Genomic DNA, 55,728 nt, shown 5'->3' with positions numbered 1-55,728 from the left:
GGAATCGCCGATATATTTGTCGACGTAACCGCCATGGCCCTCGATGATGTCGGTCATGGCGGAGAGATATTCGTTCATCAGCGTGACCAGCTCGCCCGGCGTCATCGTCTCCGCGATCGAGGAGAAGCCGCTGAGGTCGGAGAAGAACATGGTGACGTTGCGCATCTCGCCGCCGAGCGCCGGCATCTTGCCGGAGGCGACCATGGTCTCGATCACCTCGGGCGCGAGATAGAGGGCAAAACTCTTGCGCAGGAAACGCTCGTCGCGATCGGCCAGTACGAAGCGATAACCGATCATCATTGCGAGCGCTGCGAGGCTTGCGAGCGCAGGCTCGGTCAAGGGCAGCGCCAGTGCATGTACGAACGCGCCGACGGCGACGGCTGTGTAAACGGCGGTGAGAGCAAACCACGCGATCACCGCGCCGCCAGGAGCGAGCGTGCAGGCTAAGCAGGCGATGATCGCTGCAAGCGCAATCGTAAGAATCGTTCGTGCCGGAAAGCCGAGCTCGGTCACGGCATCATGCTCGATCAGATTCCGAACGACGGTGGCATGTACGAACACGCCTGCGACGTCGCTCCGGGCCTTCTGTGTAAGGGCGGGGGCGGGCGGGGCGCATCGCGGCGCGGGCGAGCCGTCATAGCCGCGGGACACTCGCATTGAGGTGAGCTTGCGGTCCTCGAAATTGAGGATGGTGCCGAGCAGCACGACCTTGCCGTCGAAGGCGCGGTGGAAGAAGTCGCGATCGCCTTTCTCGACGCAGGCGCGCAGGTCGGCGAAGGAATAGGCCGGGACGTCGCGGCCGCGGCCGCGGAAGTTGAGCGTGAGCGTGTTGGGCACCGCGCTGGGAATCGCATAGCCGGACAATTCCATCGTTCCGGATGGTCCGATCTCGGGCTTGGCGCCAAGCGCACGCGCGGCGAGCTCGACCGCCATTGCCGGAACGGGCTTGCCGTCGATGGAGAAGCTCAGCGGCATGCGCCGGATCACGTCGTCGGGGTCGGTATGGACGTTGAGAGCGCGGACATTGTTTTTCACCGCCAGTTGCTGTGCGCGGTAGGGTCTGTCCGAATGATCGTTGCTGAGGATTTCGCCGAGCACCAGCTTGCCGCCGTCGGAGAGTTGCCGGAGCGCGATGAGGTAGTCCCGGTCAAAGCCCTTCATGCGCGTGCCGAGCGGCGCATCGCCAAAGGGAATCTCGGACTGCTCGATCGAGCTCGGAAAGATGACATCGAAGCCGATCACCTTGGCGCCGCCTTCGGTGATGCTGCCGAGTACCCGGCCAATCTCGCGTGTCCAGGTCTGCGTCGGCGATCCCCTAAAGGGCGGGGTGTCGTAGGTCTCCCCGTCGATCGCCACCACGACGACCGGCGACGTCGCGGGATCGCGGCGGTCGCCAATGATCTTGCCGCGCAGCGCCGTCAGGATGTCGAGGGAGAGACCTTGCAACACCTGGAGCGGTGGCGACGTGAAGATTGCGCCCGCAAGGAGCGCAATCAGGATCGCCGCAATGATGTCCCGCCTGCCGATCCGCCGCATCGCGCCGTCGCAGAGCCGCCTATTCGAGCCGCAGCAGGCGGCCGACGATCGGCGTCGGCGATGACGTGGCGCTGGCGTCGACTTGGAAGGCGTAGCGCTTGGCGCCGAGGATGGCGAGATAGCTGCCGCCGGGGGTCAGCGACTTCCCGGCTTTGGCGAAGTCATAGAACTTGCCGCCGATCATGATTTCGTTCTTGAGCGGCACGGTGATGGTGGGCTCCTTGCCGTCGGTACGCTCGATCACCAGCGTGCTGCCGATCTTGGCCTGCACCAGCGGGGCCGTGCCGTAGAGCGTCGGCAGCTTGGACGGGCCGCCCTTGGCATCCGAGCGCATCGTGCGGAAGGTGGTCGCGGCGCTCTGGTTGGCCTCGCGCTCGGATAGTTTTGCCGCATTGGTGTCGCAGGGGACTTTTTCCCGCTTGACCTCGCCGAGCTGCACGGTGCTCTGCTCGGCGCCGACCAGCACGACGCCTTCGCTGATGGTCTCGCGCTGGCAGGATTTCAGGTAGCTGAGCGTGATGCTCGCCTTCGGGCCGAGCTTGATGATCTTGCCCGGCGCCACATAGTCCATGAACGCGATGCCGTCGATCTTGCCCTGGACGTCCTCGACGATCGCGGCCGGGGTCTCCGCCAGGGCGGGGGCCGCAACACAGAACGCGCCGAGAGCGGCGCCTATCAGGCTTTTCATGGGAATTCTCATCCGATTCGATCGATGTATTGCCGGTCCCCACTCCTGGTCCGATGCTTAGCAGCCGCCCGCCCAGACAAGTGTGACCAGAATCACTCTTTATTCTTGGTGGCACTCTAGCAGGAACAGGTTCAACCCCGCGACCGGAGAAAACAGAGCTGCGGCAGGCTGTTGGCCGATGGACAATGTCAGACGGCCGGGACCGCCCCGAGCGGGCGCTCCTCGACCGGACGGCCCTCTGCCGCGCTCTCTACAAGGGGAGCGAGCGTGGCTTCGGTCTTCTGATATGGCGTGGCGTGCTGGCCGGCGGCGATCGCCATGACCTCGTCCCAACGCGACAGAAAGGCCTCGACGCAGGCGGGATCGAACTGCCGTCCCGTGTTCTCGACCAGGTAATTGCGCGCCACCTCGAGCGGCAGCGGCTCCTTATACGGCCGCCGCGTCGTCAGCGCGTCGAAGACGTCGGCGACGGCGACCACCCGCGCGGCAACCGGGATCTCGTCTGCCTTGAGGCCGTTCGGATAGCCCGCGCCGTCCCAGCGCTCGTGATGGCCCGCGGCAATTTGCGCACCGAGCTGGATCAGCTCGCAGCTGGAGTCCGCCAGGATCCGCTCGCCGATCTTGGCATGGGTGCGGATCACCGCCATCTCCTCGTCGGTCAGCTTGCCGGGCTTCAGCAGGATGTTGTCGGGAATGGCGACCTTGCCGACGTCGTGCAGAGGGGCGGCAAGATAGATGTCGCGGCAAAGCCGGGCCGGCAGGCCGAGCTGCTCGGCGATGATGCGGCTGTAGCGGGCGACCCGCAGCGTATGCTCGCCGGTGTCGTTGTCGCGGTATTCGACCGCGAGCGCGAGCCGCAGGATGATCTCCTCCTCGCGTTCGCCGAGCTTTCGTGTCGCGGCGGCGACTTCGCTGGCCAGATGCGCGGCGCGATCATTGAGCTTGCGCACGGCTGCACCAAGCTGAATCAAATTCCGCAGGCGCACTGTCATCTCGACGCTCTGCGGTGCCTTCGGCAGGAAATCGGTTGCACCAGCCTGCAGCGCTTCCATCTTCACGTCGTCGGTCTGGCGCGACGTGATCATCGCGATCGGGATGTCGGCGCAGCCGGGCAGGGTGCGGAGCGTGCGGATGAAGCTGATGCCGTCCATATGCGGCATCTCGTAATCGACCAGCACGAGGTCGAAGACGCGCTCACGCGCGCACATCAGCGCTTCCACGGGATCGAGGAACGTGGTCGCCTCGACCAGGCCTTCGGCCTCAATGTGCCGTTTCAGGAAGTTGAGGACGGAGCGGCTGTCGTCAACCAGAAGCGCTTGGGTCAGCATCGGCGGCCGGAGTTGTTCGGATGGCGAGGCATGACCTCAACAACTAGCCTTTGCGATTTAACGCGAAGCAAACGTTTCATCGGCGGCAAGCTGCTTCATGACTGCGCGCGGCGCATGAGATTTAAGTGAGCCATGCACGTCTGCGTGCATACGCGAAGTTCTTTGAATTGTGACCCGTAGTTGTACGGAGGAATCCATTAGGGGTTTGCACACTCTCCATACCGAATAGTCGTCGCGCGGGATTCGCGCCATGCGTGCAGTTGAGTCCCGGAAATTTTGGGGGACGAATGTCGTCTGATGTCACTGAGCCGAAGTGGTCCCTACGGCTGCCTGCCGACTGCAGCATCGCTGCGATCCGCGGCGTCTATGACCTCATTCGCGAGGCGTTCGGCCGTCAGGAGCGGCTCGAGATCGATTGCTCCAGCGTCGACAGGGCCGACGTCACCTCGATCCAGCTTCTGCTGTCGACCGCCAAGACGGGCGAGGCCCAGGGGCGCCCGGTGGTGCTCACTTCATTCTCCCAGTCTCTGCGCAACACCCTTCGCCGCGCCGGCTTTGCCAGCGAGGCGATGATCGACCAGCATTTCCCGCAAAAGAAAGATGGCACCTGATGGCCACGATTCTGACCGTCGACGATTCCCCCAGCATTCGGCAGATGATCAAGGTCGTGCTCGAGCCGGCCGGTCACAACGTGATCGAGGCCGGTGACGGCGCGCAGGGGCTCGCCAAGGCCCAGGCCGGCAAGCTCGACCTCGTGATCACCGACCTCAACATGCCCGTCATGAACGGGCTGGAGCTGATCCGGGCGCTGCGCAAGCTGCCGAGCGCGGTCGGCATGCCCATCGTGTTCCTGACCACGGAATCCAACGATGCGGTGAAGCAGGAAGCCAAGAGCGCCGGCGCCACCGGCTGGATCACCAAGCCCTTCAAGCCGGAGCAGTTGCTCGCCGTCGTCGGCAAGCTGGTGCGCGCATGAACGCGATGGACCCGACCGAGGTCTTCCGGCAGGAAGCCAGCGAGCTGTTCGAGGTCCTCGAAGGGGCTCTGCTCGATCTCGGCCAGCGTCCCGATGACCGCGAGCTGGTCGATTCCGCCTTCCGCGCCCTGCACACGATCAAGGGGTCGGGCGCCATGTTCGGTTTCGACAAGGTCGCCTCGTTCACCCACGAATTCGAGACCGCCTTCGACCGGGTTCGCAAGGGCGAGATCAGGCCGACCCAGGAGCTGATCTCGGTCGCGCTCGCCGCCAAGGATTACATCCGTGCGCTGATCGAGGATCCGCAGTCGACCGACGATATCATCGGCGAAGCCATCCTCGACGACCTCAGGCGCTTCGTGTCGGCGGACCAGCCTGCAGCTCCGGTCGCCGCAATCGCGGAAGCGCCGCCGCTGGCGCCGGTCGAGAGCAAGCAGGCGGGCTGGCACCTTTATCTGGAATTCGAATCCCACATCCTGCGCAACGGCTCGAACCCACTCGATCTGCTGGAAGATCTCTGCAAGCTCGGCCCCTGCTTCGTCGTGCCTGTCACTGACGGCATTCCATTCCTCGACGAGATGGAGCCGGAAGACTGCTATCTGAAGTGGGACGTCAAGCTGCACGCAGCTTGCGACAAGGACGCGATCGACGACGTCTTCATGTTCGTCCAGGACGAGATGAAGCTGACGCTCTCGCCGCTCGCGCAGGTCGAAGCGCCTGTCCCGGCGCCGTTGTTCCTGCTCCTCGACGAGGAGCAGGCGCCCGTGGCCGAAATGGCCGCGCCGGTCGTCGAGGTTGCTGCCGCGCAGGTTACCGAGCAGCCTGCTGGAAAGGCTGAGCCGAAGCCCGAAGCCAAATCCGAGACGAAAACCGAGACGAAGACCGAGGCCAAGCGCGAAGAGCGCGGCATCGCCACTGTTCGCGTCCAGGCCGAGCGTCTCGACGAACTGATGGACCGCGTCGGCGAGCTCGTCATCGCCCAGGCGCGGTTGAGCCAGCTCGCCGCCTCTGGCTCCGATCTCTCGATCAAGATGATCGCCGAGGAGATCGAACGCCTTGCGTCCTCCTTGCGCGACACCACGATGGGCGCCCGCATGGTGCCGATCGGCTCACTGTTCGGCCGCTTCCGCCGCCTGGTGCACGATCTGTCGCGCGATCTGTCGAAGCCCGTCGAATTCGTCACGAGCGGCGAGGATACCGAGCTCGACAAGACCATGATCGAGTGCCTGGCCGATCCGCTGGTGCACCTGATCCGCAACGCCATCGACCACGGCATCGAGGACACCGCAACGCGCGCTGCCAACGGCAAGACCGAGCAGGGCCGGATCGAGCTCGCCGCCGTTCATTCCGGCGCGCAGGTGCTCGTCACCGTGAAGGACAACGGCGGGGGCCTCAACACTGCGCGCATTCGTGCCAAGGCGGAAGAGCAGGGGCTGATCGCCGCCGGCGCCGTGCTCACCGATCACGAAATCCACCAGTTCCTGTTCCACCCGGGCTTCTCGACCGCGCAGACCATCTCGGCGCTGTCGGGCCGGGGCGTCGGCATGGACGTGGTCAAGCGCACCATCGAGAACATGCGCGGCTCGATCGACCTGTCGACCAGGCCGGGCCAGGGCACCACGGTGACGCTGCGCCTTCCGCTGACGCTTGCGATCATCGAGGGCCTTTTGATCCGCGTCGGCGAGGGCCGCTACATCATCCCGCTGTCGGCGGTGGAGGAGTGTGTCGAGCTGACGGCCGAGGACGAGCGCTCGCGCGGCCGTAACTTCCTCAACGTGCGCGGCAACCTCGTGCCGTTCCTGCGCCTGCGCGAGCTTCTGACGGCGTCCGGATCTCCCGATAAGCACCAGAAGACGATCATCATCTCGACCGGCGAGACCCGCGTCGGCCTCGTGGCCGACCAGATCATCGGAAACCACCAGACCGTGATCAAGTCGCTCTCCAAGCTACATTCCGACGTCACGATCTTCTCGGGCGCGACGATCCTCGGTGATGGCACGGCGGCGCTGATCCTCGACGTCGCCCAACTCGTCACGCTGGCGCAGTCCAAGGTCGAGAAGCAGCACCTCAGCGAGGCGGCGTGATGAACGAAGGTTTGGCAGGAGAGCCTCGGGCGGATGCGATGCAGGTCGTAATGATCGGGCTCGGCGAGGAGAAGTTCGCGCTCGATGCGGGCCTCGTGCGCGAAATCATCGATCCCGTCCCGGTGACCAGGGTCGCCGGCGCGCGGGCCTTCGTTCCAAGCGTGATCAACGTCCGCGGCAACGTCATTCCGCTCGCGGATTTGCGTATCCGCTTCGGCATGCCGCAGCTCGACAACTCGGCCGACACGCGCGTCGTCGTGATCGAGCTCAATCTCGACGGCGAGCCGGTCCTGGTCGGCGTCACCGCGGACAAGGTCTATGAGGTCACCGAGATATCGCACACCGACGTTCAGCAGACGCCGCGCGTCGGCATGCACTGGAAGCCGGAGTTCATTCGCTTCATCGCCAAATGGCGTGAAGAGTTCGTCATCGTTCCCAACATGGAACGCATCCTGAATTGAAATGAGTCTCGGGCGAGACTGGGGTAGGGGCTGGAAATGAGATTTACGGTCAAGGCAAAGCTTGCCAGCGCGTTCGGCGTGGTCCTGTTGCTCTCGATGGCGGCGGGCGGTCTCGCTTATGTGAAGCTGAGCGAGATGATCGACACGGCGGACAGCCTGGTGTCGCGGGCCGGCAGGATGGAGCGCGCGGCAGAGATCGAGAAGGGCATCCTTCTTCAGGTCCGGGCCGAGAAGAACCTCATCGTGGCTCCCGAGAGCGAAGCGGAGCGCTTCATGGCCGAGATCGCCAAGCAGCGCGAAACCCTTTTGAAGCTCAAGGAAGAGATTCACGCGGTGGCCTCGCCCGAGGGCAGGAAGCTCCTCGAAAATTTCGGTGCAGCCTATACGCGGATGAATTCGGCTCAGGATGAGGCCCTCAAGATCGCCCGGACCGACAAGGCGAAGGCTGGCGAACGCTCCATGAGCGACGTGCGCAAGGCTGTCGGCGAGGCCATGGAGGCCGCGAATGTCTACATTGCCAATGTCAAGAAGAACATGGCTGATCAGGCCGCCCAGGCGCACGAGGACGGCAATCGTGCCCAGTTCCTGCTGATCTCGGCCGTGTTGACGTCGCTCGTCATCGGTCTGATCGCCGCGATTTGGATTTCGATCAGCATCGCCCGCGGTCTCGGTCGTGCAGTCGGGCTCGCCGGTGCGGTGGCAGGCGGCGATCTCAGTCAGACGATCAACATCTCCAGCAACGACGAGATCGGTGATCTCGTCAAATCGCTGAACATGATGGTCGAGAAGCTTCGGCAGGTCGTCGAGGAAGCGCTCACCGCGGCCAGCAACGTCTCCGCCGGTAGCCAGGAGCTGTCCGCCAGCGCCGAGCAGCTCTCGCAGGGCGCGACCGAGCAGGCTTCCTCGGCCGAGGAAGCGTCGTCCTCGATGGAGGAGATGGCCTCGAATGTGAAGCAGAACGCCGACAACGCCAACCAGACCGAGAAGATCGCAGGCCAATCGGCCAAGGATGCCGAGGCCAGCGGCGTGGCCGTCGGCCGCGCCGTCGAGGCGATGCAGACCATCGCCGAGAAGATCACCATCGTGCAGGAAATCGCCCGCCAGACCGACCTGCTCGCGCTCAACGCCGCGGTCGAGGCCGCGCGCGCCGGCGAGCACGGTAAGGGATTTGCGGTGGTCGCTTCCGAAGTGCGCAAGCTCGCCGAGCGCAGCCAGGCTGCGGCTGCCGACATCGGCACACTGTCGACGGAAAGCGTGAAGGTCGCGCAGGAGGCCGGCCACATGCTGTCCAAGCTCGTGCCCGACATCAAGAAGACCGCCGCGCTGGTCCAGGAGATCACCGCGGCCTGCCGCGAGCAGGACGTCGGCTCCGCGCAGATCAACCAGGCGATCCAGCAGCTCGACAAGGTCGGCCAGCAGAACGCCAGCGCCTCCGAGCAGGTTTCCTCGACCTCGGAAGAGCTCGCCTCGCAGGCCGAGCAACTCCAGTCGACCATCTCGTTCTTCCGGATTGAGCACGCCGGGCGCGAGAGCGCCGCTCCCGCGCCGATCGATCGCGCCGTCACCCAGCTGCGCGCCAAGGCGGCGCACATGGCGGCAGCCGATCGCGGCGCGAAGAAGCCCGCACCCGTCCGCAAGCCGGCCCGTGCCGTGAAGGTCGCGGGCGGCGGCGGTTTCGCTTTCGACATGCATGACGGCGAAGACGACCGCGACGCCGAATTCCAACGCTGATCAACCGGTCCGGCCTCGCGCCGGACCGTGCTCGCTTTAAAACCTTCGGACCCTGGACTGCATCATGGCCGCAACCTCGCAATATCTGACGCTCGGGCTCGCCGGCGAGACGTTCGGTATCAGCATCCGCAACGTCCGCGAGATCCTGGACATGCGGCCGATCTCGCGGCTGCCGCATGCACCGAGCTTCCTGCTCGGCATGATCGACGTGCGCGGCAGCGGCTATCCGATCGTCGACCTCCGAACCAAGCTCGGCCTGCCCAGCATCGCTGCGACCGAGGCCACCCGCATCATCATCCTCGACGTCCCTATGAAGGATCGCCTTGTCGGTGTCGGCTTCGTCGCTGACTGCGTGTTCGAGGTCACCGACATCGACGAGCAGGCGATCGAGCCCATCCCCGAGGTCGGCGGCAAATGGCAATCCGACTATGCCGCCGGCATCGGCCGCAAGGGCGAAAAGTTCGTCGTCATTTTCGACCTTTCCAAGCTGATGGCGAACGACAGGATCCCGGAAGGAAGCGATGCCGGCGCCGATGCGCCCCGCGCCGCATGAGTTTGCAAGCGTGAAGTGTGATCAAGCGTAAGCACCTCAATTCGAACCTAATGAGATTGATATGAGATTCACCGTCAAAGCCAAGCTTGCCAGCGCCTTCGGCGTCGTCATCCTGCTCTCCATGATTGCCGGTGCGGTCGGCTACATGAAGCTGGCCGATATGGTCGGCACCACCGAGGTTCTCGTCGCCCGTGCGGGCCGCATGGAGAAGGCCGCCGAACTCAAGGAAGGCGTCCTGTTCCTGGTGCGCGCCGAGAAGAATTCGATCCTGGCGGCGTCCGATGCCGAGTATGACCAGTTCGTAGCCGATCTCGCCAAGAACCGCGAAGCGGTCGCCAAGTCCAAGGACGAGATCTACGCCGCGGCCAGCGAAGGCGGCAAGAAGCTGATGGAGGGCTTCAATGTCGCGTTCGCCAAGCTGAACGCCTATCAAGACGAGACGGTCAGGCTCGCGAAGACCGACAAGCCGAAGGCGCTCGACCGGTCCATGCATGACGGTCGCAAGGTCGTTGCTGATACGCTGGAAGCGGCGGACGGCTACATCAAGAACGTCAAGAAGAACATGGCCGAGCAGGCCGAACAGGCCAAGCAGGACGGCTCGCGCGCAGAGCTGCTGCTCATGAGCCTGGTCATCGCCTCGCTGCTGATCGCCGCGGTTGCCGCGACCTGGATCGCGATGAACATCAGCCGGGCACTGGCCCAGGCCGTCGGCCTCGCCGACGCGGTCGCGATCGGCGATCTCAGCCGCAAGATCGAGTCCTCCAGCAACGACGAGATCGGCGACCTCATCAAGTCGCTGAATGCGATGACGGTGAACCTGAATGCAACTGCGGCCGTTGCCAACGAGATCGCGCAGGGCAACCTCCTGGTCGAAGCCAGGCCGCTGTCGGACAAGGACACGCTCGGCCTCGCGCTTGAGCGCATGGTGGAAAAGCTCCGCCAGATCGTGTCGGAAGCGCTCACCGCGGCGCAGAATGTCTCGGCCGGCAGCCAGGAACTCTCCGCCAGCGCCGAGCAGCTTTCGCAGGGCGCGACCGAACAGGCTTCGTCCGCCGAGGAGGCCTCGTCCTCGATGGAGGAGATGGCCTCGAACGTGAAGCAGAACGCGGACAACGCCAACCAGACCGAGAAGATCGCGGCGCAGTCGGCCAAGGACGCCGAGGCTAGCGGCGCAGCCGTCGGCCGCGCCGTGAACGCGATGCAGACCATCGCCGAGAAGATCACCATTGTGCAGGAGATCGCGCGCCAGACCGACCTGCTCGCGCTCAACGCGGCGGTCGAGGCCGCGCGCGCCGGCGAGCACGGCAAGGGCTTTGCCGTCGTCGCATCGGAAGTGCGCAAGCTGGCCGAGCGCAGCCAGGCGGCCGCGGCCGAGATCGGCACACTTTCGGCCGACACCGTCAAGGTGGCGCAGGAGGCCGGTGCCATGCTTGCCAAGCTCGTTCCCGACATCAAGAAGACCGCGGAGCTGGTCGAGGAGATCACGGCGGCTTGCCGCGAGCAGGACGTCGGGTCGGCGCAGATCAACCAGGCGATCCAGCAACTCGACAAGGTCGGCCAGCAGAACGCCAGCGCCTCCGAGCAGGTGTCCTCGACCTCGGAGGAACTCGCCTCCCAGGCCGAGCAGCTGCAGTCGACCATCGCCTATTTCCGTATCGAGCAGGGTGGAAAGGGCCACGCCGCGCCGATCGACCGCGCGGTGACCCAGTTGCGCGCCAAGGCGGCGACCATGGCGGCCGCCGAGCGTCCGGCCAAGAAGCCGATGGCGAGGCCCGCGCGCGCTCTAAAGGCTGCCGGCGGCGGCGGCTTCGCCTTCGATATGAACGACGGCGAGGACGACCGCGACGCCGAGTTCCAGCGCTGAGTTTCTTTTGTGGGATCGGCCCCCAATGGGGGGCCGATTTGTCTTCAGTCATTTCGTAGACGTGTAGGATTCAAGATGGCCCGTTCGGCCCGACATTCACTGCAGGCGGGCATCCCGGACCGGGGCATGCAGCCATGATGCCCGCCGTGCAGGATACGGCCGTGCATCTGTCGGACCGCCACTTCCGGACCATCGCCGAATTGATCGAGGGCCAGGTCGGCATCAAGCTGCCGCAGGGCAAGCGGCTGATGCTGGAAGGGCGCCTGCACAAGCGCGTGCGCGCGCTGAACTTCTCCGATCTCAACGAATATGTCGACAATCTGTTCGAGGCGGACCATTTCGACACCGAGCTCACCCATCTGATCGATGTGGTGACAACCAACAAGACCGACTTCTTCCGCGAGCCCCAGCACTTCACCTTCATGCGGGACATCGCCGTTCCCGCTTTGCTCAAATCGCATGGCCGCAGGAACGCGAATCTGAAGATCTGGAGCTCGGCGAGCTCGACCGGCATGGAAGCGTACACGACCGCGATGGTGCTGGACGACATGACGCGGAACGGCTCGCGCTTCCAGTATCGCATCCTCGGGACCGACATTTCGACGGCCGTGCTGCGCCTCGCCAGGACCGCGATCTACACCCGCGACGTGCTGGCGCCGGTGCCTGAGAACTTCGTGAAGCGATACTTCCTGTCGTCGCGGGACAAGTCGCGCGGCGAGGTGCGGGTTGTGCCGGAGCTGCGGCGCATGACGCATTTCATGCGGATGAACCTCATGGATGGGTCGTATCCCGTCGATCGTGACGTCGACATCATCTTCTGCCGCAACGTCCTCATCTATTTCGAGCGCGAGACGCAGCGCAAGGTGGTCGAGCAATTGTGCAATCATTTGCGGCCCGGCGGCTATTTGCTGGTCGGACATTCGGAATCGATGATTCACAGTGCGGTGCCGGGCTTGAAGCAAGTTCAGCCAACCATTTTCCAGGTTTAGCCGGAGCGCGACCACAATGCCGAGGGAGAAAGTTCGCGTACTGATCGTGGACGATTCGGCGTCGGTGCGCCAAATCCTGCAGACGATCCTCAACGACGATCCCGACATCGAGGTGATGGGCGCGGCTTCTGATCCGTTTGTGGCGGCGCGACGTCTCCAGAACGAAATCCCCGATGTCATCATCCTCGACCTGGAAATGCCGCGCATGGACGGCATGACGTTCCTGCGCAAAATCATGGCGCAACGTCCGATCCCGGTGATCATCTGCTCCTCGCTCACCGAAGAGGGCTCCGATGTGATGTTCGAGGCGTTCGAGGCTGGCGCGGTCGACATCGTGCCGAAGCCGAAGATCGACACGCGTCAGGCCTTGCTCGAATGCTCGACCCGGCTGCGCGAGGCGGTCAAATCGGCCGCGCGTGCGCGGGTCCGTCCGCGCTCGGAGCGGCGCGTGGTCGAGAAGAAGCTGACGGCCGACGCCATCATCCCGCCGCCGGTGCAGGGCAAGGTCCGGCCGACGACGGAACGCATCGTATGTATCGGCGCCTCGACGGGCGGCACCGAAGCACTCAACGATGTCCTCGAGGTGCTGCCGCCGCATTCTCCGCCCATCGTCATCGTCCAACACATGCCGGCCGGCTTCACCGCGGCCTTTGCCAAACGCCTCGACAGCGTCTGCCAGATCCGGGTCAAGGAGGCCGAGGATGGCGAGCCGGTGCTACCGGGCTGTGCCTATATCGCGCCCGGTGCCCGCCACATGCTGCTCCAGCGCATCGGCCTGCGCTACCAGATCGCGATCAAGGACGGCCCGCCGGTGTCGCGGCATCGCCCCTCCGTCGACGTGCTATTCCGCTCGGCGGCGCAGCATGCCGGCGCCAATGCGCTCGGCGTCATCATGACCGGCATGGGCGATGACGGCGCGCGCGGAATGCTTGAGATGCGCAAGCTCGGCGCCTCGACGCGGGCGCAGGACGAAGAGAGTTGCGTGGTGTTCGGTATGCCCAAGGAAGCCATCGCCCATGGCGGCGTCGAGAAGGTCGTGTCCCTGCACAATATCCCGCGTGAGATCATGCTCTGGTACCAGGCCGGGCATGCCGTGACGGCAGGTTGAGTGCGATGCCCGCCATTCCATCCAGCACGCTCACGGAGGCGATCGCCGCGATCGACGGTGTCTCCTCGCGCATCGAGGACGTCTTCGCGCGGGTCGGTCACGAGCTCGGCCGCGGCCACATCATCTTCAAGGAGCTGAATCAGGGTCTCGCGACGCTCTCCGGGGAGCTTTCGGGTGCCGAGATCGAGGGCGCCGCGACCGCGTTGCAGGAGATCGCCGCCCGGCTCAACGGGCTTGCGCAGGCGCTGCCGGCCGAGAGCGCGCTGCTTGCGACGATCGGCGCGAGCACGGCCGAGGCGTCGTCGCTGCTGAAGCCATTGTTCAAGCACATCCAGATGATCACCATTATCGCGCGCAGTGCACGGATCGAGGCGGCCTCGCTCGATGGTGATCGCGAGGGCTTTCTCGCCTTCACCCAGGAAGCCTACGATCTCGGCAAGGCCGTGCAGAGTTCGCTCGAGGGCTGCGGGAGAGACCAGCAACGACTGTCGGAAGCCGTCGCCACCGCCTCCACCCGGCAGAAGGAGTTCGAGAGCCGCTACCGGAATGAGCTGGTGTCGGAAAGCGCCGCACTCGGCGCGGCCCATAGCGGACTGCGCGATCAGCGCAGCAAGGGCAGCCATCTCGCCGACCTCGCGAGCGCCAGCACCAAAAAGATCGCCGAGGCGGTCGGCAGCGCGATCATTTCCCTGCAGGCGGGCGACAGCACGCGCCAGCGCCTCGAGCACGTCTGCCACGGTCTCGGCGTTGCGTCGGGATCTTCCCCGAGCCTCGTTCCCGAACCTGTTCCGAGCGACGACGGCGCGCGTGCGATCTGCCAGTTGCAGGCGGCCCTGCTCAGGGACGCCCAGCGCGAGTTCGGGGGTGATATCGGTCAGATCGTTCGGGCGCTGACGGCCATCCTGCACGATGCGAGCAGCGTCGTCGGCCATGGCCGCACGCTGTTCGCTGGTGGGGATGGCGGCTCGTCGTCGTTCCTGACGCGCATCGAGCAGACGCTGGCGCATGCCTCGACGTTGATCTCTACTTGCGAGGCTGCCGGCCGTTCGGTCGACGACGCGCTCGCGATCGTCGAGGACACGCTGACGAAGTTTCGCCAGGCAATATCGGGTCTTGCCGAGGCCACCGTCGACATCACCCTGATCGGGATGAATGCCGGCCTCAAGGCAAGTCATCTCGGTAGCCGCGGCAGCGCCTTCGTCGTCATCGCCAACCAGCTCAAGGCGACCGCGGACCAGGTCTCGGCAGGGGCAGGGCGGTTGAGACCCGTGCTCGACGACATCGAGCGTTCGGCCAGGGAGCTGAAGGAGCTGCGCGTGCAGGGCGATCCCACGCAGCTCGCCAAGCTCGAGCCGCAGATCCTCCAGGCGCTGCGCGAGGTCGAGGCCGGCAACGAACGGCTCGGCAAGCTGATGAGCCGGCTCGTCGACGAAGGCGCCGAATTCGAAGGCCTGATGAATTCGGCGCAAGGCCTGATGACGACGCTCGGCGAAGGCTCCGCAGCCTTGCCTGCCGTTGCGGCGCGCCTAGAGACCGCGAGCGGAGGCGCGCAGCGGCCGCAGCCTCTAGCGCAGGACGAGGTCATGCTCGACGAACTCTTTGCGCGCTACACGATGGAGCGCGAGCGGGACGTCCATCGCGAATTCTTGCAGGCACTCGGGCTTGCATCGGTCGCCGTCACAAGGCGCGTCGAGGCGGGCGAGGCCGCCGATGACGGCATAGAATTGTTTTGACCTCTGCGCCGTCGCCGCCCGCTTCGACAGCAATTCGACAGATCGGGTTTTCGGGGCGTTAACCTTGCCGACAGCGCCGGCGGTTTGGTCATTGTCGCGCCCCGGAGTTGGTCGCAAATAGCGCATCTACTTCGCTTCGAGAAATTTCGTATGTTGAGAGACGGCAAATACGCGGCCTGGTTCAGGACCCCGCGTGGTCAGGGCACTGGCGTGGTGGACCTCGCCGAGGGCCGGATTTCAGGCAGCGACAGCTTCTTCAGCTATGGCGGCTCGTATCGTGTCGATGAGAAGCGCTTCTCGGCGGTCTTGACCGTGAACCGGCACACCGATGGTCCGTCGAGCGTGTTCGGGCCGGACCAGGTCCAGGTCGATCTCTCGGGCGTGTGCAACGGCCTGCTGGCGACTTGTTCGGGAACGGCCAGGGAAGCACCCGGCGTGAAGTTCGAGGCAACGCTCATTTACAGCCAGGAGGATGCGCCGGCTTCCGACGCCCGGTGCGCGGTGGTGAAGCTCAATGCCGACAAGCTGCCGAAGGGCCTCGACAACCGTACCCGGCCACGGCCCGTGCTCACGCCGACCAAGACTCCTCTGTCCTGAGGCGCCGGCCTCTTAGCTTTGCATTGACGCTGTTGTCGCGAAAACATCGCGAGCCTGCACTGCAGCAACCCTGCTTTTAGAGGTGACGTCTAGGTTGAGGCCCATAACAAAAGGCGGACAGGGACATGCCTCAGATCTGGATGACGTATGACGAACTCGCGACACTCAACGGCTGCAGCACTGCCGAGGCACGGCAGCAGGCGTTGCATCTGTCGCTCGACCGCCGCAAGAGCCGTGACGGGAACACGCGCGTCAAACTGAACGCTGCATTGATGGGCCGGTTCTTCGAGACGGTTCGCGAATCTGATTTCGCTCTCGACGATGCAATCGCGGCGCTGCGCGAGACCCATCGGCAGATGTCCGGTGTTATCGCGACTGGGCAGGAAAGTCTCCGGCGGGGAGTGGCGTAGGTCGCCCTAGGACCGCGGCTGCGGCAGAAAAACCAGGATGGTTTGGGCCAGAAGGCCGCCGACGGTGCCGCCGGCGGCCTTCTGCTGCACGACGAACCGTGGATCACGATCCGGCGTTATCGCCTGGAGAACCTCGAGTCGGACAGCCGAGAGCTCCGCCTTCGCGGAGCGGGGCAGGTGATCGTCCCGTGATGTTCAGCGCCGATTGTAGGACCAGCCCTTGTCGACATCGGTCGGGTAATGGGCTGCGAAGTACGGGTTCTTGAGGCAGTTCCGCGCAGGATCGTAGATCCAGTCCGCGCATTCCCGGTAGTTGAGGAATCTGCAATCGAAGCCAAAGGCGCACCATGGCGCACCGTTCGGAAATCCGAACCTTATGGGGACTTGCGCCGACGCCATTGAAGGCAGAGCCAGGAGCAGGGCTACGGCGAGTGCGCGGAACAGCATGGTGCATTCCTCCAACAAACGATCGGGCGGATATCGCAGCGGTCGCGCGATCATTCTGCGCCGAAAGGGGACGACGCTCAATCTTCGTCGCGGGACAGTTTAACATCCCGGCGAGGAGAGATCGAGTGTGCCGAAGGCGCCTGGCTGCGTCGTTTGGCGCCCTTCCGGTCATCGCTCGATGACAGGAGGTGCACACGTCCGTGAACTGTCGCGCGCGGCCGGCGCTGCGAGCGTCAATTCTTCTTGGCGCTCTTGGATTTCAGCGACAAGCCGAGACGCAAGGCCATGCGCTTGATCGCGTCGGGCGAGCGGCCGAGAAGCTTCGCCGCCTCTTCCAGCGATGTCGAAGACTTGGCCAACTCCATCAGCCGGCGGTCTTCCTTGAACGACCAGGGCCTGCGCGCCATAACCGAAATCATCCTCTCGTCGACACAACGACAAAGCCGCCAAGCGGACCCACGTTCGCTCGACGGCTTTGCTTGGGTGGGGCCGGGCTTGGGGGAGCCCGGTGCGAAGATGGATATGCGATCCTTCGGCATTCGCAACAAACACCGCAGATTAAGCTAACCGCTCAACCTTACCGCGATGAAATCGGCGCCCGATGCTCCGTAGTACCACGGGGTTTTCGTCGGCCCTGGCCGATCCGCGCGCTCCGATGGCCGCAATGGAGTTCAAGATCCTCGCAAGGACGCGGGTTGGCGCGCGATCTCGCCACCATCCAAGGCCCGGCGGAGGATCCGCGACGATGCCTATCGGGCGGCGCATCTTTGCGCGAAGCCTGGCCCGTTGAGGTCAACGCGCCAAGCGCGGCATCCGCGAGCGATGGCGCCGCGCCAAGCCAAGCCTGCAGACATCGTCTCGCCACGATCACTTCGGCGCGATCAAGAATGGCCGTCGCGGCGGCCCGCGCTTCGCGGAGGGCGGAGTCGATTTGAATTGAATCACCGCGCGCTGCCGATGGCAATCGTGCCGAACCGTAATCGATTCAATCGCGACGCGCGCGTGGTGCACTCCATCTCGACGAGCAGCATTGCGCATCGCTCAGGCGAGACGTCACGAGATCGTCGAATTCGTTCGGCTATGGTCGCGCCAACGACCGCGAACAATCAAACAAATCAGAAGACTGAGATGCTTCAGAAAGCACGAGCGGCACTTCCTCTCACGAAGATTAGAGAGAAGGCATTCGAAGGCGCATTTTTCAGCGTTGCGCTGATTGCGATGGCCGGGTGGGTTTATTTCATCACGCTGTTGCTGGTGAGGTTGTTCCTCTGGTTCTTCAGCTGAGCGCGCGAAGGATCACTTCGCAAGCATCATGCTGCCCAAAAAATCTCGGGCGTGGCAAGAAAATCAGCGGCGCTCATCATGATCTCGACACAACTCGAAGACGAGACTGGCGCATCAGGTCGACGAGGGCGTCGCGTGTATTCCGATGATTTGCAACCGACGCGACGGCGCCGGTTTTCGTGGCGGCTGGGGAGTGGATCATGACGGGAATGCGGGTAGACGTCTTCACCAGTTCGACGGACATTGCGCCGCGGCGGTATTTCGTCGATGCGGGCGGCCGGCGCGTCCTGATTGGCCTGACACCGGAGGAGACGTTCGAATTCGAGCGGCTCGACAGCGGCCAGGCGCCGGGCCGGGTGCAGCTGGCGTCCGACGGCCACGACATGTGGCCGGATGCCGGTGAGCGGCGCCGGCTGGAGCTCTATGAGAAGCACGAGGGCGCCTGGAAGGCGTGGATGGCGCAAAGCCGCACCGAACGGCCGGAAGGATTCAACCTTTATTAACCATCCCGGACCCATTTTCTGGTCTGGCGCCTCGAACCGGAAAATGCACGCATGTTTCAGCTCTTCTTGCGGGCCCGCACCCATAACTTCCTGAAAGACCGTTTCGGGGCAGAGCAGACGTTCCGGGCGCGCTCTCCCGAGCGCGACGCCGAAACCGATCGCACGCGCGTCGAAGCCATCATGACCGCGATCGAGGATGCGCTCCACGCGGCGGAGCGGGAACAGTCGGGCTTGAATCGCCGCGTGGAAGACGTACTGGCGCGTGCGGCCGTGACCATCGGTAACGGCGACGACGAATATCTCGAGCGCGAGGCGCTCGACAATCACCATCAGGATCTATTTGACAAGGAAATCCTGAACGGCCAGCGCCGGCTCAAGGAGCTCGGCGCTTCGATCGCTCATTTCAAGTTCCTGAAGGCGGCGATGCTGAGCCGCTTTCCGGAATACAAGCCTCCCGCAAGCCCCACCAACTAGGGTGTCGCGCGCGGACGTTAGCCGTTAGATCGCGAGCATGCTGTTGCCCTGGATGGACAGCAGCGTCAGATTTCCGGTGGCATAAGCGCCGGTGTCGATGTTGGCGCGGTTCTCCAGCAGCTCGGCCTGCTTCACCGGCGTGTGACCGTGCACGACGTATTTGCCGAACCGCCGCTTGCTCTGGAGGAATTCGTCCCTGATCCACAACAGATCGGATTCGCGCTGTTCGGAGAGCGGGATGCCCGGGCGCACCCCGGCATGCACGAAGAAGAAGTCGCCGCATGTGAATGTCGGCCGCAGCTGGCGCAGGAATGCGATGTGCTCCGGCGGCATCGCGGATGTGAGCTCGCGCACGAGATCGGACTGTTCGTCCTTGCTGAGGCCGGGTGCCGCCGAGACGCCGTAGGACATCAAGGTCTGCAGTCCGCCGAACTGAAACCAGTCGGCGGTGCGCGAGGGATCCTCCAGCACCGAGGTGAAATAGGCCTCGTGATTGCCCTTGAGGAAGACTGTGTTGCGGCGGCGGCTGCGGCTGATCAGGAGGTCGAGGGTGTGGCGCGAATCCGGACCGCGGTCGATGTAGTCGCCCAGGAAGACCTCGATGGCGCGATAGGGCCGGCTATTCGCCATGTCTGCGTCGATAACGGCAAACATCTGTTCGAGCAGATGCGCGCAGCCGTGGATGTCGCTCATCGCATAGATGCGCACGCCGTTCGGTAGCTTCGGCCGGGGCGAATTTTTGGGCGCAGTGATGGGCATTGGGTGCAACTCTTTCAGAGAGCTTCGCCCGGGATGTCAATATGCTATCGACGAAAACGCACCGCCACGAGCCGCTTTTTTCCCCATCTTCCGCTCTGAAGGCCGATTTGTGCGCCTGACCGATATCCCGCGTGCTCGGGGCGTAGGCAATCCGCATCGCGTCCGGGTCGATTAGCCGAAGCTATCGAACGACGGCGCGACCTTGGCGCGATAGGTGGATGCCCGCACGCGGACCAGGGCAGCGCCGCAGAAATAGCCAAGCTGGAGCACCGCCGCAAAAACGAGAATCGTCACAACGGTGTGAACTGCGCCATGCCCCTGCCAAGTCAATCCCGCACCAAGGATCGTTGCGCCGACAACGATGACGGGCGGCAGGATGAAGATTCGGAATCGGCCTCCCAGCAACGATCCGATCAACAGGCTGAAGACGGCAACGGTACTCACGACGCAACTCCCCGAATTGGTCACGAGTGTTAACGGTCGCGAGCTAATAACGGCTTAAGCGTTATGGTTGAACAGTGGTTCAAATGCGCGCGACGTGCTGCGCGCAAATGACGCGATTTGACGGAAATCGTGGCGTGATGCCCGCATAATTGTCACGTGTGTGACAGTGCATTGAGCATCCTCTTGCTGCGACGCTGCGTTGCATAAAAATCGATTTGATTTTTTCGGTGCACTGCCGCAATGTCGCTTTGTTTAGTTAAGATATACTTGGACGCACGTCGAGAATTTGGATCGATTTGCTCGCATTGATTGCGAGAAGCGTGACGAGGCAGCGAGGTTCGGATGGCTGTAGCAACTTACGGTTCGGAAAACTATTATTCGGGTATATCGAACCGACGCGGTGCTCTCCAAAGACCCCTCCAGATGGCCCTGATCGCCGGCGACTTCGTCGCGGTGCTGCTCAGCTATTTCGCGGCGAGTGGTTTGTACCGCGTGCTCGTGGTCGAGCAGGATTCATCGGTCGGAGCCGGTCTCGTCGTCGCCGCCGTGTTCGTGATGATCGCTTACTTCCAGGGCGTCTACGATCACCATCGCCTGCTGAACACGATGTGGCAGCTGCGCAAGAGCCTGACGGTCTGGTTGATCTCGCTGACCATCCTCGCCGTCGAGGCCTTTTTGCTCAAATCGTCTGCGGATTTGTCGCGCGGAACCACGCTGCTCTTCGCCGCGACCGGCGGCATTGCCCTGGGCGGACTGCGCGTATTGTGGCGTCTGGGCCTCACCTCGAGCTATGCCAAGGGCCGTCTCGTCGACCGGAAGGTCGTGCTGCTCAGCCTCAAGCCGCTGGATTTCACCTCGACCCGCTTCAAGGACCTGCGCAAGCACGGCTTCAACGTCGTGCGGCATTTCGTGCTCGAGCCATCCGAGGAGGGGGCGGGCTGGGATCGCGAGATCCGCGACATCATTCGTCAGGCCCGTACGGCGGACGTGGAGGAATATCTCCTGGTCATCGACTGGGACGAGATGCCGCTTCTCCAGAAGCTGAGCCAGCACCTGCGCGTCGTTCCCCAGCCGATCCGCCTTCTGCCGGATTTTCCGATTGCCGATCTGGTCTCGCGTCCGTTCCAGCCCGTCAGCGGCACGGTTGCGATCGAGATCCAGCGTGCGCCGCTCAGCGTGTTCGAGCAGGCGCAGAAGCGCTGCCTCGACATCGGCATTGCCTCGTTCGCCCTTTTGTTGCTGGCGCCGTTGCTGGTAACGGCCGCGATCATGATCAAGCTCGATTCCAAGGGCAACGTGATCTTCAAGCAGTTCCGGCGCGGCTTTAACGGCAAGCAGTTCGAGATCTGGAAGTTCCGCTCCATGACCGTGGCGGAGAATGGTCATGTTGTCACGCAGGCGACCAAGAGCGACGCGCGGGTCACGCGTGTCGGTCGCGTGCTGCGGCGGACCAGCATCGACGAGCTGCCGCAGCTCTGGAACGTCTTGCGCGGAGAGATGTCGCTGGTCGGACCCCGCCCGCATGCCCTCGCGCACGACAACTACTATGACCAGCTCATCAGCAACTACGTCTACCGGCATCACATGAAGCCGGGCCTGACTGGATGGGCCCAGGTCAACGGCTTTCGCGGCGAGACGCCGACCATCGACCTGATGGAAAAGCGGGTCGAGTACGATGTCTGGTACGTCAGCAACTGGAGCATCTGGCTGGACATCAGGATCATCCTGAAGACCGCGCTCGCATTGATCCACCAGGAAGCCTACTGAGGCATGATCCGGAAAAGTGCGAAGCGGTTCCGGAAAGACCACGCGTAGACGACCACCTGAAGCGCGATGAGGATTCATCCAGATCTCGTCGCGCACTAATCCGCCCCCCGCCAATCGCAGGCGTCGGCGCGTACCGCCCGTTCAAGGCTGAATCCCTGCTAGTTCCTCACATAAGAAGGTCGTTCGTCCGACGGGTAGCAGGGATGGCGGAGTTGCAATCCCTTGTCCGTGACGTAACGCCGAAATAGCTCCCGGTCGGTTTCCGGTGCGCTGCACGTGCGATCGAGAAGTTCTGGGCGGGCTCCCGCGGCTGCGGCCTGGTACAGCGCGGCAGCGCTCGGGAACAGGCGCGCCCCGAAGATGTCCGTGAAGTCCTGGATCGCGCTGTTCTTCAGCTCGGGCGACAACGCACCGTAGACGCGAAGGGCGAGCGGTGCACGAATGAGCTGGAGCCAGGCCTCGTGTGGTGCGAATTTGTAGGAAAGGCCGAGAAGCGCGGCCGTTCGCGGCCCGAAGCCTTCCTGGCGTATTGCCGACCAGTAGCTGCCAAGCCAGCCAAGGCCTTCGGACGGCGCGCAGAGCAGCAACGCCCGGCTTGCGGAGGCGACGGCCTCGGTATCGGCGTCAGCCTGCTTGGGGCTCGCGCTGCGGATCGACTCGTCGGCGATGGCAAGCTGCAGCAACAGCAGCTCTCGCATCGTCTTGGCGCCGCACTGCCGCTGCGCGGCCGGCAGGTTCTCCGCCACGATCTGTCTGAGCTGATCAAGTTCGTACTGCTCGCCGCGCGAGATGCGGCCGGCGACTTGTGGAATCGCCGGAGACGTCAGATTGGGAGCGATGTAAGCGACCCACGCCATCGCGCAGGCCGCGAGTGTGATGTTCGTGCCGATCAGAAGCCGGCGATGACCTCGCTCGGCGCGCTGGCGCGCAACCGGCGCGCTAGGCGCCTTCGACATAGTAGCTGCCGTAATGCGAGCCTTTATAGGCCTCGATCCGCTTCAGCATCTTCGGATTGGCGCGGTTGAGCACGGCACCCAGCACCTTCTTCTGGATGCCCTCGGAGCTTGCCATCGACTCCTGCAGCGCGTTGCGGCTGGTGCGGCCCCACTCGATCACGTAGACCATCGCATCGACGAGGTGGCTGACGGCCTTGGCGTCCGACACGGGCATCACGGGCGCAAGATCGATGATGATGTATTCGTATTCTTCGCGAACCACTGCAAGCAGGTCCGCCATCGACTTCGATGCAATCACGTCCGCCGAGTTGACCATTCGCGAAGCGACGAAGGATGGCAGGAAATCCAACCCGCTCTCCTTGCTGCGCTGGATATGATATCCGAACGAGCGAGGATCCTTCAAAGCTTCGACCAGGCCGGACTTGGCGTGAGGCGCGAGTTCCCGCGTGAGCGACCTCGTGTGAAGGTCGCCGTCGATCAGCAGCGTACGGTGCCCGGTCAGCGCGGTCAGGTGGCCGAAATTGGCCGAAACCGTCGTCTTGCCTTCCTTGGGCAGGGAAGACAGGATTCCGATCACCTTGACCTCACGGGACAGCCGGGCCACGTCGATCGAAACCTTGATGTTTCGCAGGGTCTCGGCAAACCGTGAGAACGGGTGGTCGACAACATAGTTGGAGATCGCTGCATCCACCGTCGAGCCGTCCGCCGCCTTCACGAGCTGGCCTGTGGCGCGAATATCCGGAAGAACACCAAGGCACTTCACGCCGAGCAGGTCTTCGACGTCGCTCGGCGACCGCAGCACGTCGCTCAGCAATTCCCTGGCGAAGGCAGCGCCAAAGCCGAAGCACAGTCCGCCAAACAGGCCGCCGACCAGCGCCAGCACGGTCTTGGGCGAGCTCTTCTTGTCGGGTTTGACTGCGGTGCCGATGATGCGCGCTTCGCTGATCGGGAAGCTCTGGTTTTGCGTCGCGTTCTGGAGCTTCTCGAGGAAGTTGTTGTAGAGGTTGCGATACGTATCGGCGGCGCTCTCGAGGTCGCGCAGCTTGACCTGGGCCTGGCTGGTGCTGCCGGCTTGAGACACGAGATTGTTGAGATTGTCTTCGAGCGATTTTTCGCGGCTCTTGGCGATCTCGTATTCGCTGCGGTAGGCGTCGGCGATGCGTCGCACTTCGTCGGCCATCGCCTTGCGCAATTCCTCCATGCGATTCGCCAGGTTGATCGCCGCCTGGTGGGTCTTGCCGTAGCGGTTCGACCAATCCGCATACTGGGCCGCCAGGTCGAGATATTGGGCGCGGAGGCGCGTGATGACCGTGTTGTTGAGGGCGTCGGTCACGGTGGGCTGGACCAGGTCTTTGTCGAGCAGCGCTTCAATCCTGTCCAGGCGCGCCTTGGCCTCGGCCGTCGCTGCGCGCGCGGTCACGAGCTGCGAGTTGGCGTCGGCGAGCTGCTGCTCGCTCATCAGACCACGGCTGGTGCCGACGATGTTGTTCTGTGCCTTGAAGGTCTGCACGGCGCGGTCGCTGGCGGTCGCTTGCTCGCGCAGCTCGGCGCTGCGCTGTTGGAGCCATTCGCCGGCCCGCTTGGTCGACTGGTATTTGGCCTCGAGTGCTCCGACGATGTAGGCGTCCGAGACCGCATTGGCGATGACGGCGGCCTTGTTGGGATTCGTCGAACGGAACGAGACTGAAAGGACATAGGTGGTCAGGACTCGCTCGACCTTGAGGTTCCTCTGGATGGTTTCGACCGCATTGCGCTCGATCTTGTCCTTCGAGGCGGGACCATCCGATCCGAGCAACGAGAGGACCTTGCCGATCACCAGAGCGGGCAGCCCGGGCTCGGAGCCGTTGTATTCGGGGTCATCCGTGAGCTTCAGGCGGCGAACGATGGAAAGGATCAGGTCGTCGGATTGGATGATCTCGACCTGGCTGTCGACAAAGCCGGTATCGATCAGGGCATTCGACTGGCCGCTGTCCTTGTCGAGAACCTGGGTCTGCCTCGTATCCATGAGGATGCGGGCATTGGCGGTGTACATCGGCGTCGCCGCCAGCAGGTAGACGATGACGAGCGCCAGCGCGGCTCCCACGATTGACGCGATCAGCGGCCATTGCCGACGCAGGATGTCGAACACCCGGTCGATGCTGAGGGTCGTGCCGCCGAGCTCGATGGCGTATTTGGCGCGGGGCTGGAATTGGTCGCGAGGTTGAAACATCTGTCGGGGCGCTCGCAGGATTATTCGGGAAGCGGCATGGCGGCGAAGGGATCGGCGATGTCGGTCTTGAATTCGCCCGACATCAGGCCTGTTCCGGACTTGGTGGGCAGGTTGGCCGTCGTCGGCGGAGTCGCTGGCGCGTCGTCCGGTTCGGAGGAATAGCCCGAGAGCACGGCACTGTCGTGAAGCTTGCCGACGAAATCGCTGATTTTCTGTGCATACTCGGGTCTGCTCGAACGGCACCGAATTTCAGCCCGATGCAGCGCGGCCCCGATCGAGGCCCGGTCGGCCTGAGTCGCAGCCCGCGTCAGCGCCGGCACCGACTTCAGGACCGATATGTCGCTGACCAGATAGCCCCGAAGACGACCCGACAGCTTCTCCTTCTCGCTGCGCAACTGGACGAGGAGGGAACTGGGCTCCGCGACGAAGGCGTCGATCGCGATCTGCGCCGACCGCTCCGACCGATCAACGCATTGCGCCTCGCAAATGCTGGTCATCGCGCACAACATCGTAACCGTCACGAGGATCGGCATGATCGATCGGCGGCCAGCGTCCGTCATCGTCTGAGGCAAATTGTCTTCCATTCCGCTACGTGTCGACTACGCTGGAAGTCCTATGTGAAACCCTTGATGCGCATAAAGTATGTCAAATTTTTGTGCGATGCAAAAATAGCTGGAAAGGACGCGTCCTGCCAGCAATTTTTCGATTTGCTGCGACCCTTCACGCTGGGCTGACATCAAGGGTGCCTCTTATCAGAGCAGCAAAATTCAGATCACAATTCGCGCCACGCTCTGGCGCGGGCGGGTAACGCGATTTCGAAAATTTGGTTGCTATCCGGTGTGATGTTCGCCAGATGCGCTGGAACCAGATTACATCCTGGAAGCGATCACATGATGGGTCCCAAACGCGTTGATCGGTCCCGACGAGGATCGGGACCGATCAAAAGCAGCTTGCGACGTCAGGTCTCAGGAGGGCGTCCGCAACGAGGCGAGGCGGCTGGCGCGCAGGTGCTCGCCGTGCTCACCGATGGCCACCCAGAAGCGCGGATTGCTCCCGGATTGCATCGAGATCCACTGATAGCCGGCCGTATTCCAGGAACGGACGGACGAGGACAGATTGTCGAGCACCACGTCGCCGTCGTTCAGCCGCACGACGAGAACGAGATGGCCTTGTCCGCTGTCGGTGCGGACAACTGCAAGTCGCAGTGCCGATTTCGGCCAGCCCATCTCGATCAGGCGGTGCCGCTTGGTCACGGCGTAGTCGTTGCAGTCGCCGGCATCAGGCGACACTGTCCAGCGCGCCAGCAGCGGGCTGGTCGGCTTCTGCGTCGGCGTGATGGCATCATTCACCGCGCGATTGACCTCGCGAAGCATGTCCCGCGCCCGCTCGCCCGCAGGCAGCGCCTGCTGCCCGGCTGCATCCGGCTCGCACTCCGCACCGTAATTCATGCAGAACTTGACGAACTGCAGCGGTGCGAGGGCGTTGTCATATTCACTGATGAAGGACCCGGTCACGGTCGAAGTCTCGACGATCGTGTCGGCTTTGGCAGCAGCGCCAGCGCAGGCGATCCCCACCGCCAGGAAAGATCTGAAAATCCAGCTCATAGTCATCCCCGTTATTCGCCATTCTTCTTGGCGTCAGGGATACAACGAACCAATTAGATTCGGGTTTTGCAGACAATTACAATTTTAGCTGGTTCCGGAGGTTGGTTCCCGGAGCACGTGTTTGGTTAATTTTCCGCCCGGGCTCGCTAGCGCGACGGACTGACCGAAGTCAGCGTCGTCGTGGTGGCAGCAGTGAACAAAGCCTGCGTCTGTGTCTGCGACGCTGCGCCGGGCCCGCCGGTGTTGAGCACGACGGGCGTGGCCGTCGTCGCGGCGCCGCCACGCTCCGGTGCGGCGGAATTGGTACCACCGCCGCCGCCAGTCGACGTCTCGCCAGTCGGATCAGCGCCGCTGATCGCCTCCGTCGGGATGTCGCCGGTGATGCTGCTGAAGGATTGAATCAGCGGCGCGTTCTCCGTCTTCAGCACGGCTTCCTGGATGCGCTGGGCCACGTCCGGCTGCGACAGCACGCAGACGGAAGCGGCAGTCCCGAGGCCTGCGCCGATGGCGCGGCTTTGTTCCTCGCTACTGGCCTTCGCCAGCGAAACGATACCTTCGACAGTCTCGGGGCGTGAGGTCAGAAAGTCGCGAATTTGCGAGGCCAGACTGCCTTGGCCGTTCTTGAACTGGTCGAGCAAGCCTGCGGGATTCGAGAGGAACGAGTTGGCGGTTTCCGCCGAAACCAGATTTGCATTCGCCCCGCACGCCGTGTTGTTGCCGGTGGCCGCGAATGAGGACGCAACAGGGCCGAACAGTGCAGCAATGCCGACGACGAGGGTAAAAGCTTTTCCAAATTGCATAATGACCACCGGACTTTTTGTCACCTATAGTACATTTTATTCAAACTTGCCACGTTCTTTCCTCAGTTCGGACGGAAGCGACTGAGCAAGCCCGCATCCTGCAATTGCGGCGAAGAAGATTCCGAAGCCGGGTATCTGCAGCGAAAAATCGATCCCACTGTGAATCAGTCCGAGCGCTGCGACGCTGACGCCGACGATGGGTATGTAGCGGTCGCGCTTTCGGCGCAAACTGCTTCTTAACAGAAGGTAAACATACCAGAGACAGCACGCCACGATGAGAGCTGCGGTGGGCAGGCCAAGCTCCGCCGCGAGCTCGAGCGGTGTCGAGTGGGCACGATCCCAAATTCCGAGGCTGCCAAGCTCCGCGGTCCGATAGGCAGGGAAAGTTGATTCGAAATTGCCCCAGCCGATTCCGAGCAGCGGATAATCGCGAATCATGGCGATGCTTCTTTGATAGGCATTGAACCGCTGTTCATCGATCAGGCCATAAGCGCCGATTCGCCCGGCGACAGTGCCTCCGACAAGCTGGAGGATGAGCAGCGCGACGACCGCCGTGCCTGCCGCGAGCCCCCATCTGCGCAGCTTGCCGAGCGGCAGCGGCGCGAGATAGAGCGCGCAGGCGAGCAGAAACGCACAAATCGACAGCAACAGTCCCGCGCGCGAGCCTGTCATCGCCGTGGCCGTCAGGCAGACCGCAAAACCGACGCCGAGCGCGGCCGGTGAGGACGAATAAAATGCGATGCGGTCCAAGAGGCGCGGAGACGGCGCCTCGGGACGTTCGCGGCGATGCGCGAAGCGCAGCAAGGGGACCAGAAACAGCACGGCGCTGCTGCCCCAGAAAACGGCGGCCGTGTTTCGGTTGACGAAGGTTCCCGTCGCGTAGCCGAGATAGGCTTCCTTTCGTCTCGACAGAAGACCATTGGGGTCACCGATTTCGGCGAGAATGCCATAGACCGCGTAAGCGCAGCCGACCCAGGCAAGGAGCAGCAGGAGCCGGCGGGCACTGCTTGCGTCGGTTGAAATCACGAATGCGCGAACGAGCACCATCGCGAGGAGGAGTGTATAGCCCGCTGACAGCCAAGGGCCGTTGACGGTGGTGGAAACGCGGCTGGACGACGGCGAACCGAGCCATTTCGATCCGGTCTGCCAGAGCGGACTGCCGAGCCCGAACGGAGGGTCGCGCCATTCCTGCGCGACGATGACCGCTGCAACCACTGCGAGCGTGGCAAGCAGAGGCATGAGCAGCCGCACATCGTCGCGGGCCACGCCGTCGAGATCGGCCGTCACCAGGCTCGCGGCCGTCAGCACACACCAGATGCAGATCCAGATCTGGTCGGTGGATCCCAGCGGGAGGGGCGCCAGTGCGACGACCGCGAACGCCAAGAACCTGGACACGGTGTTCAGCTGTATTCCCCCGCAAGCGGCAATCTAGTCCGTCGCGGATCCCAGCCCGCGGCAACGTGCTGCATTAAGCATCAATCAGCGCCTTCAGGAAGCGCTGATTTCGATGCCTGTGAAGCGGTGGGAGCGGGCGATTGCCACTTCGGCCGGCACTAAGCCTTTCGCTTGAAGCGGAAGAGCACCTGGCTGTTGATCATGTGGGTGGGCAGCGGCATAGGCGAGTAGCCGTAGGACTCTACTTCGAAACCGCATTTTGCGAACAAGACGGGGATCACGCGGAAATCGAAGCCCAGGTGCGACGAGATCCAGCCCGTATCGCTCGGCGGCCGCGCGATTGCAGACGTGTTGCCGATGAATGAATCCCAGACGATCTTCCACGTCGTGCCGCGGTGGCGTTGGCCGGTGGCCATGCGGAAGAGGTTCTTCAGCAAGGAAGAGGGCCCGATCTCGATCGGCACCGAGACGAGGATGCGGCCGTTGGGTGCGGTCTGCTGCGTCAGGAAGGTCACGATGTCCATGAGAGGAGGGCCGACAAAGTGCTCGAGCGTCTCGAGACAATAGACCTTGTCGAAGGGGCCTTCTCCGATGCTGTCGCGCTCGCGCACAAATCTGACATCCGGAAACCGTTGTTTCACCTCATTTGCCGCCGCATCGAGATGCGGGTCGAAGCCGCAGACACTGACGGAGGGGCATTGTTCCTTGAGCAAGCCGACGAGGTGTCCGTCTCCCGTTCCGAAATCGAGGATGCGATCGTTTTCCGCCGGCGGCATGACACTCAGCGCCTTGGTGAAACGCGAATTGTGGCTCCAACGCTTGATGGAGTTCGTGTTCCCAATCGTCATGGAAGAATAGGCCACTAGGAATTCTCCCAATGTTGCGGCTGATCGATCATGTGGACGTCTTCCGTTCGTTGTTGGTTGGGGACAATGGAAATCTCGCCCAATTCAGGATCGATCTCGCATTGTATTGCGTTCGCTATTCAGAACTCGTGCCATGCGGGCATCGATCGACATTCTCGCGTGGTGGAACATGGTGGCTGCCGTCGTCCCGTCCGCATCAACGTTCATCGCGCGCTGTGAACTTGCGTTCAACAAATCGCGCATCGCGAAACTCAGATTTTCATTGAAAATCGAGCTCAAAAGTTAGAATATTGCAACGCAGCAAATTAAGCAACGGGATAGTGATGGAGTCGACGCATAAGCCCAAACCGCACTATCTCCCACTGGATAGCATTCGAGGAATCGCCGCGCTTTCAGTTGTGATTCATCACCTCGTTCTGATGCCGACTTTCTTGGCCGCCTTCCCGCAGCGTCCATGGATCGATTGGCCGTTCTTCCGCAATGCCTGGCTCTTTGTTGATCTCTTCTTCGTTCTCAGCGGCATTGTTATGACGTTGAGTTACGCACAACCGCAATCCGGCGATTTTTCCCTGCGAGAATTCTTGCAACGCCGCTTCGCGCGACTCTATCCGCTGCACGTGGTCATGCTTTTCGTCATGCTGCTGTTTCGATTTCTGCGCCTCGGCCTGGTCGGAGCTGGTCTCGTCGTCGCGGTTCCTGCCGCGTTCGAGGTCAACAACGCCTACTCGTTCGTGCTCAACCTGTTCATGCTCCACTCTCTGGGCTTCATCGATTATCTGAGCTGGAACGGTCCGAGCTGGAGCATCAGCGTCGAATTCTACACCTACATCGCCTTCGGCCTCGTGATGCTGCTCTCCGTGCGAGTTGGTGCCACATGGGTGCTCGGCTCTGCTGCAGCAGCGCTCGTGCTGGCGGCGCTGATGCTCCTGATCATCGTGCTGGGCAAGCGGAGCCTCGAGCTGCAATGGGATTTCGGCCTGATCCGTTGCGTCGTGGGATTTTTCCTCGGAGTTCTGACGGCGCAGCTCTGTCTGCGCATTCACCGAAGCGACCGCCGCGGCCTTTACGGCATGCTTCAAATCTTGGCGTGCGTGGCCAGCGTCGTTCTCGTGTCGTCGGTGGGGGCATGGCCGCAGCTGAGTTTCGCCGCGCCTTTCGTCTTCGCCCTTCTTCTCGGCTCCCTGCTGGCGTACCCCGGGGCGGGCCCGTTGCCGCAATTGCTCGGGTGGTCGCCCCTGGTGTGGCTCGGACGACGTTCGTATTCCGTCTACATGGTTCATGCCTTCGTCATTCTCCTCGCCGAGTACTTCGTGAGAGCGGTGGGGCCGCGCCCGATTGCGGCCCTGGACGCGGTCTGCAACGGCTTGGCGGCATCACTCATGCTGGCGATCGACGTTCTCGCCGTCCTTATTCTGTCACACCTCACCTACACGTTCGTGGAGCTCCCCGGGGGGAAGCTGATGAATCGCTGGTTGCAGGGCAGCTTCCGATTCAACAAGACGCGGGCAGTGCCTTCGACGCGATTGCAGAGTTAAGATGACGAGCGCCAACGTGACAGTAAGTCGACAATCCGAGTCCGAGACGGGCGGCTTTTCCCTCGAGGCCATCGTCTTCTCGCTCTACCTCATCCGCGACGCGTTCGGCGGCGTGATGCGGTACTATTCCGCCAAATTGCACATGGATGTGCTCTGGTTCACGCCCGACTTGGCGGCGATCCTGTGCGTCGCTCTCTTTCTCAAGCGTTGCATCGTCGACAACAGAAGCGTCATGGCGCTTCTGGTTTTCGTCCAGATCTGCGTGTCGCTCGCGATCGGCTTCTTTTTCCTGGGCAGCACGACGGCGCTGTTCTCTTCCATCAAGATGATGTTTCCGCTGTTCGTCGGCTTCTGTTTTTGCGACGCGAAGATCGGCGACTACCGCAGAATGTTGCAGATCGTGACCGTGACGTTCTACATCACCCTGGGCGGCGTCTTCCTGTCGAAGTACTGGGCGATGCCGTGGGTCGGGTTCAAGTACGAATCGTTCGGTGCTGTTCGCGAGGCCGGGCGGCTATGGTGGTCGTTCGCGGAACAGAGGTTGACCGGATTTGCCGCTGACAGCACGATGGCGGCTTACTTCATCCTGATTGCCTTCGTGCTGACGTCGATCCGCAGGAGCGTCGTCTGGTGCCTCGTGCTGGGCGGAATTTCCGCTTACGCGATCCGCCTGACCACGAACAAGACGACGATGGGAGTTCTCATCATCTACCTCGTCTGTCTGCTCGTGGTGCGCGCCCTGCCCGAGGAGAACAGGCTGCCGACGCTTCGAAAGCTGACGCTCAGTTCCTTTGCGGCGATACTGGTCCCCATTGTGCTCATCGTGCTGTTCACCGGCGTGGACCTGTCCCCGGGGCACAAGGGCTTCTTCTACAGCCTCCAGGACCGGATCAACAACAGCTGGCAGCTGCCCTTCGTCTACCTCAGCCAGTTGATGCCGATCGGCATCATTACGGGCTGTGGCATCGGCTGCTTCAACTATCCGCAGCAACTGTTCTCGAACTTGCATGGATATTGGGTGCCGGTCGACAATTTCTACATCGGCACCTACGTGATGTTCGGCCTGCCGTTCGTCGTCTACATGTGGATGGTGTTTCGTGCCACTGCCGGGATCACGGACGTCTACAAGCTCTCCGTCATCTTCGTGATGAACATCTTCACCATAACGGTGCTCAGCTACGGACCGGCGACCGGTCTTCTCGTCATCGCACTCGGATTCAGCGAGGTCTTCTCGCGGCGGATGACCGGAGCTCTCCAGGGGCCGCGGCGCGTACCGGCCGGTGAGGGGACCACACTGCACGGTGCTGCAGTCGGGGTCGCGCGGCCGGTCAGTTGAAGCGGGTGGGGCGCAGAGCCGGGCCGGCGGGCCGATGTTGACGAGGATCGACCTGTTTGTCGGTTATCCGACGGCACGAAGGGACTTACATGCATAGCCGACTTGCCTTTGTCGACACCTTGCGCGGAATTGCCGTCCTCAGCGTGATCATTCAGCACGTTCTGGAGCATGTCGTGCTCACCGGGCAAACCGGGCCGTATGAGGGATTTCTGCACGGCTTGATCGGATACTACTTCAACTTCGGCCGGTTCGGCGTCGTGCTGTTCTTCTTCGTCAGCGGTTTCGTCGTGCCTTACAGCTTTTCCGACAGCTCCACGCCGGTTCGCGACTTCGCCGTCAGCCGCTTCTTCCGGCTCTATCCGATGTATTGGCTGGCCATCGTTCTCGCGGTCGCGATCCTGCCGGTCACCGAAGCCAAGGTGTTTCCCGCCTGGCAACTCGGCGTGAACCTTACGATGTTCCAGAATCTCGTCGGGGTGCCCAACATGGTGATTGCGCACTGGACATTGGCGATCGAGCTCATCTTCTACATCGGTTGCGCCGTTCTCTTCGTTCTCGGCCTGCTTCGGCGCAGCAAGGCCGTGTTCGCCATCGTCGTCGTACTATCGGTCGGAGGCATCGTTCTGCCGATCCTGTTCGAGCAGCGGATCGTGTCGCGCCTGCTCGAGGTCGTCCTCAACATCGATGCGATGCTGATCGGAAAGGTGATCCGTGACACGGTGATGGAGAGGCGGTTGCGGTGGTGGCACGTCGCGGTCTGTCTCGGCCTTTACTGCGCATTCGCGGCCTTGATTTTCCACCGCCTCTACGGCGCGGTTTATCAGGACTTCTTCTTCAGCTATTCGATCGCATCGGCCTATATCGCCGCGGGCCTCGTCTTCCTGGTGTTCGCCAGTTTTGGTGATCGCCTCGCCGCGCAGGCCCTGAGCTTCATCGGCACGATCAGTTATTCCGTGTATCTGATGCAGGTTTACGTGCTGTCGATAGCCCTGCACTATTTCGGCGCAGGGGCGACGCTCCTGCAGTGGCTGCTCTTCGCCGTCGGCGTGGTCGGCACGACCATCCTGCTGAGCTGGGCTACTTATGCGCTGGTCGAGAAGCCTGCGATCGGGTTTGGCCGCAGGTTCCGGTCGCGGCGAGAGGCCGGGCCCGCAACGCTGCCGGCTGCGCAGCGGAGCGTCGCATGACCCGGCCCGACAAATCGGGCGAGGCCGGCGCGCAACGTGGCGGCTTCCTTCCTTCGATCCAGGGGCTTCGCGGCCTCGCCGCCCTGACCGTGGTGTTTGCACATCTGTACGCGATGCCGATGCTGGCGGGATTCCTCCCCGCGCTGCCGCTCTGGGTTCAGAGGACGTTCGAGACCGGCGGTCATGGGGTCGAGCTGTTCTTCATGATCAGCGGCTTCCTGATTCCGGCCAGCCTGATGCGTCATGGCCAGGTTTCGAAATTCATGTACGACCGCTGCCTGCGCATTCTTCCGGTGTTCGTCGTCCTGCACCTGATCGTGTTCACACTGGGCCCGATCGTCGGCTACAAGTTCTTCAAGGGAATCGACCTTGGCACTTACGTCGAACTGTTCCTCGTCAACCTGGTCTTTCTTCCCGATGCGCTCGGATTGCCGATCGCCCAGCAGAATGCCTGGACGCTGAGCTACGAATGGGCTTTCTACATCTGGTTCGCCGCCATCTTTCTGGCGCGGCGGGCGGGAAGCAGGCTGGCCATCGTGTCCGTGGCGCTCATTGCGGTGGCCGCGGTGGCTTACCGTCCCAACACCGCATTCTTCGGGATCGGTATCCTCTGCGGCATGGCCTCGCTGCGGCTGCCGCTTCGAGGAATCTCCGGATCGATCGCGGCTGTTGCCTGTTTCGTGCTGATGTTCGGCTTGCTGGAGTATGTCAGCGTCTGGCTCGCGCTGATCCCGGGCATTGCGCTGTTCGCAATGGCGTTGACGCCGGACTCGTGGTTCGCGGGTCTCGCGCGGCTGCGCAGCCTGCAATATGTCGGCAAGATCAGTTACAGCCTCTATCTGGTGCATCCTTTCGTCCTGTTCCCGTTGCAGGTGATCGGCAGGAAGCTGTTCGACCTCGGCGTCAACGCCTGGGTGCTGTGGTGCGGCTTCGCCCTGATCGGCGCCGCGCTGTCGCTCGCGGCTTCGGCTTTGAGCTATGAGCTGATCGAGGTGCGTCTTCGCACGGCGGTCGACCGGCTCCTGGCCCGGCGTGACGTCGTCGAGGGCGAGGAGGTTCAACAACGTGCGTGATCGAAACAGGCTCGACCGGGTGTCTTCGACGGTCTATCGGCATCGGGTTGGAGGATGACATAGTGCGTATTCTCGTTCTGACTCATGAATTCCCGCCGTTTCGCGGGGGTGTCGGTACTTACTGCGTCGAGATGGCGCGGGCCGCGACGGCGCAGGGGCACACGGTCGAAATCCTCGCCCCCGACTTCGGGAACGACAACACCGCGGCGGACAGGCTCTATCCTTTCGCGGTCCGGCGCTTCGCCGGCGGGGTTTACGCCACGCGGGCGCTGCCGCGTCTGCTGTTCGCGTTGCTTCGCGTCAGGCCGTGGACCTTCGACGTGATCCATGCGGCCGATTGGCCGTTCGTGATGGTGATCCCATGGTTGCGCCGGCTCACGCGCCGGCCCATCGTCGCGATGATGCACGGCACGGACGTGCTTCTCCTCGCGAAGTCCCGCGTGACGGGGCTTCTGTTCGGCCGGTCCTATCTTCGGGGCGCCGATCATGTCGTCGCCAACAGTCGGTTCACTGAAGCGCTCGTCCTCCGGCATCACCCTTATCTGGCATCGCCTCCTCGGACGGCGGTGACGCTGCTGGGCGTCGATCCGTTCTGGTTCGGCACGTCGGCGGACGCCGCCGCGACGCTGGCGAAGTACGCCGTGCCGACCGGCCGCAAACTGCTGCTCACGGTGGCGCGCCTGGATGTTCGCAAGGGCCACCGTCACCTGCTTCAGGCGCTTGCCTTGCTGCCTCAGCACGCCAAGGATCAGCTCGGTTACGTCGTCGTCGGGAAGGCCCTGGACGCGTCCTATCAGGACGAGCTGAAGCGGCTTGCGGCGGCATGCGGCGTGCCTGTCGTCTTCACGGGCGCCGTCTCGAACGACGACGTCCGCAGCTTCTACGCGTCCGCCTGGCTGTTCTGCATGGTCGCGGAGCCGAATCCGGAGAAGGTGGAGGGTTTCGGGCTGGCCTATCTCGAAGCGGCAGCGCAATCGCTGCCAAGCGTCGCCGCGCCGCACGGAGGCGTGCCCGAAGTGGTGCTGGACGGCGAGACCGGGGTTCTGCTGGAAGATCGCTCGCCGGAGAAGCTGGCGGGCTTGCTCGAGCAGCTTCTCGATCGGCCGCAAGACGTCGAGAAGTTCGGTGCAGCCGCCAAAAATTGGGCGCAGACGTTCTCCTGGGAGCGATGCGCCGAGCTGACATACCGGCCGGATACGGCCGCACACCGCCCGCATCCGCGGGCCGAGATCGCCGCAGGAAGATCATGACATCGCCATCCACGTCAGTTTCGCAGGGACCGCGCGTGTCGGTCGTCATCCCCGCCTACAATGCGTCGGGGTGCATCGCACGCGCGATCGCATCCGTTCAGGCGCAAACGGAGCAGGATTTCGAGATCATCGTCGTCAATGACTGCTCGACGGACGATACCATGGCCGTCGTCGGCGCGCTGGCGGCGGACGATCATCGCATCCGTCCCGTCAATCTCGAAAAGAACGGCGGACCATCAGTGGCCCGCAACAGCGGCTTCGCCGCGGCGCAGGGCCGCTGGATCGCCATCCTCGATGCCGACGACACCTACCGGCCGGAACGGCTCGCGACGCTCGCAGGTCGTGCGGAATCCGAGAATCTCGATGTCATCGCCGACAACATCGACCTGTTCGACTATCACGCCGACGCCACGATCCCGCGCGTCATCTCGATCATCGAGAACGACCCGCGCGACTATGTTCCGCTCACCCTGGAGTTCTTTCTTCAGAATGATTTCGTCGAGAGCGGATATCAGCTCGGATTGATGAAGCCGGTCGTGAGCCGGGCGTTCGTCCAGCAGAATCGGCTCAGCTACCCGACGGGCTATCGGCACGGCGAGGATTCCTATTTCTACTCCGCGCTGCTTGCTTGCGGTGCAAGGGCCGAGATTGCGACCGCCGCCTACTACGTCTACACGCCGACGTTCGGCCCGATTTCGCGCAAGATCTCGGAATTCTCGCGGACCAACACCGATTACATCAAGAAGGCAAAGTCCTGCGAGGATTTCCTGCAACAATACGGCGCACGCATCTCGTCTCAGGCGGCACGATTGGTCAGTCAGCGTCGCATTCGCATGCTGCGCTTCAATGAGTTTCTGATCACGCTCAACATGCGCAAGAGTGCTCCGGCCAGCACCGTGATCGCCAGATTGTTGCGCCACCCGTCGTCGCTGCAATTCCTGCTGCCGCTGGCATGGAAGCGAATTCAGCGCGGCGCCGCCGGCGCGACGAAGTAGTCCGCGATGTCCCTGCGCAAGCACACCGTCACCGGCGTGTTCTGGATGGTGCTCGGCACCGGCGGCCAGACGCTGTTCCAGTTCGTGCTCTTCATCGTGCTCGCGCGCGCGCTGGGGCCTGAAGCTTTCGGCGTGGTCGGCATAGCCACGGCCTTCATCGACATCTCGAATCTGATGGGCCGCGCCGGGCTGACCGAGGTGCTGGTGCAGCGCCAGGAGATGACCGACGAGGAGCTCGATACGGCGTTCTGGAGCAGCTTTGCGATCGGAACATTGCTCACGCTCGCGATGTTTCTCGGAGCGCAGGGCCTCGCCGATCTGTTCAAGGTTCCCGAGCTGAAGATCGTCATGCAGATCCTGTCGCCGATGTCGCTCCTGTTTGCTGCAGGCACGGTGTATGAGGCGAAGCTGCGCAGGTCGTTCGGATTCCGTGCGATCGCGGCGCGCAACGTGTCTGCGACGATGGTCAGCGGCACCATCGCGATGGTCATGGCCCTCACGGGCTTCGGCGTATTCAGCCTGGTGGCGCAGAGGCTCACTTACTACATCTGGTACATCATCGCGATTCTCGTTGCGACCCGCTGGCTTCCGTCGGCTCGCTTCCGCTGGCGCATTGCTCTGGACCAGCTGAACAGCGGCCTTGCGGTCTCGTTGTCCTCGTTGCTGGGCACGGGAAATCAGCGTGTGCTCGACCTCATCGTGGGCTATTTCGTCGGGGCGCAGGGGCTTGGCTATCTGCGCATCGCCTGGCGCGGAATCGATCTGCTGCTGGAACTGTCGATCCGGCCGGTGACGACGGTCACGCTAACCTCGCTCGCACGTCTGCAGAACGATCGGCCGGCCCTGATCAAGGCCTATTTGCGGCTCGTTCACATGACCGCCGTCTTCATCTATCCGCTGTTCGTCGGAGCGGCGATCGTGGCGCCCGAGCTTCTGACCCTGATGTTCGGCACCAAATGGCAAGCCAGTATCCCGCTGATGCAGATCCTGGCCCAGATCGCATTCTTCGTCCCGTTGATCTACTACAAGACCAACGCGTTGATGGCGATTGGCCTGATGTGGCAAGTCCTGCTGATCAATGTCGTCGAATTCGTTCTCAGCGCGACCGTCGGTGTCGTCGCCGCGCAATACGGCGTCGAGGGGGCGGCGATCGGCAATGTCGTCCGAATGCTGCTTGCAACGCCCGTCATCCTGTTTGCGCTGAAGGCGTGGGTTGGAATTCCGATTGGGCGTACCATCGGCGTCGCCGTGTACCCCGTGATTGCGACCGCGGTCATGGCGGCAGTCCTGATTTTCCTGCGACCGCATCTCGGGTCAGTTCATCCGGTGGCGATCCTTGCAATCATGAGCGCCGGCGGGTTCGTGACATATGCGGCCGCAATCCTCGCGCTCGACCGGGAGCTGCGGGGGACGTTGACTACGTTCGGCCTAGCCCGGATACGGCGGTCGGAGACCGCCGCCTGAAGCCGCTCGTTCAGTGTTTCAGGAGATCCCCGACCCAGCCAATTGCGATGGTGATGAGGGCGGCCGCCGCAATCTTCGCCAGGAGCCACGAAACCGGTTCGGAGGGGAGCGCAACGGAGGCGGCGATGATCGTCGCGCCGAGCACTGATGAAAACGCGAGCATCGGACGCGGATAAGCGCCGAAGCGGACGGTGGGACCGATCGAACACGCGATGACGAGGGCGGTAGCCAGTCCGGCAAGCGCGATCGCCGCCGTCGGGCCGAGGCTTGCCGCGGTGCTCGCGAGCACGAAGATGCTCACCAGGGCGAGTTGGCCGGCTGCGATGATGATCAATCGGAGGGCGGCCTTCTCCAGGTGCGGCACGAGCGCAAGCGTTGCCTGCAGATGGGTGTGCAGGAAGTAGAACAGCGCGACGGTCGGCGTTACCGCGAGAAAGCTGGCAATGAGGGCCGGCGGCACGAAGAACCTGGCCGCGTCCGGAATGAATGCGACCAGTCCTCCCAGCATGAGAGCGGTCGAGCAGACTGCCAGATCGAACAGGCCGGCCGCCGCGGTCTGCGCGGCCTTGCGCGTGTCGTTGTCGAAGCGCGCGACGACATCCGGATAGCTGATGGTGTGAATCGCGGAGAGCAGCACGGAAAATGGCCGTTGCAGCAGATCGATCGCCATGGAGAAGCCTGCGCTGGCGCTCGAAGCGATGCCGAAGCGGCCGACGACCAGGAAGCGGATGAGGATCGGGACGGACAGGTGGACCACCGACGCACCCGAAGCGAGCATTCCGTATCGTGCAAAGGCGGACAGATCGGCTCGCGTAGCGATGCGAGGCGACCAATTGAGAAAGGTCCGGTCGACGATCGAGCCCAGGACCAGGCCGAGGCCGTGACCGACGAAGATTCCGAGCAGGGCGGCTTCAGTCGTTCCATAGAGCCCGGCGCCGGTCGCCGCCCCGGCCAGAAGGAAGGTGGCGCGGCAGATCAACAGGATCGAGGCCCAGGACAGCTTTCCGGAGACGCGGATCATCATGTAGTGCAGGTCGGTCGTGCCCTGCATGATCGTGACGACGAATCCCAGCCCGATCAGGGAAAGAGGCACCAGGCCGCTGGCTGCAGCAAGTGCGGCGATTGCGGCGAGGGCCGCGGCGCTGAGCGCGAGCGCGAGAAACAGGGAACATTGCAACCGTTTCGTGTCGTCCCCGCCGCTCGAGGCCAGGAAGCGCTGGCCGGCAAGCTGAATCCATTCGAAGGCCACGACGGTCGCGAACTGGCTGACCGCCATCGTCAGCGAATACGTCGTGTAATGCGCCGCTTCGAGCTGGTGACTGAGCAGGAGAATGAGAAGAATCGCGACCAGGCTTTGGTAGAAATAGCTGCCGAGGGCGAGAAGTCGGATCATGATCTGGCGGCGTCCTGCCGTTGATTGTCGAAATCTCTCCTGCACGGATGCGACAGCGCGCAGTGCTGCGCTCCTCAGCGGGAGGTCTGTCACCTTAGAACATGCGCAACATCGTGGGGCAATGGCCTCGCAAGGGGCGCCCAGTGCCTCGTTTGCGATCCCTCCGCTAGGCGCTGCTCTGACAGCTCGCCAAACGAAAAACAGGCCGCAAAACGCGGCCCGTTCTCGTTGGCTCGATGAGGGCTGACCGATCCTGCCGGATCAGACGAACAGGAAGTTGCCGTGGTCGAGGTTCTGGATGTTGATCCCCTGGAGCACGATCGAGTCGCTGGCGGAGATCTGGATCACCCCGTTTGATCCGTTCTGCGTCATCTGCAGGTGATCGTAGTCCGCCACCAACGACTTCGAAATCTCGATGACGTCGTGATTGGCGGCCGTACCGGCGTGGAAGCCCACGATCTTGTCGTTGCCGTGATCGTAGACGATGGTGCTGGATCCCGGCGACACCATGAACTGGTCGCTGCTTGCCGAGCCCTGCAACGTCTGGCCGGCGGTGACCGCGGTAACGCTGTGGGTCCCGTCGGCGTTCTGCATGTCGATCTTCGTCAGGGCGCCGCTGGCATCACGGCTGTCGTGTTCGATGGCGCCGGGTTTCCCGGGCACCGAGAAGATGAACACGTCCGAGCTGCCGTTGGTGTATTTGATCGTCTCCTGCGTCTTCACGCCGGTGCTGTCGTAGATGTCGGTGGTCTTGGTGCCGTCGCTGCTGGTCACCTGGGTGTAATCGAAGGTGCCGTCTGCATGCAGCCTGGTATCGGAGAGCAGCGTCCCGGCCGCGTTGGTGTGCTGGTATTCCGTGACGTAGCTCTTGCCGGTGATGTTGAAGAACGAGTTGTCGTGGGTGCCGTCGGCATTCGTGACGTAGCTCGCGGTCTTCACACCGGCCGTATACACCGTCGACGAGGTCGATCCGTCGGTGTTGTAGACGGTGTCGTTGGTGAGAGTTCCGCTCGAGTCGAACAGCTTGGTTTCCTTCCAGCCGTCGGTATGGACGACGTAGATGGACGCCTGAACGCCATTGGCGTAGTTCGTCGTGGTGGTGTCGCCGTTGGAGGCCTTGACGACCTCCTGGGTGATCGCGCCCGACGTGTTGAAGATGTCCGTGACGCTCGATCCGTCGGCGTGGGACTGCACCTCGTTCAGCTTGTGACCGGTGCTGTCGTACACGTCCGTGATCTTGCTGCCGTCGGGGTTGATGACCTGCTTGTAGTCGAGTGAGCCGTCGGCGTGGGTCCGGACGACCTGGGTCACGACGCCGGACGCGTCGGTGTGCTGGGCTTCCGTGACGTAGGACTTTCCGGTGATGTTGTAGAACGTGTTGTCGTGACTGCCGTCCGTGTTGGTGACGTAGAGCGCGGTCTTCACGCCGGACGTATAGGTGGTCGTCGACGTCGAGCCGTCGTTGTTGATCAACGAGTCGTTGGCGAGCGTTCCGGCCGAGTCGTAGAGCTTTGTCTCCTTCGAGCCGTCGGCGTTGACGATGTAGACCGAAGCCAGCAGCGTCCCGTTGTAGTTCGTGGTGCTCACGAAGCCGTCGGTCTTCTGGACGACCTCCTTCGTCAGGGTGCCGGTGGTGCTGAACGTGTCGGTCGTCGTGGTGGTGGACGTCCAGGCTATCGTCGACGTCTTCTGCCCGGCGCTGTTGTAGAGCGTCGTGAAGCTGCTGCCGTCGCTGTTCTTGACCTGGGTGTAGTCCAGTGTGCCGTCGGCATGGGTGCGGGTGATCGCGGTGACGTTGCCGGCCGCATCGGTGTGCTGCGTCTCGGTGACGTAGGATTTTCCGGTTATATTGTAATAGGTGTTGTCGTGGCTGCCGTCGGCGTTGTTGACATAGAGAACGGTCTTGATGCCTGCGGCATAGGTGGTGGTCGACGACGATCCGTCGGTCCTTGTCACCGTGTCGCTCGACAGCCGACCGCTGCCGTCATACAGCTTGGTTTCCTTCGATCCGTCGGCGTTGAGGATGTAGACCGACGCCAGCAGGGCGCCGTTGTAGTTCGTGGTGGTCACCGATCCGTCGGTTTTCTGGACGACCTCCTTCACCAGCGCACCCGACGTGTTGAACGTGTCGGTGGTCGTGGTCGTGGACGTCGCCGTTATCGTCGAGGTCTTTTGTCCGACGGAATTGTAGAGCGTCGTGACACTGCTGCCGTCGCTGTTCTTGACCTGGGTGTAGTCGAGTGTTCCGTCGGCGTGCGTGCGGGTGATCGCCGTGACCTTGCCCGTCGCGTCGAGGTGCTGGCTCTCGGTGACGTAGGTCTTGCCGGTGATGTTGTAGAAGGTGTTGTCGCGGCTGCCGTCGGTGTTGATCACATAGGCGGCGGTCTTGACGCCGGCCGTATAGACGGTCGTCGATGACGAGCCATCCGTCCTGATTACGGCGTCGTTGGAAAGGCGCCCAGCCGAGTCGTAGAGCTTCGTCTCCTTGGTGCCGTCCGCACCGAGGATGTACACCGAGGTCAGCAATGTGCCGTTGTAGTTCGAGGTCGTGACGGAGCCGTCGGTCTTCTGAACGACCTCCTTCACCAGCGCGCCGGACGTATTGAAAGTATCGGTCGTGGTGGAGGTTGAGGTGACGGTGATGAGCGAGGTTTTCTTCCCGGTCGAATCATAGAGCGTCGTGACGCTGCTGCCGTCGGCGTTCTTCACCTGGGTGTAGTCGAGCGTTCCGTCGGCGTGCTTGCGGGTGATCGCCGTGACCTTGCCGGTCGGATCGAGATGCTGCGTCTCGGTGACGTAGCTCTTGCCGGTGATGTTGTAGAAGGTGTTGTCGCGGCTGCCGTCGGCGTTGATGACGTAGTAGGCCGTCTTCACGCCGGCGGAATAGACCGTGTTCGACGACGAGCCGTCCTTGTTCTGGATGGTGTCGCTGAGCAGGTTGCCGTCCGTTGCGAACTTCTTCGTCTCTTTGGAGCCGTTGACCTTGACGATGACTTCCTGGGTGGCGATGCCGGCCGAATAGCTGATGCTGTCGGTCGATCCGTCGGAGTTGACGGTGACCTTGCTGGATGCCACTCCGTCGATGAAATTCGTCGTGGTGGTCGAAAGCAGGCTGCCGGACGAATTGAAGACCTTGGTCAGGCTCCAGGTATTGCTCGATGTCGTGACCGAGAAGGAATACCCGCCCTGGATCGCCGCCAGTGCCTTTCCATAATGCGAGATGATGTAGCTCATCGTCGTTTCGGAGGCGACAGGCAGGACGTGCGTGTCGGTCAACGTGATCGTCTGCAGCGTGGTCGACGCGTTGAGGTCCGACAATTGCGCGACGATGTCGGCGGCCGTGTCGCTGACGTTGGCGGGAAAGTCGGGAGGCGAGCCGGTCTTGGCGGGGGCGTCGATCTCGATGATCAGCGGATGGTCGCTGAGAGGAAGGCCGATTTGGCTGACGTCGGTATAGCTGGCGATGGGCGTGGTTCCGCTCATCGGATCGTAGACGACGACGGAGTGATGGACGCCGCCGAGCTGCACCGTAACCGATGCGGTGGGTGCGGCGACCTCGCTGTCGGTAGCATCGTCCCAGATTTTCGGCTCGGCCCAGACGACGAGCTCATAGGCGCCGTTGCTCTTGGTGAGCACCATGCTGTTCCCGGTCGGGGGAAGGCCCGAAAGAGTGTAGCCGAGCTGAGCCGTCGGGGTGCTGCTGCCGGTACCGTCATCCGCGAGGATGGTGGTCAGGTTGTGGATCGCGGTCGCAGCCATCTTCGGCGTGCCGTCGGCATTGAACAGGCCCATGTTCGAGCCCGCATCCGAGCCATGATCGAGAAGCTCGTAGAGATAGGTGGTGGCCACGCCTCCCTTGAAGGCATCGACCAGGGTATTGAGGATCGACTTGGCCTGGACGGTCTGATCGACGCCGATATAGCTCGCGCTGGTCACCGTGCTGTAGCCGGTTTCGGTGATGACGACCGGCTTTCCGGACGCGACGGATGTCGCGTTGGCGAGAAGCATGTTCAGGACGGTCTGGGGCGAGCTGGCTGTGCCGACATATGCGTGCGAGTTGGCGTAGTCGACCGAACCATAGAGATTGCCGAGCTTGGCATAGTCGCTGGTGTCGTTGTAGCCGAGCGAAAGGTTGTAGACCGAGACGCCCGAGAGCGTGCCGTCATCCTTGATCGCGGCATAGAGCGCCGCCTGGAACTTCGCCGCCGCGGAGATGTCGGTGCTTCCGTTGTACGAGAACGGCTGCGTGTTGGCTTCGTTAAGGCCTTCGACGGCGATCAGGCTTCCGGGATGTTCCGCAAGGAAGCTGTCGAGCTGCGCGAGAAATTGTGCCATTCCCCCGGAACCCGCCGCCGGCAAGCTCGATGACACGATCACGTCGAATTTGTAGCCGTCCGCCGCGAGCCCGTCCATGACGGGCTGGCTGGCCGGAGTCGTCGCGAGCGCGTCGCGCAGCTTCGTGACACCGAGATATTTGAGGTCGTCCTCGATCAGCGCGAGGTTGCTGTAGCTTCCCCAGGAGTAGGCTACGTGCGTGTTGATGCCGATGGATCCAGTGAAGGAACTCGCCGAATGAAGGGTCTGGTCGACAGGGGACGTAGTCATCTGTTGCTCTGCATGTGAGTTCGATTGAGTCGAGCAGTAGCCTCGACCTTTGTGTTTCAGGTTTTTTATTCAGGTAAAAGTCGACGCATCGCGAACTCTGCTCGCGATATGTTCGGCCGACTCGTTCGAGTGTGTGATTAGCCGCTGTCGATGTCAGCCGTGTGCGTGAACGATGTCACGAGCGAGGCGCGACGTCGTTTCTCGCAGCGTTTGTTGTGCAGGCTGCACGTTGCGTGAGCAATGTCCCGTGGTTCCACGGGGATTCTGCGGATTTGTTTGCGGGTTGCAAACCGGCGTCGCGACAATCGCGAGCGGGATCGGCGGTCTACACGCGACCGTCAATCCTCTGTCATGCCGTTTGTCGACTCGCGACGAGACTTTCGAACAGGTTGCGATACTCGTCGACGACGCTTGCGAACGTATACGGGGTCGTCTGCAGTGACATTTGCTTAACCATCGCCGCGATTTCATCCGGCTTCGACAGCAGCTGTCGGATGCTGTCGGCAAGCGACTGCGGATCCGGTTCCGTGAGCCATCCCGTCGCGCCGCGTGCGACGGCCTCCGGTATGCCGCCGAACCTCGTGCCGAGAAAAGGTTTGCCGGCGGTTCCCGCGTCGGCAACGACGATGGGACCGGGCTCCTCCCAGATCGGCGGAATCACGACGATGTCGATCTGTTCGTAGAATTTCTCCGGTGCGACGAAGCCGAGGAACTCGAGCGCCGCGCCCGGCGCCAGTTCCCGGAGCTCGCGCTTCATCTCGTCGCTGGCGTGTCCGGCGATCACGAGACGGACCGAGCTGGGTGGCAACGTCGCCACGGCCTTGACGAGATTATAGATGCCTTTTTCCTCGGTCAGTCGGCCGATGAAGCCCAGCCGCAGAGTGTCCGAGGGAGGCGCGGTCGACGGTGCGACCGGCTGCAGCGCCGATGCATGCCGGATGACTTTGCGCGCCTGGATGTTCGCGAACAGTCCGAGCTCGGTGTGGATGTCGAGGATCCGCTGGCTGACGCCGACGACAGCACTCAGCTGCTTGGTCGCGTTGCGGCGGTTGATGGTCAACAATTTGCAACTGAAGCAGGTGTGCTTGCATGCGCGGCCGTTGGAGAAGCGCGAGCAGCGGGGGCAGGTCAGATAATAGTCGTGCAGCGTGTGGACGATCGGAACGCCCCGGTCGAACGCTGCTTTCCAGACCGCGGTGGTCAGGCCCGAAAGATTGTTGGAATGCAGCAGATCCGGTTTGAAGGCATCGATACGCGCCCCCACGAGGTCCGCCGTTTGCTGCCAGTCCTCGATGGCGTGCCAGACGCCCCGGGCGGGCGCGCTCCGTTGTCCGGTAAATGGCAGATAGATGTTTCGGCTCGGGGCGGAATAGACGTCGACGTCGTTGTATCGTTCGGCCTTCTGGTCAGGCACGGATGCGGCGCGAACCACCTCGATCTTGTCGCCACGTTCGACCAGGCTCTCGACCAGCCGCCGGACGAATATTTCGGCGCCGCCGACGACCTTCGGGGCATCGGGCGTCGGATAGAGCGATGAGGTGACGAGGACCTTCATTAAGAATGTATCTCAGTATCCATTGTGGCATTAGCGCTTGCAGCTTTTCGCCCCTTATTCTTGTGAAGAGGTCCCCGGTTTGCCGGTGTACATCTCCAGGTATTGTCGTGTGATCGTCTCGGGGGTGAATTTCTCCGCAAAATCCGGCCGGGCGGGTGAAGACTTCTTCCATCGAGCGGTCTGGTGAATGGCCTCCTGCATCAGTTCGGCGAGCCGCCGATGGTCGTGTGGCTCGTATTTCCCCACGAGATTAGAAAACTCCGATATCTCCGGTATTCCACCAGCTGTGGCGCAAATTGTGGCCTTGCCGGCCCCGATCGCCTCGATGAGGGTCCGCGGCAGCGGCTCCGGCCAGACCGAGCTGATCAGGCAGACGTCGACGGCGGCATAGAAATCCGCGGATTTGGTGAAGCCGAGCCACTGCACGCGGTCGCTTCGGCAGGCAGCCTTGATATCTCGCACGTAGGCCTCGAGGCCTCTGCCGGCAATCTTGAGCTGCCAGCCGGTATCGGGAAGCAGTTCTGCTGCCTTGAGGACGACGTCAATGCCCTTCTCGGGCTCCAGGCGCCCGATGAAGCCGAAGACCAGGTCGTCGCCGGCAGGCCCCGGCATCGCGCCCAGGTTGGTCGTGTCGGCGATATTGAAGATGACGCGGCGTGGGATGTCCGTGAAGTAGCCGGGCCCGAGGTGGCGCTCCAGCACGAACTGGCTGTTGGACGTCACGGCGTCTACCATGCGCGAAGCGTGGCGATATGGCGCCGTCATCGTGGCGCAGGCCGCGCAGCGCCGCATGCATGTCGAGCCCGCCCGAAACAGCGTCGAGCGTTTGCAGATCAGCGAATAGTCGCGCAAGGTGTGCACAATTCTGATGTTGCGCCGTTTGGCCTCTGACCACAGTGAGACGGAAAAACCCGTGAGGTTATTAGAATGGACGACATCGGGCTTTTCGATGTCGAGAATTTCGGCAAAGCGCGCGGCAGCCTTGCGATTCCAGGTATCCTGCAGGTGCCACTTCAGGCGCTGCATCGAGGAGGGCTTCGCGTCGCGGCCGAACGGCCAGTAGTCATTGTCGAGCGGCACACGGTAGACGCGCACGCCGTTGCGCTCGTCAACCGACTGAACCTGCTCCTTCTGAAGACAGACGACCGACACCTGCTGGCCCCGCTGAGCCAGCGCCTCCGCGAGCAGTGACACGGATACTTCCGCGCCGCCGATGATTTCGGGCGGATAGAGCGTGTTGACGATGAGAATTCTCAAGAAACGCCCCGGATCCTGTGGCGCGCGGCGGCCGCGACAGCGTCAGTTGGCCGGCCGGATCTCGAAATCGAGCGCGGCCTGCCCCTTTGCGGTGACGAGCAGGGGGGTGGTCGATAGCTCCGTCCAGGCGCCGGGAGCGAGACCTGCCCCTTGCTGACATACATGGCTGACCTCGGCATTCGATTCTGCGCCTTTCAATCGGACTTCAAAACGCTTGGTCGGGTTGTCCGACCACAGCGCCGCCTTCACGTCGGACCCATCCTGGCTTCGAACCAGAACGACGCCCGGAACGGGCCTGGTTCTCTCCGCTTTTAGACTCGTCCGAACGAACGCCCAGCTATCCCGGATCGAGCAGACGGCGGGCTTCGGCGAATTGTCGAAGTGGTAGATGCCAAAATTGTGCTCGAGCGCGTCGGGCTTGGTGCCGCTGTCCTTGAGCTCGTAAAGCCAGAGTCCCTTCAGCCAGGGTCCAGCCGTCGATGACCACAGGATCATTTGCGCCATGTTGTCGGCCGCCAGCTGTTCATTCACGCTGCATTTGGCCTCGCCGTTGGGCCAGCCTGCCTCGGTGAGATAGATCGGATAGGCGGGATTGTTGGTTGCCTGCGCGACACGCTGATGAAAGGCTTCGAGCCGCTCGATCGCTTCGGCCGCGGTTCGCCTCGCCGGGTTCATGCAGTGATTGTAGATGTGGATCGATATTCCGTCCGCGATCTCGAGCAGGCCGGTCCGCAACAGCGCATCGGTCCACTTCCAGCCCGGATCGTCGCCGAGTGCGCCGACCACAAAGGGAGACGAGGGAGCCGCACGCTTGACGACCGGCTGCACCACCCGCGCGAGCGCCACATAGTTGTCGATGCTGAAATCCGGATTCTTGCGCGCTTCGAGATTGTACTCGTTCCACAGTTCGAAGATGGGCCGCCGGGCGGCAAGCGTCTGCGCAACGACCGTCGCATAATTGACGAAGCGCTGGCGGGCCTCGTCGGTCGTCGGCGGGGTCGAATTCGGAACGAGATGGTGGCCGAAAGCCAAGATGATGACGGGAGGGCCGATGTTGGCCTTGATCTGCGCATCGAGCCGGCCGAGCAAGGGATTGAAGCCGAGCTGCCGGCCTGGCAGCTCGAAGTCCGACCAGGGCAGATCGTCTCGGAACGAGGTCGCACCCAGTTCCTTCATCTGCTTCACCGAGATGGCTGGCACATAGCCCCGGCCGCTGACTGAGCCGCCGAGGCCCTGATGCGTGCCCACACCGAACAGAAACCGCTGCTCGAGCGGTTGCGCATTCTGCGCGCTCGCGGAAGCCGATGCTAAACCGATCGTCACGGCCAGGGCGGCAAGCTGCCATCGCGAATGGGGCCGATCTGGTCTGCTGGGCTCGGTCACGCTGTTGCTCCACATTCGCCAATCGATTTGGCTAACGAACTACCTCCCTCTTATGGTTCGAATTGGGCGGATCGCCGCCGCATATGTGCGGACGGCAATTCCGTGTTCGGCTCACTTCGAATTCACGACCACCGAGCTGATGTTGTCCGCGTTGACGCTCGCTGCGTTCAGCGGGTTCATGAGCTTGATGAATTCGGTCGACGGCGATTCCGCCACGGAGATCACGTCGTGATCGCGCATCCGGAACGTGTCTGCCTGGAACCAGCCGTCGGGCTTGCTCATGTCGAACTTGTAGACCGCGGGGATCGTCTTGGTCGGGAACTGCGACACGTCGATGCCGATGCGCTCGAGCAGCGGCTTGGGCTCGAAGCGATAGACGTAGATCGACTTGGAGTCGGCGCGGTTGCCGTCGAGGCCGCCCGCCTTCGCAATGGCTTCGGCCAGCGACATGTTGTCGTTCTCGAACGAGAAACGGCGGTTGTTGGTGCCACCGATCGAACCCGGCGACGGCGTCGAGCCGAACACCATGTAGACGCGGGGAATGCGGGTGAGGAAGACCACGTCGCCCGGCGCGAGCAGCACGTCCTCGCTCGGATTATGCACGATGGTGGACATCGACTCGTTGTAGGTGCGGCCCTCGCGCTTGATCGTGATCGTGCTCTCGTAGGAGGGGTATTTCGGACCGCCGGCGCGCGCGATGGCGCCCATCAGGCGAATGCCGCCCGGGTCGACCGGAAAGCGCTGTGGCGAATTGACCTCGCCGAGCACGCTGATCTGGTTGCCGCGCTGCTCGGCCACGCTCACGACCGCCTGCGGATCGATAGCGCGGTCCTTGAGGCGCTCGCGGATGATGTTCGACACGGCGCGCGGCGTCAGCCCGGCAACCTTGATCGATCCTGCGTAGGGAATGTTGATGTTGCCGGACTGGTCGACCTGCTGGCGCGGAATGTCGACGAAATTGCCCGGCCGCACGCCCGCTTCGCGCGGAATGAACAGGCCGCCTGCCTGCGCTTCGTACACGGTCACGGTCACGATGTCGCCGATGCCGATCGTGACGTCGCGATAATTGCCGCCGGGCAGGCGCGAGAAGATCTTCCCGGAGGAGTCAGTGAAGCCGTTGGTCGCCTGCAGGACCGCCGGGTTGACCGGCATCAGCGCATAGGCGAGCGGAGTGGTGGGTTCGGTGACGAGCGCGGCATTCGTGTGCGTGGCAACGGCATCCGGCGCGTCCAGCGGAATGAAGCCCGCGCAGCCCGCCAGCGAGCTGCTGATCGCAGCCACGGCCAGGATTCGGCTAATCCCGAAATCAAAAGAAAAACGTTCGGTCTTAGCCACCGCGATCCCCTCGTACTCATCTAAAATCGGAAACACCGTACAAACCCCGTGGTGAGGAGTCACTGCTGGCTCTTCGTCTTTATGGTAAAGCACCTATGGCTGTGACCTTATTGCAACTTGTGAACCGCGATAAACGCAAGAACGTCTGTTCAAAATTTGTGCGTGAAGTTCCCGTTTCATAAGCAGTTTGCAAACTAGCCATACACGTGTCGGATCGATGTCACGATTGAGGCTTGAGCTCGAATTTGTTGGTCGCATGCGCTGATGGCTCGGGTCTGCGATGACATCGTCGCAAGGCATCACTGCAATAAATCCCCGTGGTCGTGTCGAATGTGCGCTCACCCTGCGGTGTCCTTTCTTGCGATTGGCCATGCTGTGTAAGCGAGGTCGGATCGAAATGTCCGCGACGGGATTCCGCCTCCGTTAACGCTTAGATCCGGAAGCTGGCATCACGCTGGCGTCCGTAAGGTCTTCCTAATCCTGATCCGGCTAGTTGCACGGTCAAACAACAGGGAAGACGAAGACAATGTTGCAAACCGGATCGCTGCTGTTCGCAGCCGGCTTTCTCACCTGTGCGATGATCGTAGCGTCCGCAATCGTCTGGTCGTTCTCCGACGACCGGGTGACCGACGGCGAATTCGCGCAGGAAGATGGCCGTCGGATGGCCTGATCGGACTGTCATCACGGTCGCAGATTGTTCGGAAGGTCGGACTGCAGCTTGGCCTGCTGACCGGATTCGCTCTGGCGCATGTGCAGGACATCGGCATAGACCTGGCTCAAGGTCCGGTGCGTCTGCTCGATGTCATAGAGGCAGGCGAAGCGCTCATATCCGGCCCGGCCGACCGCTGGCAGGTCCAGTCCGGTTGCACGTCGAAAGCCTTCAACCAGCTTGTCCGCTGAGACCTCGTCGCAGAGCACGCCCGTCGCATTGTCTTCGACGATCTCCGGCAGGGCGCCGATGCGGAAGGCGATGATCGGTTTGGCCGCACGCATTGCCTCGATCGCGACCAGGCCAAACGCCTCCCAGCGCGATGGAATTGCGACCATGTCGGCCTGGTCGAGCTCGGCTTCGATCTGGTTGCGATTCATCCAGCCCAGCAGCGAGACGTTGGCCGGGAGATCGCTTTGGCGGAATTTGCTGACGACCGAAGCGCCGATCAGGCGCACGTCGATCGTGTCGCGAAGCGCGCGGGCCGCCTCGATCAGGAGGTCATACCCTTTCTGACGGTCGAGGCGTCCGATGAAGAGGACCTTGATCTTCTCTGATCGCCACGGCGCTGTACGCTGGTCGAGCACGGGGCGTTGTTTGGAAATCCCGTTGTGCACAAGAACGAGGCGGTTTGCCGCGATTCCGACCTGAATGGCGTCGGTCCGCTCGCTCTCCGAGATGCACACGATGCGATGGGTGAATTTCGACAGCACCAGCTCGGTGAGCCTGGTGACTTCGCGGCTGAGGCGGCCGGTCTCGCGGCCGAACGCCCATCCGTGCGGGCAATAGACGATGCGCGAACGCCGATAGGTCAGCCATAGCACGGGGCGCACCACGAGCCCGGCAAACGACGAATGAAGATGGATGATATCGGGCCGAAGCTGCCGCACCGCGCGCATGGTCGCGAACAGCATGCGAAACAGGCCGAGCGCATTGCGGCCGTCACGCGGAAACGTGGTGACGGCATCATCCTCGATGTTCACCAGATCGCCGCGATGGTCGGACGGAACGACATAGTTGACGTTTCCGCGGCCGAAGCTGGCGCGCTGGTGCGGATGCAACTCGTTGAGATATGTCGCGATGCCGCCTCTGACCGTCTCGGCGACATGCAGAATTTTCAGGCCGCTGGACAACGGTCATTCCTTCCTTGAGTTGCAGGAGCCGGATCTCGCGGATGCATCTCTGATGCCTCCAAGCAGCAATAATTGGGCCGCGTCATTGCGCGAGACGTCCCGATGCGGTTTGCGAAGCCGGTTTGGCGAGGAATTCGAGCATTGCTGCGGCCGACTTGGCCCAGGAATATGTCGCAAGACGCTTTTGCTGCCTCTCCTGTTCCGCAGGTGAGATCCTGCCGAGTTCAATTCTGTCGTGCATCCGCGCCGACAGCCCGTCCGCATCCAGTGGATCGAAATAAACGGCGGCATCGTCGCAGGTCTCGCGCACCGCCGCGGCGGAACTCGCAATGACCGGGCAGGCGAAGTACATGGCTTCCAGTGGAGGTATGCCGAAGCCCTCGTAAAGGCTCGGGAAAACGAAGGCGGTTGCCCGGGCAAAGAGCGCCGCGATTTCCTCGTCCTTCAGGCGGCCAGCGACCACGATCCCGTTTCGCGATTCGGTGGTGCCGCCGCCAAAGACCTTGCTGTTGTCGCCCCCGACCACGACCAGCGGAAAATCGGCGCGGCCGAGCCGCTCGGCGGCGCGAACGGCGGTATCGACATTCTTGTTCTTCGTCATCGAGCCGACGAAGAGAAAGAATTGGTGGGGCGCAAGCCGCAGTCGATCGATGATCGAGAAATCCGGCGCGACGGTCGCGAAATGCTCCGCGCTGTTCGGAATGACGGGGATCGAGGCGGGATCCAGCGACAGCACCTCGGCAAGTTCGTTGCGCGAAAACGCGGAAACTGTTGCGATCGTTGCGGCGCGCGCCAGCAAATGGCCGAGTGTCCGGTGCAAGGCGAGGTAGCGCCAGCTGAAGAAGTCCGGTCGCCTGAAAACCTGCGCGTCGTGGATCACGACCAGATGGTCGCGATGGAGCACCGGACCGGAATTGGCAAGGCTGATCAGGCGCGTGCCCGCGGCTGCGCGCGCAAGATCGATCTGATCCCACGCATGGCCCTGCAACGATCCAACCTGCTTGACGTTGATACGGCTAAGTCCGGGAAGTGCCTGCGCATTTGGCGGCGCGAGAATCTGCCACTCTGCATCCAGCAGTTGTCGCGGAGCGTCTCCGCTCGCGAGCAAGCGGTCCATCGCCTTGACGATTTCGGCGGCGTAGCGTTGCACGCCTGTAAGCGATTGTGACAGGAACCTGCCGTTGATGGAGAGTTTCAAAGCCGATCTTTTTCTTGGTGGGTGTCTTGTTCTTGGTGAGCGTCTGATTCAGAGTGAGCTCTGACGCGATGTTGCCTCAAGACTAAGCATTCGCGCCGAATATACGATCTATGACCTGTAGCACAGTTGGCGCTATCGTCCGAGCATCTTCGCGAGGCCGATAGCATGCGACGATGCATGGCGCCATCATGTTTCCTACACATTTCGATGCGCTTACATGGACGCCTGATTTGATGACTCTCGCAATCGTCCGAACCTTGCCTCTCATCTCCTGGTCTGGCATTGCATTCGCGGAATCAACGAGGTGACAACTTTGCAGCCAGTGATCGTGACCGGTGCTGCCGGCTTCATCGGAATGCACGTTTGTGAACGGCTGTTGGCGCGCGGCGAGCAAGTCGTTGGCATCGATTCAGTCACGCCGTATTACGATCCGGCGCTGAAGCGCGCGCGTCTTGCAACGCTCGAGCATCGTCCGGGTTTCAAATTCCACGAGATCGATCTTGCTGATTTTGCCGCGGTGACGCGGGTGTTCGACGAGGTCTCGCCCGACCGCGTCGTGCATCTGGCGGCGCAGCCCGGCGTGCGTGCCTCGATCGACGATCCCATCACCAGCATCCGCGCCAATTGCGACGGCTTCGTCACAGTGCTCGAAGCCGGCCGGCGTCATGGCCTCAAGCATCTCGTCTACGCCTCGTCGAGCTCCGTCTACGGCGCCAACCGCACCTTGCCGTACTCGACCGAGCATTCGGTGAATCATCCGGTCAGCCTTTATGCGGCGAGCAAGAAGGCGAACGAGCTGATGGCGCACACCTTCGCCCATGTTCACAAGCTGCCGGTGACCGGCCTTCGCTTCTTCACCGTCTACGGTCCGTGGGGACGGCCCGACATGGCAGCCTGGCTGTTCACGCGCGCGATCTTCGCCGATGAGCCGATCAGGATCTTCAATAATGGCGACATGTGGCGCGACTTCACCTATGTCGACGACATCGTCGAAGGCGTGATCCGCACGCTCGATCGGCCCGCGGCGCCGAATCCCGACTGGAACGCGGAGCGGCCGGAAAATTCGTCGAGCTATGCGCCGTATCGGGTCTATAACATCGGCAACAACCGGTCGGTCAACCTGATCGAGTTCGTCGAGACGCTGGAGAAGATCATCGGCAAGCCCGCGATCCGCCAGTTGCTGCCGATGCAGGCCGGCGACGTCCTGGAGACGCGCGCCGACATTTCGGCGCTCCAGCGCGACGTCGGTTTCTCGCCGTCGACCTCGATCGCAGATGGCCTTGGCCGTTTCGTCGAATGGTATCGGCAGTATCACCGCGTATGATCCCCTTGCAACATGAGTAGCTCGCAGGTGTCTCACAAAATCATTCCCCTGATCATGTGCGGCGGTGCCGGCACGCGGCTGTGGCCCGCCTCGCGCGAGGTGCGGCCGAAGCAGTTCCTGCCGCTGTTCGGTGCGCGTTCGACCTTCCAGGACACGCTGCTGCGCGTCTCGGATGCATCGCTGTTCGATCGCCCGATCGTCATCACCAACGCGGCCTATCGCTTCATGGTGCTGGAGCAGCTCGCCGAGATCGGCATCGAGGCCGACGTGATCCTCGAGCCGATGCGGCGCGATTCCGGGCCCGCGATCGCCGCTGGCGCCGTGTTCGCGCAGAACCGCGCCTCTGAGGCGATCGTGCTCGCGCTCGCCGCCGATCACGTCGTGCAGGACAATGCCGCTTTCGTTGCGGCATGCCGCGAAGGCCTCACCGCCGCGAGCGCCGGGCGCATCGTCACCTTCGGCGTCAAGCCGGAGCGGCCGGCGACCGAATACGGCTATATCAGCCCGGGCGAGGTGATCTCCGGCGCGGTGCACGCGGTCGCGCGCTTCGTCGAGAAGCCGGACGCCGTGACGGCGGCCGACTACGTCAATTCGGGGTTTCTCTGGAACAGCGGCAACTTCATGTTCCCGGCGAGCGTCCTGCTCGACGAATACCGCAAGGTCGATGCGGCAAGCGTCGAGGCGGTCGCCAACGCGGTCAACAATGCCGGCCGCGATCTCGGCTTCGTCACGCTGGAGCCCGAGGCGTTCGGCGCGGCCAAGGCGATCTCGATCGACTACGCCGTGATGGAGAAGACCTCGCGCGCCGCCGTGGTGCCGGTGTCCTGCGGCTGGTCCGACGTCGGCTCCTGGCATGCGGTGTGGGAATTGTCGGAGAAGGATGCGCAGGGCAATGCCGCGCACGGCACCGCGGTGTTCGAGGATTCCCGCAACTGCAACGTCACCACCGATTCCGCGCTGGTCGCGCTCGAAGGTGTCGACGATCTCGTCGTGGTCGCCACCGCGGATGCGGTGCTGGTCTCGCGCCAGAAGGATGCCAACGGCCTGAAGCGGCTCGTCACCAAGCTCAAGGCGGTGGCGCCGAAGGTCACCGAGGAGCATCTCAAGGTGCATCGGCCGTGGGGCAGCTATCAGTCCGTCGACAATGGCGAGCGCCACCAGGTCAAGCGCATCGTGGTGAAGCCGGGTGGGCGGCTGTCGCTGCAGAAGCACCATCATCGCGCCGAGCACTGGATCGTGGTCCGCGGCGCGGCCCGCGTCACCGTCAACGAGACCGTCAAGACCGTGCATGAGAACGAGTCGATCTACATCCCCATGGGCGCGGTGCACCGGATGGAGAACCCCGGCAAGATCATGCTGGAGCTGATCGAGGTCCAGACCGGCTCCTATCTCGGGGAAGACGACATCATCCGGATTGAAGACGACTATCA

Annotated in this window: 48 protein-coding genes; 26 read left to right on the top strand and 22 right to left on the bottom strand. The window is 62.7% G+C overall.

Annotation, left to right across the window (positions count from 1 at the left end; genetic code table 11):
• The 3 genes from A5906_RS37665 to A5906_RS37655 all read right to left on the bottom strand — a co-directional run.
• Positions 1 to 1,536, bottom strand: a 1,536-nt coding sequence (locus A5906_RS37665) for a CHASE2 domain-containing protein (protein WP_245327123.1), incomplete at its 3' end; no start/stop codon positions are given.
• A gap of 19 nt (positions 1,537 to 1,555) precedes the next feature.
• Complete coding sequence (locus A5906_RS37660; RefSeq protein ID WP_080140167.1) at positions 1,556 to 2,224, bottom strand: hypothetical protein; 669 nt, start codon at positions 2,222 to 2,224, stop codon at positions 1,556 to 1,558.
• Between the two features lie 188 nt (positions 2,225 to 2,412).
• Positions 2,413 to 3,552 carry an HD-GYP domain-containing protein gene (locus tag A5906_RS37655; RefSeq protein ID WP_080140166.1) on the bottom strand — a complete coding sequence of 380 codons (1,140 nt, stop codon included), beginning with the start codon at positions 3,550 to 3,552 and terminating at the stop codon, positions 2,413 to 2,415.
• Between the two features lie 287 nt (positions 3,553 to 3,839).
• On the opposite strand from A5906_RS37655, the gene A5906_RS37650 reads away from it, so the two are divergent.
• The 12 genes from A5906_RS37650 (at position 3,840) to A5906_RS37595 (ending at position 16,058) form a co-directional block, all read left to right on the top strand.
• A complete protein-coding gene (locus A5906_RS37650) occupies positions 3,840 to 4,163 on the top strand; it encodes an STAS domain-containing protein (protein ID WP_080140165.1) in 324 nt (107 codons plus the stop codon).
• On the top strand, positions 4,163 to 4,528 hold the full coding sequence (locus A5906_RS37645) for a response regulator (RefSeq protein ID WP_027562191.1): 366 nt from the start codon (positions 4,163 to 4,165) through the stop codon (positions 4,526 to 4,528). The genes A5906_RS37650 and A5906_RS37645 overlap by 1 nt, the downstream gene beginning before the upstream one ends.
• A complete protein-coding gene (locus A5906_RS37640) occupies positions 4,525 to 6,612 on the top strand; it encodes a chemotaxis protein CheA (RefSeq protein ID WP_080140164.1) in 2,088 nt (695 codons plus the stop codon). Before A5906_RS37645 ends, A5906_RS37640 begins: the two co-directional genes overlap by 4 nt.
• The gene (locus A5906_RS37635) at positions 6,612 to 7,073 is read left to right on the top strand and encodes a chemotaxis protein CheW (protein ID WP_167523750.1); all 462 of its coding nucleotides are present in this window, start codon (positions 6,612 to 6,614) and stop codon (positions 7,071 to 7,073) included. Before A5906_RS37640 ends, A5906_RS37635 begins: the two co-directional genes overlap by 1 nt.
• 36 nt (positions 7,074 to 7,109) lie before the next feature.
• The gene (locus tag A5906_RS37630; RefSeq protein ID WP_080140162.1) at positions 7,110 to 8,804 is read left to right on the top strand and encodes a methyl-accepting chemotaxis protein; all 1,695 of its coding nucleotides are present in this window, start codon (positions 7,110 to 7,112) and stop codon (positions 8,802 to 8,804) included.
• Between the two features lie 64 nt (positions 8,805 to 8,868).
• Positions 8,869 to 9,357 (top strand): chemotaxis protein CheW, encoded by a 489-nt coding sequence (locus A5906_RS37625; protein WP_080140161.1) that lies wholly within the window; start codon positions 8,869 to 8,871, stop codon positions 9,355 to 9,357.
• A 61-nt stretch (positions 9,358 to 9,418) separates the two neighbouring features.
• Complete coding sequence (locus A5906_RS37620; RefSeq protein ID WP_080140160.1) at positions 9,419 to 11,221, top strand: methyl-accepting chemotaxis protein; 1,803 nt, start codon at positions 9,419 to 9,421, stop codon at positions 11,219 to 11,221.
• A gap of 134 nt (positions 11,222 to 11,355) precedes the next feature.
• Positions 11,356 to 12,210 carry a CheR family methyltransferase gene (locus A5906_RS37615; protein WP_080140159.1) on the top strand — a complete coding sequence of 285 codons (855 nt, stop codon included), beginning with the start codon at positions 11,356 to 11,358 and terminating at the stop codon, positions 12,208 to 12,210.
• A gap of 16 nt (positions 12,211 to 12,226) precedes the next feature.
• Positions 12,227 to 13,318: a protein-glutamate methylesterase/protein-glutamine glutaminase gene (locus tag A5906_RS37610; protein ID WP_080140158.1), complete on the top strand. Its 1,092-nt coding sequence runs from the start codon at positions 12,227 to 12,229 to the stop codon at positions 13,316 to 13,318.
• A 5-nt stretch (positions 13,319 to 13,323) separates the two neighbouring features.
• On the top strand, positions 13,324 to 15,051 hold the full coding sequence (locus tag A5906_RS37605; RefSeq protein ID WP_080140157.1) for a chemotaxis protein: 1,728 nt from the start codon (positions 13,324 to 13,326) through the stop codon (positions 15,049 to 15,051).
• Between the two features lie 150 nt (positions 15,052 to 15,201).
• Positions 15,202 to 15,648 carry a hypothetical protein gene (locus A5906_RS37600; protein ID WP_080140156.1) on the top strand — a complete coding sequence of 149 codons (447 nt, stop codon included), beginning with the start codon at positions 15,202 to 15,204 and terminating at the stop codon, positions 15,646 to 15,648.
• A 125-nt stretch (positions 15,649 to 15,773) separates the two neighbouring features.
• Positions 15,774 to 16,058, top strand: coding sequence for a hypothetical protein (locus A5906_RS37595; protein WP_080140155.1), 285 nt, complete (start codon positions 15,774 to 15,776; stop codon positions 16,056 to 16,058).
• 195 nt (positions 16,059 to 16,253) lie between these two features.
• Here the strand turns inward: A5906_RS37595 and A5906_RS37585 are convergent, their stop codons facing one another.
• Together A5906_RS37585 and A5906_RS43420 are read right to left on the bottom strand one after the other, a co-directional pair.
• On the bottom strand, positions 16,254 to 16,505 hold the full coding sequence (locus A5906_RS37585; RefSeq protein ID WP_080140282.1) for a hypothetical protein: 252 nt from the start codon (positions 16,503 to 16,505) through the stop codon (positions 16,254 to 16,256).
• Positions 16,506 to 16,738: 233 nt separating this feature from the next.
• The gene (locus tag A5906_RS43420) at positions 16,739 to 16,912 is read right to left on the bottom strand and encodes a hypothetical protein (RefSeq protein ID WP_165425288.1); all 174 of its coding nucleotides are present in this window, start codon (positions 16,910 to 16,912) and stop codon (positions 16,739 to 16,741) included.
• A gap of 529 nt (positions 16,913 to 17,441) precedes the next feature.
• Here A5906_RS43420 and A5906_RS43415 point away from each other — a divergent pair.
• The 3 genes from A5906_RS43415 (at position 17,442) to A5906_RS37570 (ending at position 18,766) form a co-directional block, all read left to right on the top strand.
• Positions 17,442 to 17,789 (top strand): hypothetical protein, encoded by a 348-nt coding sequence (locus tag A5906_RS43415; RefSeq protein ID WP_167523742.1) that lies wholly within the window; start codon positions 17,442 to 17,444, stop codon positions 17,787 to 17,789.
• A gap of 200 nt (positions 17,790 to 17,989) precedes the next feature.
• Positions 17,990 to 18,292 carry a hypothetical protein gene (locus tag A5906_RS43410; protein WP_080140153.1) on the top strand — a complete coding sequence of 101 codons (303 nt, stop codon included), beginning with the start codon at positions 17,990 to 17,992 and terminating at the stop codon, positions 18,290 to 18,292.
• A gap of 51 nt (positions 18,293 to 18,343) precedes the next feature.
• On the top strand, positions 18,344 to 18,766 hold the full coding sequence (locus tag A5906_RS37570; RefSeq protein ID WP_080140152.1) for a hypothetical protein: 423 nt from the start codon (positions 18,344 to 18,346) through the stop codon (positions 18,764 to 18,766).
• Positions 18,767 to 18,790: 24 nt separating this feature from the next.
• Here A5906_RS37570 and A5906_RS37565 read toward each other — a convergent pair whose 3' ends face one another.
• Together A5906_RS37565 and A5906_RS37560 are read right to left on the bottom strand one after the other, a co-directional pair.
• Positions 18,791 to 19,525, bottom strand: coding sequence for a metallophosphoesterase family protein (locus A5906_RS37565; protein WP_080140151.1), 735 nt, complete (start codon positions 19,523 to 19,525; stop codon positions 18,791 to 18,793).
• A gap of 171 nt (positions 19,526 to 19,696) precedes the next feature.
• The gene (locus A5906_RS37560; RefSeq protein ID WP_245327122.1) at positions 19,697 to 19,969 is read right to left on the bottom strand and encodes a hypothetical protein; all 273 of its coding nucleotides are present in this window, start codon (positions 19,967 to 19,969) and stop codon (positions 19,697 to 19,699) included.
• Between the two features lie 342 nt (positions 19,970 to 20,311).
• On the opposite strand from A5906_RS37560, the gene A5906_RS37555 reads away from it, so the two are divergent.
• A complete protein-coding gene (locus A5906_RS37555) occupies positions 20,312 to 21,736 on the top strand; it encodes an undecaprenyl-phosphate glucose phosphotransferase (protein WP_080140149.1) in 1,425 nt (474 codons plus the stop codon).
• 158 nt (positions 21,737 to 21,894) lie between these two features.
• On the opposite strand, the gene A5906_RS37550 is transcribed toward A5906_RS37555, so the two are convergent.
• The 7 genes from A5906_RS37550 to A5906_RS37520 form a co-directional block, all read right to left on the bottom strand.
• Entirely contained in the window at positions 21,895 to 22,692 is a 798-nt protein-coding gene (locus A5906_RS37550; protein WP_080140148.1) for a hypothetical protein, read from the bottom strand.
• The gene (locus A5906_RS37545) at positions 22,676 to 24,901 is read right to left on the bottom strand and encodes a GNVR domain-containing protein (RefSeq protein WP_080140147.1); all 2,226 of its coding nucleotides are present in this window, start codon (positions 24,899 to 24,901) and stop codon (positions 22,676 to 22,678) included. The genes A5906_RS37550 and A5906_RS37545 overlap by 17 nt, the downstream gene beginning before the upstream one ends.
• 20 nt (positions 24,902 to 24,921) lie before the next feature.
• Positions 24,922 to 25,434: a hypothetical protein gene (locus A5906_RS37540; protein WP_245327121.1), complete on the bottom strand. Its 513-nt coding sequence runs from the start codon at positions 25,432 to 25,434 to the stop codon at positions 24,922 to 24,924.
• A 432-nt stretch (positions 25,435 to 25,866) separates the two neighbouring features.
• The gene (locus A5906_RS37535) at positions 25,867 to 26,505 is read right to left on the bottom strand and encodes a transglutaminase-like cysteine peptidase (RefSeq protein WP_080140146.1); all 639 of its coding nucleotides are present in this window, start codon (positions 26,503 to 26,505) and stop codon (positions 25,867 to 25,869) included.
• A gap of 146 nt (positions 26,506 to 26,651) precedes the next feature.
• The gene (locus tag A5906_RS37530) at positions 26,652 to 27,329 is read right to left on the bottom strand and encodes a hypothetical protein (RefSeq protein ID WP_245327120.1); all 678 of its coding nucleotides are present in this window, start codon (positions 27,327 to 27,329) and stop codon (positions 26,652 to 26,654) included.
• 12 nt (positions 27,330 to 27,341) lie between these two features.
• On the bottom strand, positions 27,342 to 28,688 hold the full coding sequence (locus tag A5906_RS37525) for an O-antigen ligase family protein (protein ID WP_245327119.1): 1,347 nt from the start codon (positions 28,686 to 28,688) through the stop codon (positions 27,342 to 27,344).
• Between the two features lie 170 nt (positions 28,689 to 28,858).
• Positions 28,859 to 29,476 (bottom strand): class I SAM-dependent methyltransferase, encoded by a 618-nt coding sequence (locus tag A5906_RS37520; RefSeq protein ID WP_245327133.1) that lies wholly within the window; start codon positions 29,474 to 29,476, stop codon positions 28,859 to 28,861.
• 413 nt (positions 29,477 to 29,889) lie between these two features.
• On the opposite strand from A5906_RS37520, the gene A5906_RS37515 reads away from it, so the two are divergent.
• The 7 genes from A5906_RS37515 to A5906_RS37485 all read left to right on the top strand — a co-directional run bounded on the left by A5906_RS37515 (position 29,890) and on the right by A5906_RS37485 (position 38,406).
• Positions 29,890 to 31,101 carry an acyltransferase family protein gene (locus A5906_RS37515; RefSeq protein WP_080140142.1) on the top strand — a complete coding sequence of 404 codons (1,212 nt, stop codon included), beginning with the start codon at positions 29,890 to 29,892 and terminating at the stop codon, positions 31,099 to 31,101.
• 169 nt (positions 31,102 to 31,270) lie between these two features.
• A complete protein-coding gene (locus tag A5906_RS37510; RefSeq protein WP_201723820.1) occupies positions 31,271 to 32,437 on the top strand; it encodes a hypothetical protein in 1,167 nt (388 codons plus the stop codon).
• Positions 32,438 to 32,526: 89 nt separating this feature from the next.
• Entirely contained in the window at positions 32,527 to 33,624 is a 1,098-nt protein-coding gene (locus A5906_RS37505) for an acyltransferase family protein (protein ID WP_080140141.1), read from the top strand.
• Positions 33,621 to 34,697 (top strand): acyltransferase family protein, encoded by a 1,077-nt coding sequence (locus tag A5906_RS37500; protein ID WP_080140140.1) that lies wholly within the window; start codon positions 33,621 to 33,623, stop codon positions 34,695 to 34,697. The genes A5906_RS37505 and A5906_RS37500 overlap by 4 nt, the downstream gene beginning before the upstream one ends.
• Positions 34,694 to 35,947, top strand: coding sequence for a glycosyltransferase family 4 protein (locus tag A5906_RS37495; protein ID WP_136615773.1), 1,254 nt, complete (start codon positions 34,694 to 34,696; stop codon positions 35,945 to 35,947). Before A5906_RS37500 ends, A5906_RS37495 begins: the two co-directional genes overlap by 4 nt.
• A complete protein-coding gene (locus A5906_RS37490; RefSeq protein WP_161495485.1) occupies positions 35,944 to 36,942 on the top strand; it encodes a glycosyltransferase family 2 protein in 999 nt (332 codons plus the stop codon). The genes A5906_RS37495 and A5906_RS37490 overlap by 4 nt, the downstream gene beginning before the upstream one ends.
• A 6-nt stretch (positions 36,943 to 36,948) precedes the next feature.
• Entirely contained in the window at positions 36,949 to 38,406 is a 1,458-nt protein-coding gene (locus tag A5906_RS37485) for a lipopolysaccharide biosynthesis protein (protein ID WP_080140137.1), read from the top strand.
• A gap of 10 nt (positions 38,407 to 38,416) precedes the next feature.
• Here the strand turns inward: A5906_RS37485 and A5906_RS37480 are convergent, their stop codons facing one another.
• From A5906_RS37480 to A5906_RS37455, 6 genes are all read right to left on the bottom strand, one after another.
• On the bottom strand, positions 38,417 to 39,799 hold the full coding sequence (locus tag A5906_RS37480; RefSeq protein ID WP_080140136.1) for a hypothetical protein: 1,383 nt from the start codon (positions 39,797 to 39,799) through the stop codon (positions 38,417 to 38,419).
• A gap of 261 nt (positions 39,800 to 40,060) precedes the next feature.
• Positions 40,061 to 44,404, bottom strand: a complete 4,344-nt coding sequence (locus tag A5906_RS37475; RefSeq protein WP_080140135.1) for a hypothetical protein — start codon at positions 44,402 to 44,404, stop codon at positions 40,061 to 40,063.
• Positions 44,405 to 44,753: 349 nt separating this feature from the next.
• Positions 44,754 to 45,959: a glycosyltransferase family 4 protein gene (locus A5906_RS37470; protein WP_080140134.1), complete on the bottom strand. Its 1,206-nt coding sequence runs from the start codon at positions 45,957 to 45,959 to the stop codon at positions 44,754 to 44,756.
• A gap of 54 nt (positions 45,960 to 46,013) precedes the next feature.
• Positions 46,014 to 47,216 (bottom strand): glycosyltransferase family 4 protein, encoded by a 1,203-nt coding sequence (locus A5906_RS37465; RefSeq protein WP_080140133.1) that lies wholly within the window; start codon positions 47,214 to 47,216, stop codon positions 46,014 to 46,016.
• Positions 47,217 to 47,258: 42 nt separating this feature from the next.
• Positions 47,259 to 48,599 carry a glycoside hydrolase 5 family protein gene (locus A5906_RS37460; RefSeq protein WP_245327117.1) on the bottom strand — a complete coding sequence of 447 codons (1,341 nt, stop codon included), beginning with the start codon at positions 48,597 to 48,599 and terminating at the stop codon, positions 47,259 to 47,261.
• Positions 48,600 to 48,710: 111 nt separating this feature from the next.
• A complete protein-coding gene (locus A5906_RS37455; protein WP_245327116.1) occupies positions 48,711 to 49,880 on the bottom strand; it encodes a polysaccharide biosynthesis/export family protein in 1,170 nt (389 codons plus the stop codon).
• A gap of 580 nt (positions 49,881 to 50,460) precedes the next feature.
• On the opposite strand from A5906_RS37455, the gene A5906_RS43405 reads away from it, so the two are divergent.
• Positions 50,461 to 50,604, top strand: coding sequence for a hypothetical protein (locus A5906_RS43405; RefSeq protein ID WP_167523748.1), 144 nt, complete (start codon positions 50,461 to 50,463; stop codon positions 50,602 to 50,604).
• 11 nt (positions 50,605 to 50,615) lie between these two features.
• Here the strand turns inward: A5906_RS43405 and A5906_RS37450 are convergent, their stop codons facing one another.
• Both A5906_RS37450 and A5906_RS37445 read right to left on the bottom strand, forming a co-directional pair.
• Positions 50,616 to 51,776, bottom strand: coding sequence for a glycosyltransferase (locus A5906_RS37450; protein ID WP_080140132.1), 1,161 nt, complete (start codon positions 51,774 to 51,776; stop codon positions 50,616 to 50,618).
• Positions 51,777 to 51,858: 82 nt separating this feature from the next.
• Positions 51,859 to 52,974 carry a glycosyltransferase family 4 protein gene (locus tag A5906_RS37445; protein ID WP_080140131.1) on the bottom strand — a complete coding sequence of 372 codons (1,116 nt, stop codon included), beginning with the start codon at positions 52,972 to 52,974 and terminating at the stop codon, positions 51,859 to 51,861.
• 313 nt (positions 52,975 to 53,287) lie between these two features.
• On the opposite strand from A5906_RS37445, the gene A5906_RS37440 reads away from it, so the two are divergent.
• Positions 53,288 to 54,298, top strand: coding sequence for an NAD-dependent epimerase (locus tag A5906_RS37440; protein ID WP_080140130.1), 1,011 nt, complete (start codon positions 53,288 to 53,290; stop codon positions 54,296 to 54,298).
• Between the two features lie 27 nt (positions 54,299 to 54,325).
• The coding region (locus tag A5906_RS37435; RefSeq protein ID WP_080140278.1) for a mannose-1-phosphate guanylyltransferase/mannose-6-phosphate isomerase at positions 54,326 to 55,728 on the top strand (1,403 nt) is incomplete at its 3' end.

The sequence above is a fragment of the Bradyrhizobium sacchari genome, from assembly GCF_002068095.1.
GTDB classification, from domain to species: Bacteria; Pseudomonadota; Alphaproteobacteria; order Rhizobiales; family Xanthobacteraceae; genus Bradyrhizobium; species Bradyrhizobium sacchari.
The sequence above is the reverse complement of the archived record's forward strand: the minus strand, read 5'-3'. Positions and strand labels throughout refer to the sequence as shown.

Bases quoted from the DNA above. Each gene is read 5' to 3' on its own strand.
- A5906_RS37600 (WP_080140156.1), top strand. From the start codon at position 15,202: ATGTTGAGAGACGGCAAATACGCGGCCTGGTTCAGGACCCCGCGTGGT.
- A5906_RS43410 (WP_080140153.1), top strand. From the start codon at position 17,990: ATGACGGGAATGCGGGTAGACGTCTTCACCAGTTCGACGGACATTGCG.
- A5906_RS37595 (WP_080140155.1), top strand. From the start codon at position 15,774: ATGCCTCAGATCTGGATGACGTATGACGAACTCGCGACACTCAACGGC.
- A5906_RS37550 (WP_080140148.1), bottom strand. From the start codon at position 22,692: ATGTCGAAGGCGCCTAGCGCGCCGGTTGCGCGCCAGCGCGCCGAGCGA.
- A5906_RS37660 (WP_080140167.1), bottom strand. From the start codon at position 2,224: ATGAAAAGCCTGATAGGCGCCGCTCTCGGCGCGTTCTGTGTTGCGGCC.
- A5906_RS37570 (WP_080140152.1), top strand. From the start codon at position 18,344: ATGTTTCAGCTCTTCTTGCGGGCCCGCACCCATAACTTCCTGAAAGAC.
- A5906_RS43420 (WP_165425288.1), bottom strand. From the start codon at position 16,912: ATGGCGCGCAGGCCCTGGTCGTTCAAGGAAGACCGCCGGCTGATGGAG.
- A5906_RS37610 (WP_080140158.1), top strand. From the start codon at position 12,227: ATGCCGAGGGAGAAAGTTCGCGTACTGATCGTGGACGATTCGGCGTCG.
- A5906_RS37645 (WP_027562191.1), top strand. From the start codon at position 4,163: ATGGCCACGATTCTGACCGTCGACGATTCCCCCAGCATTCGGCAGATG.
- A5906_RS37490 (WP_161495485.1), top strand. From the start codon at position 35,944: ATGACATCGCCATCCACGTCAGTTTCGCAGGGACCGCGCGTGTCGGTC.
- A5906_RS37475 (WP_080140135.1), bottom strand. From the start codon at position 44,404: ATGACTACGTCCCCTGTCGACCAGACCCTTCATTCGGCGAGTTCCTTC.
- A5906_RS37470 (WP_080140134.1), bottom strand. From the start codon at position 45,959: ATGAAGGTCCTCGTCACCTCATCGCTCTATCCGACGCCCGATGCCCCG.
- A5906_RS37500 (WP_080140140.1), top strand. From the start codon at position 33,621: ATGACCCGGCCCGACAAATCGGGCGAGGCCGGCGCGCAACGTGGCGGC.
- A5906_RS37520 (WP_245327133.1), bottom strand. From the start codon at position 29,476: ATGCCGCCGGCGGAAAACGATCGCATCCTCGATTTCGGAACGGGAGAC.
- A5906_RS37625 (WP_080140161.1), top strand. From the start codon at position 8,869: ATGGCCGCAACCTCGCAATATCTGACGCTCGGGCTCGCCGGCGAGACG.
- A5906_RS37585 (WP_080140282.1), bottom strand. From the start codon at position 16,505: ATGCTGTTCCGCGCACTCGCCGTAGCCCTGCTCCTGGCTCTGCCTTCA.
- A5906_RS37515 (WP_080140142.1), top strand. From the start codon at position 29,890: ATGGAGTCGACGCATAAGCCCAAACCGCACTATCTCCCACTGGATAGC.
- A5906_RS37650 (WP_080140165.1), top strand. From the start codon at position 3,840: ATGTCGTCTGATGTCACTGAGCCGAAGTGGTCCCTACGGCTGCCTGCC.
- A5906_RS43405 (WP_167523748.1), top strand. From the start codon at position 50,461: ATGTTGCAAACCGGATCGCTGCTGTTCGCAGCCGGCTTTCTCACCTGT.
- A5906_RS37565 (WP_080140151.1), bottom strand. From the start codon at position 19,525: ATGCCCATCACTGCGCCCAAAAATTCGCCCCGGCCGAAGCTACCGAAC.
- A5906_RS37540 (WP_245327121.1), bottom strand. From the start codon at position 25,434: ATGCCGATCCTCGTGACGGTTACGATGTTGTGCGCGATGACCAGCATT.
- A5906_RS37635 (WP_167523750.1), top strand. From the start codon at position 6,612: ATGAACGAAGGTTTGGCAGGAGAGCCTCGGGCGGATGCGATGCAGGTC.
- A5906_RS37655 (WP_080140166.1), bottom strand. From the start codon at position 3,552: ATGCTGACCCAAGCGCTTCTGGTTGACGACAGCCGCTCCGTCCTCAAC.
- A5906_RS37545 (WP_080140147.1), bottom strand. From the start codon at position 24,901: ATGTTTCAACCTCGCGACCAATTCCAGCCCCGCGCCAAATACGCCATC.
- A5906_RS37605 (WP_080140157.1), top strand. From the start codon at position 13,324: ATGCCCGCCATTCCATCCAGCACGCTCACGGAGGCGATCGCCGCGATC.
- A5906_RS37620 (WP_080140160.1), top strand. From the start codon at position 9,419: ATGAGATTCACCGTCAAAGCCAAGCTTGCCAGCGCCTTCGGCGTCGTC.
- A5906_RS37630 (WP_080140162.1), top strand. From the start codon at position 7,110: ATGAGATTTACGGTCAAGGCAAAGCTTGCCAGCGCGTTCGGCGTGGTC.
- A5906_RS37480 (WP_080140136.1), bottom strand. From the start codon at position 39,799: ATGATCCGACTTCTCGCCCTCGGCAGCTATTTCTACCAAAGCCTGGTC.
- A5906_RS37640 (WP_080140164.1), top strand. From the start codon at position 4,525: ATGAACGCGATGGACCCGACCGAGGTCTTCCGGCAGGAAGCCAGCGAG.
- A5906_RS37535 (WP_080140146.1), bottom strand. From the start codon at position 26,505: ATGAGCTGGATTTTCAGATCTTTCCTGGCGGTGGGGATCGCCTGCGCT.
- A5906_RS37485 (WP_080140137.1), top strand. From the start codon at position 36,949: ATGTCCCTGCGCAAGCACACCGTCACCGGCGTGTTCTGGATGGTGCTC.
- A5906_RS37555 (WP_080140149.1), top strand. From the start codon at position 20,312: ATGGCTGTAGCAACTTACGGTTCGGAAAACTATTATTCGGGTATATCG.
- A5906_RS37505 (WP_080140141.1), top strand. From the start codon at position 32,527: ATGCATAGCCGACTTGCCTTTGTCGACACCTTGCGCGGAATTGCCGTC.
- A5906_RS37615 (WP_080140159.1), top strand. From the start codon at position 11,356: ATGATGCCCGCCGTGCAGGATACGGCCGTGCATCTGTCGGACCGCCAC.